At 65.1% G+C, this 53,535-nt stretch carries 62 protein-coding genes, 1 pseudogene and 1 riboswitch (2 of these 64 cut by a window edge); of the genes and pseudogenes, 34 read left to right on the forward strand and 29 right to left on the reverse strand.

Going from position 1 to position 53,535, the window contains the following annotated elements:
- The 7 genes from IVA96_RS01010 to IVA96_RS01040 form a co-directional block, all read right to left on the reverse strand.
- Positions 1-111: the beginning of a hypothetical protein gene (locus tag IVA96_RS01010; protein ID WP_247277507.1), read on the reverse strand. The gene continues 516 nt to the left of window position 1, outside the view; the window shows 111 of its 627 coding nt (coding positions 1-111); its start codon is at positions 109-111; its stop codon lies beyond the left edge, outside the window.
- A gap of 56 nt (positions 112-167) precedes the next feature.
- Complete coding sequence (locus tag IVA96_RS01015) at positions 168-1,001, reverse strand: shikimate dehydrogenase (protein WP_247277508.1); 834 nt, start codon at positions 999-1,001, stop codon at positions 168-170.
- A gap of 92 nt (positions 1,002-1,093) precedes the next feature.
- The gene (locus tag IVA96_RS01020) at positions 1,094-2,836 is read right to left on the reverse strand and encodes a SulP family inorganic anion transporter (protein WP_247277509.1); all 1,743 of its coding nucleotides are present in this window, start codon (positions 2,834-2,836) and stop codon (positions 1,094-1,096) included.
- Positions 2,837-2,929: 93 nt separating this feature from the next.
- Positions 2,930-3,202, reverse strand: a complete 273-nt coding sequence (locus tag IVA96_RS01025; protein WP_247277510.1) for a helix-turn-helix transcriptional regulator — start codon at positions 3,200-3,202, stop codon at positions 2,930-2,932.
- Between the two features lie 207 nt (positions 3,203-3,409).
- Positions 3,410-5,458 (reverse strand): elongation factor G, encoded by a 2,049-nt coding sequence (locus IVA96_RS01030; protein WP_247277511.1) that lies wholly within the window; start codon positions 5,456-5,458, stop codon positions 3,410-3,412.
- 223 nt (positions 5,459-5,681) lie between these two features.
- A complete protein-coding gene (locus IVA96_RS01035; RefSeq protein ID WP_247277512.1) occupies positions 5,682-6,161 on the reverse strand; it encodes a DUF992 domain-containing protein in 480 nt (159 codons plus the stop codon).
- A gap of 160 nt (positions 6,162-6,321) precedes the next feature.
- Positions 6,322-7,524 carry a pyridoxal phosphate-dependent aminotransferase gene (locus IVA96_RS01040; protein WP_247277513.1) on the reverse strand — a complete coding sequence of 401 codons (1,203 nt, stop codon included), beginning with the start codon at positions 7,522-7,524 and terminating at the stop codon, positions 6,322-6,324.
- A gap of 632 nt (positions 7,525-8,156) precedes the next feature.
- Between IVA96_RS01040 and IVA96_RS01045 the strand changes: the two genes are divergently transcribed.
- The 5 genes from IVA96_RS01045 to IVA96_RS01065 all read left to right on the forward strand — a co-directional run bounded on the left by IVA96_RS01045 (position 8,157) and on the right by IVA96_RS01065 (position 10,858).
- Positions 8,157-8,807 carry a glutathione S-transferase family protein gene (locus tag IVA96_RS01045; protein ID WP_247277514.1) on the forward strand — a complete coding sequence of 217 codons (651 nt, stop codon included), beginning with the start codon at positions 8,157-8,159 and terminating at the stop codon, positions 8,805-8,807.
- Positions 8,808-8,963: 156 nt separating this feature from the next.
- Positions 8,964-9,140: a hypothetical protein gene (locus tag IVA96_RS01050; RefSeq protein WP_247277515.1), complete on the forward strand. Its 177-nt coding sequence runs from the start codon at positions 8,964-8,966 to the stop codon at positions 9,138-9,140.
- A gap of 73 nt (positions 9,141-9,213) precedes the next feature.
- Complete coding sequence (locus tag IVA96_RS01055) at positions 9,214-9,372, forward strand: hypothetical protein (protein ID WP_247277516.1); 159 nt, start codon at positions 9,214-9,216, stop codon at positions 9,370-9,372.
- Positions 9,373-9,500: 128 nt separating this feature from the next.
- Positions 9,501-10,313, forward strand: coding sequence for a PAS-domain containing protein (locus tag IVA96_RS01060; protein ID WP_247415006.1), 813 nt, complete (start codon positions 9,501-9,503; stop codon positions 10,311-10,313).
- An 89-nt stretch (positions 10,314-10,402) separates the two neighbouring features.
- Positions 10,403-10,858 (forward strand): GNAT family N-acetyltransferase, encoded by a 456-nt coding sequence (locus IVA96_RS01065; protein ID WP_247415008.1) that lies wholly within the window; start codon positions 10,403-10,405, stop codon positions 10,856-10,858.
- Positions 10,859-11,023: 165 nt separating this feature from the next.
- Here IVA96_RS01065 and IVA96_RS01070 read toward each other — a convergent pair whose 3' ends face one another.
- The 3 genes from IVA96_RS01070 to IVA96_RS01080 all read right to left on the reverse strand — a co-directional run bounded on the left by IVA96_RS01070 (position 11,024) and on the right by IVA96_RS01080 (position 14,247).
- A complete protein-coding gene (locus IVA96_RS01070) occupies positions 11,024-11,347 on the reverse strand; it encodes an antibiotic biosynthesis monooxygenase (protein WP_247415110.1) in 324 nt (107 codons plus the stop codon).
- A gap of 123 nt (positions 11,348-11,470) precedes the next feature.
- Positions 11,471-12,694 (reverse strand): DUF1501 domain-containing protein, encoded by a 1,224-nt coding sequence (locus IVA96_RS01075; RefSeq protein ID WP_247415010.1) that lies wholly within the window; start codon positions 12,692-12,694, stop codon positions 11,471-11,473.
- The gene (locus IVA96_RS01080) at positions 12,691-14,247 is read right to left on the reverse strand and encodes a DUF1800 family protein (RefSeq protein ID WP_247415011.1); all 1,557 of its coding nucleotides are present in this window, start codon (positions 14,245-14,247) and stop codon (positions 12,691-12,693) included. The genes IVA96_RS01075 and IVA96_RS01080 overlap by 4 nt, the downstream gene beginning before the upstream one ends.
- Positions 14,248-14,361: 114 nt before the next feature.
- On the opposite strand from IVA96_RS01080, the gene IVA96_RS01085 reads away from it, so the two are divergent.
- On the forward strand, positions 14,362-14,559 hold the full coding sequence (locus tag IVA96_RS01085; protein WP_247277521.1) for a cysteine-rich CWC family protein: 198 nt from the start codon (positions 14,362-14,364) through the stop codon (positions 14,557-14,559).
- A 161-nt stretch (positions 14,560-14,720) separates the two neighbouring features.
- Here the strand turns inward: IVA96_RS01085 and IVA96_RS01090 are convergent, their stop codons facing one another.
- The 3 genes and pseudogenes from IVA96_RS01090 to IVA96_RS01100 all read right to left on the reverse strand — a co-directional run bounded on the left by IVA96_RS01090 (position 14,721) and on the right by IVA96_RS01100 (position 16,576).
- Positions 14,721-15,419, reverse strand: coding sequence for a glutathione S-transferase family protein (locus IVA96_RS01090; protein WP_247415013.1), 699 nt, complete (start codon positions 15,417-15,419; stop codon positions 14,721-14,723).
- Between the two features lie 157 nt (positions 15,420-15,576).
- Entirely contained in the window at positions 15,577-15,807 is a 231-nt protein-coding gene (locus tag IVA96_RS01095; protein WP_247415015.1) for a hypothetical protein, read from the reverse strand.
- Positions 15,804-16,576 (reverse strand): annotated as a pseudogene (locus IVA96_RS01100) (sulfite exporter TauE/SafE family protein). The gene IVA96_RS01095 and the pseudogene IVA96_RS01100 overlap by 4 nt, the downstream one beginning before the upstream one ends.
- Before the next feature lie 194 nt (positions 16,577-16,770).
- Between IVA96_RS01100 and IVA96_RS01105 the strand changes: the two are divergent.
- The 4 genes from IVA96_RS01105 (at position 16,771) to uvrB (ending at position 21,360) form a co-directional block, all read left to right on the forward strand.
- Positions 16,771-17,685, forward strand: coding sequence for a LysR substrate-binding domain-containing protein (locus IVA96_RS01105; protein ID WP_247415017.1), 915 nt, complete (start codon positions 16,771-16,773; stop codon positions 17,683-17,685).
- 104 nt (positions 17,686-17,789) lie between these two features.
- Positions 17,790-18,014, forward strand: coding sequence for a hypothetical protein (locus IVA96_RS01110; RefSeq protein ID WP_247415019.1), 225 nt, complete (start codon positions 17,790-17,792; stop codon positions 18,012-18,014).
- 47 nt (positions 18,015-18,061) lie between these two features.
- Positions 18,062-18,289: a hypothetical protein gene (locus IVA96_RS01115; RefSeq protein WP_247415021.1), complete on the forward strand. Its 228-nt coding sequence runs from the start codon at positions 18,062-18,064 to the stop codon at positions 18,287-18,289.
- Positions 18,290-18,381: 92 nt separating this feature from the next.
- Positions 18,382-21,360: an excinuclease ABC subunit UvrB gene (uvrB, locus tag IVA96_RS01120; protein WP_247415023.1), complete on the forward strand. Its 2,979-nt coding sequence runs from the start codon at positions 18,382-18,384 to the stop codon at positions 21,358-21,360.
- An 85-nt stretch (positions 21,361-21,445) separates the two neighbouring features.
- On the opposite strand, the gene IVA96_RS01125 is transcribed toward uvrB, so the two are convergent.
- On the reverse strand, positions 21,446-21,832 hold the full coding sequence (locus IVA96_RS01125) for a hypothetical protein (RefSeq protein ID WP_247277529.1): 387 nt from the start codon (positions 21,830-21,832) through the stop codon (positions 21,446-21,448).
- Between the two features lie 321 nt (positions 21,833-22,153).
- Here IVA96_RS01125 and IVA96_RS01130 point away from each other — a divergent pair, with 321 nt between their 5' ends.
- From IVA96_RS01130 to IVA96_RS01145, 4 genes are all read left to right on the forward strand, one after another.
- Positions 22,154-22,594 carry a nuclear transport factor 2 family protein gene (locus IVA96_RS01130; protein WP_247415025.1) on the forward strand — a complete coding sequence of 147 codons (441 nt, stop codon included), beginning with the start codon at positions 22,154-22,156 and terminating at the stop codon, positions 22,592-22,594.
- Between the two features lie 259 nt (positions 22,595-22,853).
- A complete protein-coding gene (locus tag IVA96_RS01135) occupies positions 22,854-23,765 on the forward strand; it encodes a hypothetical protein (RefSeq protein WP_247415027.1) in 912 nt (303 codons plus the stop codon).
- A gap of 322 nt (positions 23,766-24,087) precedes the next feature.
- Complete coding sequence (locus tag IVA96_RS01140) at positions 24,088-24,510, forward strand: hypothetical protein (RefSeq protein WP_247415028.1); 423 nt, start codon at positions 24,088-24,090, stop codon at positions 24,508-24,510.
- A 320-nt stretch (positions 24,511-24,830) separates the two neighbouring features.
- Positions 24,831-24,968, forward strand: a complete 138-nt coding sequence (locus IVA96_RS01145) for a hypothetical protein (protein ID WP_247277533.1) — start codon at positions 24,831-24,833, stop codon at positions 24,966-24,968.
- Between the two features lie 37 nt (positions 24,969-25,005).
- On the opposite strand, the gene IVA96_RS01150 is transcribed toward IVA96_RS01145, so the two are convergent.
- The 3 genes from IVA96_RS01150 to IVA96_RS01160 form a co-directional block, all read right to left on the reverse strand.
- On the reverse strand, positions 25,006-25,152 hold the full coding sequence (locus IVA96_RS01150) for a hypothetical protein (protein ID WP_027545961.1): 147 nt from the start codon (positions 25,150-25,152) through the stop codon (positions 25,006-25,008).
- A gap of 198 nt (positions 25,153-25,350) precedes the next feature.
- Positions 25,351-25,833 (reverse strand): MaoC family dehydratase, encoded by a 483-nt coding sequence (locus IVA96_RS01155; protein WP_247415030.1) that lies wholly within the window; start codon positions 25,831-25,833, stop codon positions 25,351-25,353.
- Positions 25,833-26,285, reverse strand: a complete 453-nt coding sequence (locus IVA96_RS01160) for a MaoC family dehydratase (protein WP_247415031.1) — start codon at positions 26,283-26,285, stop codon at positions 25,833-25,835. Before IVA96_RS01160 ends, IVA96_RS01155 begins: the two co-directional genes overlap by 1 nt.
- A gap of 183 nt (positions 26,286-26,468) precedes the next feature.
- Between IVA96_RS01160 and IVA96_RS01165 the strand changes: the two genes are divergently transcribed.
- Positions 26,469-26,765 (forward strand): DUF4282 domain-containing protein, encoded by a 297-nt coding sequence (locus IVA96_RS01165; RefSeq protein WP_247277536.1) that lies wholly within the window; start codon positions 26,469-26,471, stop codon positions 26,763-26,765.
- A 122-nt stretch (positions 26,766-26,887) separates the two neighbouring features.
- Here the strand turns inward: IVA96_RS01165 and ychF are convergent, their stop codons facing one another.
- The 4 genes from ychF to IVA96_RS01185 form a co-directional block, all read right to left on the reverse strand.
- The gene (gene ychF, locus IVA96_RS01170) at positions 26,888-27,985 is read right to left on the reverse strand and encodes a redox-regulated ATPase YchF (protein WP_247415034.1); all 1,098 of its coding nucleotides are present in this window, start codon (positions 27,983-27,985) and stop codon (positions 26,888-26,890) included.
- Positions 27,986-27,990: 5 nt separating this feature from the next.
- Entirely contained in the window at positions 27,991-28,596 is a 606-nt protein-coding gene (pth, locus tag IVA96_RS01175) for an aminoacyl-tRNA hydrolase (RefSeq protein WP_247415036.1), read from the reverse strand.
- A gap of 60 nt (positions 28,597-28,656) precedes the next feature.
- A complete protein-coding gene (locus IVA96_RS01180) occupies positions 28,657-29,379 on the reverse strand; it encodes a 50S ribosomal protein L25/general stress protein Ctc (RefSeq protein WP_247415038.1) in 723 nt (240 codons plus the stop codon).
- Positions 29,380-29,689: 310 nt separating this feature from the next.
- Entirely contained in the window at positions 29,690-29,950 is a 261-nt protein-coding gene (locus IVA96_RS01185; protein WP_247277540.1) for an accessory factor UbiK family protein, read from the reverse strand.
- A gap of 198 nt (positions 29,951-30,148) precedes the next feature.
- On the opposite strand from IVA96_RS01185, the gene lgt reads away from it, so the two are divergent.
- From lgt to IVA96_RS01210, 5 genes are all read left to right on the forward strand, one after another.
- Positions 30,149-30,994: a prolipoprotein diacylglyceryl transferase gene (lgt, locus tag IVA96_RS01190; RefSeq protein WP_247415040.1), complete on the forward strand. Its 846-nt coding sequence runs from the start codon at positions 30,149-30,151 to the stop codon at positions 30,992-30,994.
- A 21-nt stretch (positions 30,995-31,015) separates the two neighbouring features.
- On the forward strand, positions 31,016-32,134 hold the full coding sequence (locus IVA96_RS01195; protein ID WP_247415042.1) for an SAM-dependent methyltransferase: 1,119 nt from the start codon (positions 31,016-31,018) through the stop codon (positions 32,132-32,134).
- A complete protein-coding gene (pgeF, locus tag IVA96_RS01200; protein WP_247415044.1) occupies positions 32,131-32,898 on the forward strand; it encodes a peptidoglycan editing factor PgeF in 768 nt (255 codons plus the stop codon). Before IVA96_RS01195 ends, pgeF begins: the two co-directional genes overlap by 4 nt.
- A gap of 99 nt (positions 32,899-32,997) precedes the next feature.
- Positions 32,998-33,612 carry a hypothetical protein gene (locus tag IVA96_RS01205; RefSeq protein WP_247277544.1) on the forward strand — a complete coding sequence of 205 codons (615 nt, stop codon included), beginning with the start codon at positions 32,998-33,000 and terminating at the stop codon, positions 33,610-33,612.
- Between the two features lie 195 nt (positions 33,613-33,807).
- Positions 33,808-34,761, forward strand: a complete 954-nt coding sequence (locus IVA96_RS01210; protein WP_247277545.1) for a ribose-phosphate pyrophosphokinase — start codon at positions 33,808-33,810, stop codon at positions 34,759-34,761.
- A 216-nt stretch (positions 34,762-34,977) separates the two neighbouring features.
- On the opposite strand, the gene IVA96_RS01215 is transcribed toward IVA96_RS01210, so the two are convergent.
- Positions 34,978-35,550, reverse strand: coding sequence for a 6,7-dimethyl-8-ribityllumazine synthase (locus IVA96_RS01215; RefSeq protein WP_247415047.1), 573 nt, complete (start codon positions 35,548-35,550; stop codon positions 34,978-34,980).
- 77 nt (positions 35,551-35,627) lie between these two features.
- Positions 35,628-35,792: riboswitch (FMN riboswitch) on the reverse strand.
- A 431-nt stretch (positions 35,793-36,223) separates the two neighbouring features.
- Between IVA96_RS01215 and IVA96_RS01220 the strand changes: the two genes are divergently transcribed.
- Together IVA96_RS01220 and proC are read left to right on the forward strand one after the other, a co-directional pair.
- A complete protein-coding gene (locus IVA96_RS01220; protein WP_247415049.1) occupies positions 36,224-36,724 on the forward strand; it encodes a YbjN domain-containing protein in 501 nt (166 codons plus the stop codon).
- A gap of 218 nt (positions 36,725-36,942) precedes the next feature.
- On the forward strand, positions 36,943-37,767 hold the full coding sequence (proC, locus tag IVA96_RS01225; protein ID WP_247415051.1) for a pyrroline-5-carboxylate reductase: 825 nt from the start codon (positions 36,943-36,945) through the stop codon (positions 37,765-37,767).
- A gap of 15 nt (positions 37,768-37,782) precedes the next feature.
- Here the strand turns inward: proC and IVA96_RS01230 are convergent, their stop codons facing one another.
- The 4 genes from IVA96_RS01230 to IVA96_RS01245 form a co-directional block, all read right to left on the reverse strand.
- Positions 37,783-38,175: a hotdog domain-containing protein gene (locus IVA96_RS01230; RefSeq protein WP_247277549.1), complete on the reverse strand. Its 393-nt coding sequence runs from the start codon at positions 38,173-38,175 to the stop codon at positions 37,783-37,785.
- An 88-nt stretch (positions 38,176-38,263) separates the two neighbouring features.
- The gene (locus tag IVA96_RS01235) at positions 38,264-38,467 is read right to left on the reverse strand and encodes a tautomerase family protein (protein WP_025033847.1); all 204 of its coding nucleotides are present in this window, start codon (positions 38,465-38,467) and stop codon (positions 38,264-38,266) included.
- A 119-nt stretch (positions 38,468-38,586) separates the two neighbouring features.
- On the reverse strand, positions 38,587-40,101 hold the full coding sequence (hisS, locus tag IVA96_RS01240) for a histidine--tRNA ligase (RefSeq protein ID WP_247415053.1): 1,515 nt from the start codon (positions 40,099-40,101) through the stop codon (positions 38,587-38,589).
- A 206-nt stretch (positions 40,102-40,307) separates the two neighbouring features.
- Entirely contained in the window at positions 40,308-41,390 is a 1,083-nt protein-coding gene (locus IVA96_RS01245) for a branched-chain amino acid aminotransferase (RefSeq protein WP_247277551.1), read from the reverse strand.
- Positions 41,391-41,730: 340 nt separating this feature from the next.
- On the opposite strand from IVA96_RS01245, the gene IVA96_RS01250 reads away from it, so the two are divergent.
- The 3 genes from IVA96_RS01250 to IVA96_RS01260 are packed head-to-tail and all read left to right on the forward strand — an operon-like array spanning position 41,731 to position 44,417.
- Positions 41,731-42,273, forward strand: a complete 543-nt coding sequence (locus IVA96_RS01250; protein WP_247277552.1) for a MarR family transcriptional regulator — start codon at positions 41,731-41,733, stop codon at positions 42,271-42,273.
- Positions 42,270-43,001, forward strand: coding sequence for a response regulator transcription factor (locus IVA96_RS01255; RefSeq protein WP_247277553.1), 732 nt, complete (start codon positions 42,270-42,272; stop codon positions 42,999-43,001). Before IVA96_RS01250 ends, IVA96_RS01255 begins: the two co-directional genes overlap by 4 nt.
- 27 nt (positions 43,002-43,028) lie before the next feature.
- Positions 43,029-44,417 carry an ATP-binding protein gene (locus tag IVA96_RS01260; RefSeq protein WP_128946364.1) on the forward strand — a complete coding sequence of 463 codons (1,389 nt, stop codon included), beginning with the start codon at positions 43,029-43,031 and terminating at the stop codon, positions 44,415-44,417.
- A 65-nt stretch (positions 44,418-44,482) separates the two neighbouring features.
- Here IVA96_RS01260 and IVA96_RS01265 read toward each other — a convergent pair whose 3' ends face one another.
- Positions 44,483-45,013: a DUF3617 family protein gene (locus IVA96_RS01265; protein WP_247277554.1), complete on the reverse strand. Its 531-nt coding sequence runs from the start codon at positions 45,011-45,013 to the stop codon at positions 44,483-44,485.
- A gap of 44 nt (positions 45,014-45,057) precedes the next feature.
- On the reverse strand, positions 45,058-45,363 hold the full coding sequence (locus IVA96_RS01270; RefSeq protein ID WP_247277555.1) for a hypothetical protein: 306 nt from the start codon (positions 45,361-45,363) through the stop codon (positions 45,058-45,060).
- A 183-nt stretch (positions 45,364-45,546) separates the two neighbouring features.
- Between IVA96_RS01270 and IVA96_RS01275 the strand changes: the two genes are divergently transcribed.
- The 4 genes from IVA96_RS01275 (at position 45,547) to IVA96_RS01290 (ending at position 48,344) form a co-directional block, all read left to right on the forward strand.
- Positions 45,547-46,008: a hypothetical protein gene (locus IVA96_RS01275; protein ID WP_247277556.1), complete on the forward strand. Its 462-nt coding sequence runs from the start codon at positions 45,547-45,549 to the stop codon at positions 46,006-46,008.
- A 119-nt stretch (positions 46,009-46,127) separates the two neighbouring features.
- Positions 46,128-46,832, forward strand: a complete 705-nt coding sequence (locus IVA96_RS01280) for a ribonuclease T2 (protein WP_247277557.1) — start codon at positions 46,128-46,130, stop codon at positions 46,830-46,832.
- A 189-nt stretch (positions 46,833-47,021) separates the two neighbouring features.
- A complete protein-coding gene (gene rlmJ / locus IVA96_RS01285; protein WP_247277558.1) occupies positions 47,022-47,882 on the forward strand; it encodes a 23S rRNA (adenine(2030)-N(6))-methyltransferase RlmJ in 861 nt (286 codons plus the stop codon).
- A gap of 246 nt (positions 47,883-48,128) precedes the next feature.
- The gene (locus IVA96_RS01290; RefSeq protein WP_008544396.1) at positions 48,129-48,344 is read left to right on the forward strand and encodes a cold-shock protein; all 216 of its coding nucleotides are present in this window, start codon (positions 48,129-48,131) and stop codon (positions 48,342-48,344) included.
- 69 nt (positions 48,345-48,413) lie between these two features.
- On the opposite strand, the gene IVA96_RS01295 is transcribed toward IVA96_RS01290, so the two are convergent.
- On the reverse strand, positions 48,414-49,037 hold the full coding sequence (locus tag IVA96_RS01295) for an outer membrane protein (RefSeq protein ID WP_247277559.1): 624 nt from the start codon (positions 49,035-49,037) through the stop codon (positions 48,414-48,416).
- Positions 49,038-49,286: 249 nt separating this feature from the next.
- On the opposite strand from IVA96_RS01295, the gene uvrC reads away from it, so the two are divergent.
- The 5 genes from uvrC to prmB form a co-directional block, all read left to right on the forward strand.
- Positions 49,287-51,356, forward strand: a complete 2,070-nt coding sequence (gene uvrC, locus IVA96_RS01300) for an excinuclease ABC subunit UvrC (protein ID WP_247277560.1) — start codon at positions 49,287-49,289, stop codon at positions 51,354-51,356.
- Between the two features lie 97 nt (positions 51,357-51,453).
- Entirely contained in the window at positions 51,454-52,071 is a 618-nt protein-coding gene (gene pgsA / locus IVA96_RS01305; protein ID WP_247277561.1) for a CDP-diacylglycerol--glycerol-3-phosphate 3-phosphatidyltransferase, read from the forward strand.
- Complete coding sequence (moaD, locus tag IVA96_RS01310; RefSeq protein ID WP_247277562.1) at positions 52,068-52,319, forward strand: molybdopterin converting factor subunit 1; 252 nt, start codon at positions 52,068-52,070, stop codon at positions 52,317-52,319. The genes pgsA and moaD overlap by 4 nt, the downstream gene beginning before the upstream one ends.
- Before the next feature lie 87 nt (positions 52,320-52,406).
- Positions 52,407-52,874, forward strand: coding sequence for a molybdenum cofactor biosynthesis protein MoaE (locus IVA96_RS01315; protein ID WP_247415058.1), 468 nt, complete (start codon positions 52,407-52,409; stop codon positions 52,872-52,874).
- Positions 52,874-53,535: the 5' portion of a 50S ribosomal protein L3 N(5)-glutamine methyltransferase gene (prmB, locus tag IVA96_RS01320; protein WP_247277564.1), read on the forward strand. It continues 328 nt past the right edge of the window; only the first 662 of its 990 coding nucleotides appear in the window; the start codon lies at positions 52,874-52,876; its stop codon lies off the right edge, out of view. Before IVA96_RS01315 ends, prmB begins: the two co-directional genes overlap by 1 nt.

Consider the following 53,535-nt stretch of genomic DNA (forward strand, 5'->3'; position numbering starts at 1 on the left):
GCGCACACGCGTCGGCACCGGCGCTTTTTGGGCGGTGGCGCAGTAGGTCGAGAGGGTCACCATCGCGATGGCGAGAAGTGGACGTGTGAAAGTTGCGCGTTGAACAGACATGGCGGTCTCCGGTTGTCCCCACGGAGATAGAACTCCGGAACAGCCGCGCCATTCTCTCAAGTCTTTGTGAGATCGGCCTCGACCAGCGCGCGCAGCTCGGTGGTGACTTCAGGACGCCGGCCGAACCACAGCTCGAAGCCGCGCACCGCCTGGTGCAGCAACATGCCGAGCCCGTCGGCGGTCTTCAGCCCGTGCGCTTTGGCTGCCGCAAGCAGCGGCGTCACCAGCGGGACATAAACGAGATCGGCGACCACCGCCGCCTCCGGCAGGCGCGCCACATCGATATCGAGCGGAGGCTGGCCGTGCATGCCGAGCGAGGTCGTGTTCACGAGAAGTTTTGCACGCGGCAGCACGTCGTTGATGCTGTCCCATGTCACAGGATGCACCTTTGGCCCAAAGAGACTTGCCAGCGTCTCCGCCCGCGCGATGGTGCGATTGGCGAGATGGATGCGCTTGATGCCTTGCTCACGCAGGCCGAACACGACCGCGCGCGAGGAGCCGCCAGCCCCGAGGACCAGCGCCTCCTCAGCCGCATTCCAGCCGGGCGCGCTGGCGTCGAGATTGCCGATGAAGCCTTCGACGTCGGTATTGGTCGCGTGCAGCTCGCCGTCTTCGAACCACAGCGTATTGGCGGCACCCACAGCCGTTGCGCGCGCATCGGGTTTCGACAGCGCCAGCACGTCCTCCTTGTGCGGGATGGTGACGTTGGCGCCAACGAAGCCGCGCAGCGACAGCCGCAGCACGAAGTCACGCAAATCCTCGGGCGGGACAGCCTCGATGACGTAGCCGCCCTCGATCCCGAGCGTGCGCAGCCAGTAATGATGAATCAGCGGCGATCGCGAATGCGCCGCCGGCCATCCGATCAGACAAGCGGCGGGAGCCCTGGTCACGGTCGTCCTTCCCTCAAGCGATATGGAAGGCGATCCATTTCGCGTCCCGACGGCTCTGTCAAGCGCACGAGCGCCGCATCGCCACGGCGCCGTCAGCTCGCAGCAGCCTCATCGGCTGCAGAGCTCTTGATGTCAGCAATGGCGCGCTCGAGGCTCTGGCGATAGCGCGCGCGGGGCGGCGTCACGCCATGGGTGAGCAGCGCGCGGCGAACCGCTGGCGAGGCGCCCGTGATGAACAGCCTGATGCCCTGGCGATGAGCCCTCGCGGCGACGCGCCCGAGCACGTTCGCCGCGGTGGAGTCCAGGAACGGCACCGCGGCGAAATCGACCACGAAGGCCTTGCGCCGGTCGGCGATGCCGTCGAGCACGCTTCCGATCGCAGAGGCGGCGCCGAAGAAGAACGCGCCGGTGATGCGATAGACCAGCACGTCGCGGTCCACCGCAAGCGCGGGGTCGTAGGGAATGCGCGAACCGTTGCCGTCGTCGGGACGATCGGCGGCCACGAGCGGCGTGCGCTCCTCGATGCCCGTCGTCTCCGCCATGCGGTGGATGAACAGCACCGCGCCGAGCGCGAAGCCGACCAGAATGCCTTCGGTGAGATCGCGAAAGATCGTGAGCAGGAAGGTCGCGAGCAGCACGACGGCATCGCCCCATGACGAGCGCAGCAGCGTCGCGAATTCGTGCTTCTCCGCCATGGTCCAGGCCACGACCACGAGCACGGAGGCGAGCGCAGCCAGCGGAATGTAGCTTGCGAGCGGCGCCGCGATCAGCATGAACAACAGCAGGAAGAACGCGTGCAGCATCCCCGCGAGCGGCCCGCGCGCGCCAGCGCGGATATTGGTCGCGGTGCGCGCGATCAGGCCGGTGACGCAGATGCCGCCGAACAGCGCCGAGCCGATATTGGCGGCGCCTTGCGCCACCAGCTCGCAATTGGAACGGTGGCGGCGTCCGGTCATGCCGTCGGCCACCACTGCCGATAGCAGCGATTCGATCGCCGCCAGCAGCGCGAACGCAATCGCATCCGGCAGCACGGCCCTTGCCTTCTCAAGCGAGAAGGCGGGCAGCGCTGGCGACGGCAGCTCGCGCGGAATGCCGCCGAAGCGCGAGCCGATGGTCTCGACCGGCAGCGACAATACGGCAGTTGCGACCGCCGCAAACACGACCGCGATCAGGATGCCGGGCCAGGACGGCCGCCAGCGACGCAACACGCCAATGATGACGATGCTGACGATCGCGACCGCGACGGCGGCTGGATTGACGGTGTTGAGGCCGCCGGCGAGCGCAACGAGTTTCGGGACGAATTCGCTGGGCTCTTTTCCCGCAAGCGTGATGCCGCCGAGATCGCGGAGCTGGCTCGCAAAGATGATGACGGCGATGCCGGCAGTGAAGCCGACGGTTACGGGATAGGGAATGAACTTGATGTAGGTGCCGACCCGCAACAGGCCCGCCGTGACCAGGAACAGCCCCGCCATCAGGGTGGCGAGGATGACGCCCTCGACGCCGTGCCGCTCGGCCGTCACCGCAACCAGGACGATGAAAGCGCCCGCGGGTCCGCCGATCTGGAAACGGCTGCCGCCGAGCAGCGACACGATGAAGCCGCCGATAACGGCGGTGTAGAGGCCGCGATCCGGTGTCACGCCCGATGCGATCGCGATCGCCATCGACAGCGGCAACGCCACGATCGCGACCGTGAGGCCGGCGAAGACGTCGGCGCGAAAGTCCGCGGCGCCGTATCCCTCACGCCAGACGGTGACGAGCTTTGGCAAGTATAATTCGGCAAAAGTCGGCCGGCGAAGCTGATGCAGTCTGCCCGCGTGATCGCTTGTGATGCTCATGCCCCACGATGCTCCGAAGCATCGTGCGTCCCGTGTTGCCGAGGTGCGACGATGCGCTAGCCCATCCTGATCCCGAGCATGATCAACGCCCGATCATGCCCCCACCCGCCGCGGCGGCCCCGGCTGCTTGAGGCGAACGCCGCGCCCGCCGCTGTCGCTGCGGGCCTGCTCGCCGATCAGCTCGACGCCCGCCCGATCGAACGCCTCGACCACCTTGATCAGGGTCTCGACCACGCCGCGAACATTGCCGGTGCTGGCTTCCATCCGCTGGATGGTCGGCAGCGAAACGCCGGCGAGTTCGGCCAGGGTTTTCTGGTCAATGCCGAGCAGCGCGCGCGCTGCCCGCATCTGGAACGACGTGATCACCGTGGCCTCACGTATCAGAATCTATAAATGATATCTGGAGCATATACAATGATGCAAAATACATCATTCGGGGCCAACCGCAAGGGTTTCATGGGCTGCCCATGTCTGTCTCTCTGCAATCAATAAAGGTTGACAAGCCAGCGTCTCCCCTCGCCCTCTCCGCGCAAGGGCGGGGAGAGGGTAAGGGGACTGTGCTTCCCCAATAGATCACGCCGCGTGCTGATGAGCGGCGATGATCTGGTCGGCGGCGCGGCCGGTCACTTCGGCCATGTGGTCGAACTGGCGGGTGAAGCTGCCGGCGCCGGCGGTGGCCGAGCGCAGCTCGACGATCAGCTCACCGATCTCGGCTTCCGGCATCATGGCGCGGACGCAGTCCCAGCCGCTCCAGCCGTCTCGGGTGTCGAAGCCGAGGATCTGGCCACGCCGCGCCGACAGGATCGCGTTGATCTTGGCGGTGGCATCGGTCGGGCAGACGATCTCGACCATGTGGATCGGCTCGAGCAAGACCGGCTGGCATTGCGGCAGGCCCTCGTTGAGCCCGATCCGTGCCGCCGTGCGGAAGGCGAGGTCGGAGGAATCGACGCTGTGATAGGAGCCGTCGGTCAGCGTCACCTGCACGTCGGTGACAGGGAAGCCGAGCGGGCCGCGCGCCAATCCGTCGACGACGCCTTCCTCCACCGCGGGGATGTAATTGCGCGGCACCGCGCCGCCCACCACTTTTTCGGCGAACTTGAAGCCATCGCCGCGCGGCAGCGGCCTGATTTCGAGCACGACGTCGCCGAACTGGCCGTGACCGCCGGACTGCTTCTTGTGGCGGCCACGCTGGACGATCGGCTTGCGGATGGTCTCCTGATAACCGATCGCGGGCGGGTGCGAGGTGACCTTGACGCCGAAGCGGTCGCGCAGCCGCTCGCCGGCGACCCGCAGATGCATTTCGCCCTGGCCCCACAGCACGGTGTCGTGGGTCCGGGCGTTCTGCACGACCACCAGCGATGGATCCTCCTCGTGCAGGCGGGCCATCGCCTGGCCGAGCTTCACGTCGTCCTTGCGATCGGTCGCCGCGATCGAGATCGCGAGCACCGGCGGCGTCGGCTCCACGGTGACGAGCGCAGCCGGCGGGGTCTTGCCGCTCGAGACAGTGTCGCCGGTCTTCACGGGATCGAGCTTGGCGAGCGCGACGGTGTCGCCGGCTTCGGCCGAGGCACGCTTGGTGTCGTAGGCGCCATTGACGGCGAGGATGCCGGAGATGCGCCCCGCGCCGCCGGAAGAGGATTGCAGCGTGGCGCCGTCGTCGAGATGGCCGGCGAGCAGCCGCGTCAGCGACAATTTTCCGCCATGCTGCGAATGCAACGTCTTGAAGACGTAGCCGAGCGCATCCTTGGTCTCGGGAACGCCGAGACGTTTTGCGGTCTCCGCGACGCCCGGCGCCTCATGGCGCAGCGCCTTCATCAGGCGCAGCACGCCGTTTTCGCGCGCGGCGGCGCCCAGCAGTACCGGACAGATCAGCCCTTCGCGCAATTCACGGGCGAGATCGTCGAACACGGCATCGCGCGGCGGCTGGATGTCCTCGAGAAGCTGCTCCATCAGCGCATCGTCGTGATCGGCGAGCTTCTCCAGCATCGAGAAGCGGGCCTCTTTCTCGCGGTCGAGATTGCCGCCTTCGAGCGCGATCACCTCGGAGGCTTTGTGTTCGCGATAGATGAAGGCGCGCTCGAGCGCGAGATCGACGAAGCCCTCGATCAGCTCGCTTTTCCAGATCGGGATCTGGCGCAGTACCAGCGGCACGCGTGAGGCGGGCTGTAGCGTTGCGAGGCTCTCGCGGACGCGCTCGGTGGCGCGATCGATCTTGTTGAGGAACAGGAAACGCGGGATCTTCAGCTCTTCCAGTTCGCGCAGGATGATCTGAAGCTGCGGCAGCTTCTTCTCGTCGGCCTCGCAAACCACGACCGCGGCGTCGACCGCAGGCAGCACGGCGCGCATGTCATAGGCGAATTCAACGGAACCGGGACAGTCGAGGAAGGTGTAGCTGTCGCCCATGAAGGTCGTGGTGGCGGCAGTCAGGCCGACGGTCATCTTGTGATGACGGGCCTCGGGCGTGGCGTCACCGACAGAAGTTCCGGCATCGACGCTGCCGGCGCGGGGGATTGCGCCCGTTCGCGCTAGGATTGCTTCGAGAAGCGTGGTTTTACCGCTTTGGAATGGGCCCACTAGCGCAATGCACCGTGGACCTCGGGGACTTCTGACGTCCTGTCCCATTCGCCGCCTCCTTTTTTGTGGAGCTCGGCCCATGATTGGGTCGGCAAGCGCAGATGCTCTGCCCGTCCCCGAGATTTGGCAAGCATCAAACGTCGCTGCGGTGCGTCGTCGGCTCGATCAAGACTTCAACTCTTGACGATTGGTACGACTATCGGCCCGAGCGTTCCACCTCTCCGCGACGGGGGAGGCGAGCCGCCGCCGGTGCAGTTAGAATTGACGGCAATCAGCGGCCCGGACGGAGTTCCAGACTCTCCAGACCGGCGGCGACGTTGAGGCCGACCTGGCCCTGCACGCTGAGCGGCTGAAGGGCGATCGAATTGTTGGAGCCGCCGACCAGCACGTTGCCCCCAAGGCCGACGCCGACCGAGGCGCTGCCCTGCGCGCCGGCGTAATTGCCGGAGAGATCGCCGGGGCCGAGCCGGTCGACCGGCGCGAACACGCCCCAGGCGAGCGCCGTCTCCTGGGTGATGCCGATGTCGAGACCAACTTTGCGGATGGTCGCGACGTAGCGGTCGTCGGGTAGACCATCGGCGCGCAGCACGCAGCCGAGATGGGTCACCGATCCCACGATGAAGCCGACGCTGGCGCCGCCGCGGCACTCGAGCACGCCGACCCGTGCCATCCGCTGCTGCGCGCCGGCGGCAGCGACGGAGACAACGAGGCTTGCCGCTGCGAGCCCGGAGAGGAGGAACGAACGGCGCATGAAACGTCTCCGGCGATGATGGGGTGCGAGCAGGAAGGCGCGGCACACGCCGCATGATGGTCTATGCCACAATAGTTGTGGTGGGGCCAGCTCGCGCGGACGCGACAGAAAAAGGGCCCACTAACCGCGGGCCCTTTGATTTCACGTCGTTGCTGCGCGCTTACCGCAGATTGCCGCAGAAGCGCTGGATGCGCTTGCAGGCGTCTTCGAGGTCCGAAGTCTTGGTCGCATAGGAGATGCGGAACGCCGGTCCCAGGCCGAAAGCCGACCCCTGCACCACGGCGACGCCTTCGGTTTCCAGCAGCTCGGTGACGAACGTCTCGTCATTGTCGATCACCTTGCCCGACGGCGCGGTCTTGCCGATCGTGCCGGCGCAGGACGGATAGACGTAGAACGCCCCTTCCGGCCGCGGGCACTCGATGCCTTTGGCCTGATTGAGCATGGAGACGACGAGATCGCGGCGCTCCTTGAACACCTTGTTGTTGGCTGGGATGAAGTCCTGCGGACCGTTCAGCGCTTCGACCGCAGCCCATTGCGCAATGGACGACGGGTTCGAGGTCGACTGCGACTGGATCGTCGACATCGCCTTGATCAGCTGCGCCGGGCCGCCGGCATAGCCGATGCGCCAGCCGGTCATGCAATAGGCCTTCGACACGCCGTTCACGGTGAGTGTGCGGTCGTAGAGTTTCGGCTCGACCTGCGCGACCGTGGTGAACTGGAAGTCGTCATAGACGAGATGCTCGTACATGTCGTCGGTCATCACCCAGACGTGGGGATGCCTGAGCAGCACGTCGGTGAGCGCCTTCAGCTCGGACTTGGTGTAGGCAGCTCCCGTCGGGTTCGACGGCGAGCACAGGATCACCCATTTGGTCTTCGGCGTGATCGCGCGCTCCAGCGCCTCCGCCTGAAGCTTGAAGCCTGTCGCAGCGGTGCAGACCACCGGTACCGGCTCGCCACCGGCGAGCGCCACCATCTCGGGATAGCTGACCCAATAGGGCGCGGGAATGATCACCTCGTCGCCCGGATTGATGGTCGCCATCAGCGCGTTGTAGAGCACCTGCTTGCCGCCTGTGCCGACGATGATCTGGTTCGGCTTGTAGACGACGCCGTTCTCGCGCTGAAACTTGGCGATGATGGCTTCCTTCAACTCGGGAATGCCGTCGACCGCAGTGTACTTGGTCTTGCCGGCTTCGATAGCGCGGATCGCCGCCAGTTTGATGTTGGCGGGCGTGTCGAAATCGGGCTCGCCGGCGCCGAGGCCGATGACGTTGCGGCCCGCCGCTTTCAGCGCGCGTGCTTTATCCGTGACCGCGATGGTCGCGGACGGCTTCACACGGTCGAGCGCAGCGGCAAGGAAGGACATCGTCATCTCCTGACAAGCGTCGTGAAGCCCTTCGCCTCACGACTCCGATTGTGGGAATGAGCCACCCTAAAACGGGAGCCGCTGCACCGCAAGAAACTTCGGCCCGATCTCGAAGAAGTTTACGGATTTCCCGCGCTTCGAGGCGCGATTACCGCAATGTTCCGCAACTTTGCCAGCCAAATCCCTCATATCCGGCAAGGCTTGTCCTCGGAGCAATTTGTCGCTTCCGGCCGAAGTTTTCTCATGGCGCGCTTGCCGTCGTCTGAAGTTTCGCCGGCCCAAATGGCGAAGCCTTGGCGTAGCCGCGTCCCAGCCATCTACACCTGGCCGCGCGCACGAAGAACGTGGATGCCTCGGACAAGCCCGGGCATGACGGCGCGCTGCATCCAAATCGCATGCGATCGTCGCCGACCTCACGAATGCCCGACGCAACGCGCCCGTGCTCTAACGCAAGCGTGATCTCGTTTGCGCGGTCGCGCGGAAATGATCTTTCGTGGCGTTGCAGTGCGGTAGGGATTTCGAGTTTTTCTATTGGCTGGCTCTTGCAGCGGATTCGCATCGGCATCATTGTTTAGCCGCGCTGCAGGGCAGCCAGCGCCGCGCCTTCCCGTCCTCGGAAACGAACTCCCAGAATGTACAAACTCTATTCGATGCAGCGCTCCGGCAACAGCTACAAGGTCCGCCTTGCGCTGGCGCTGCTCAACGTGCCTTACGAAGCCATCGAGGTCGACATTCTGCGCGGCGAGAGCCGCACGCCGGACTTTCTGGCGAAGAACCCGTCGGGCCAGGTGCCGCTGCTCGAGGTCGGCGGCGACCGCTATCTCGCCGAGTCCAACGCCATCCTCTGGTACGTCGCCGTCGGCACGCCGCTCGCGCCAGAGAACCGCATCGACCGCGCCGAGGCGCTGCAATGGATGTTCTTCGAGCAGCACGCGCTCGAGCCCAACATCGGCGCGGCCTATTTCTGGCTGTCGCTGGTCAAGGGCGGCCGCGATCTCCAGACCCATTCGCTCGAGGACTGGATGGAGCGCGGCTATGGCGCGCTCCAGGTCATGGAGAACCATCTCAAGACCAACGCCTATTTCGCCGCGCGCCAGCTGACGGTCGCCGACATCGCGCTCTACGGCTACACCCACCTCGCCGACCGCTGCGATTTCGACCTTTCGACCTTCCCGGCGATCCGGGACTGGCTGAAGCGCGTCGAATCTGCGCCCGGCTTCGTCACGATGGACTGGCGCCCGGCCGACGTCGACGACCCCGCCAGCATCGCCGTGGGCGCCTGACAGGCTAGTCCCCGCTGGCGAATAGCGGGCACAAGGGTCGTCTTTGCCGCAATCTCGCCGTTTTCGGCGCGACGGCCGCCGCAATGTTGCCCGTTGAAACGGTGAAATTGTCCCGCGTCGCGGGTGATTCGCTCGCGTGTTGAAGGATTTAGACCCATGACTCGGGCGTCCGGCACGGCAGGCTTCCAGGGCCGATCCGCCACCGTCGCGTCTTCCCGGCTGACCAATGCGGTCGCGGCCTCGCTCGCCGTCGCCGCGCTCTCGCTGTGCCTGATCGTCACGCTGACGGTCATGTCGACCAAGGCGACCATGGCAATGGGCCTGCCGATCTGATTCCCGTTTCATCCTGGACCAGCCTTCAAGCCGCCGTGTGGCCCTTGCCGACCGGCATTGCGACAGGACCTCGATGAAGTCACCTGTGGTAGTCGTTGCAATCACGCTGACTGCGGCCATCCTGGTCGCGGCGTCGCTGTTGATTTTCACCGGCATGCGCAAGAGCTCGGGCACCTCGACGCTGAATGCACCGTCGCTGCAACAGCGCCTCAGGCACTCGCACTTGGTCTAAAATCATCCGAAAGATTTGCGCTCCGCGGCAAGGGTCTCTTAAGCGCGCCGCGCGAAATCGCATCGCATCAGCGCAACGATGAGCCAGTGTTGCTGCGTTGCCTCGTTCAGGAGGAGCGAGACTGGCCCATGCGGCTCGGGTGGCGTGCGATCTCCGGTCCGGTGCTGACGGCAGCGACGCTGCTGCTGGCGATGCTGTTCGATCACTTCATCCCCACTCCCTCCCCTGCGCCGCTGTTGGTCTGCATCGTGGCGCTGGCCGGTGCGCTGTCGGGTCTCGCCTCCGCCATGACCAGCGCAGCCATCGCGGTCGCCGGCGCTGCGCTGCTCTTCCTTAACCAGCATGGCGTCTCCGGATACGGCATCGCAGACCTGGTCCGGCTCGGCCTGCTGGCAATCATGGCCGCCGGCACCGCAGCCGTCACCGGCCTGATGCGCGAGCGGCTGCTCGGCACGTTCGCGGGCGAGCGCCAGAGCCACGCTACCGCCGCGCGCTTGTCGGCCGCGCTCGACCAGATCGATATCGGCGTCGTGCTGCTCGATGCCGAGACCCGAGCCGAATTCATCAACCGCGCGTTCCGCGATTATTTTGCGGTGCCCGACCAGATCGCCGACCGCAAGCCGCCCTTCATCGCGCTGATGTATCACGGCCGCGATACCGGCGCGTTCGAGCTGCCCGAGGACGAGCTCGGCACCTTCATCGCGCAGCGCATGGAGATGGTGCGGATCGGCGATGCCAGGCCGATCAACATCGCCTTGCGCAATGGCGAGGTGCTGCGTTTCGTCTGCACCGCGCTGCCCGACGGCGGCCGCATGCTGAGCTACACGCCGGTGACCGATCTCGTACGCCACACCGACGCGCCCGCGCGTGCCGACTACTACCGCTCGCTGCGCGATCCGGCGAACCGAAGGCTGATCCGCTCTTTGCGCCTTGCAGAGTGATGCGACAGCAGGATTGATCGGCAGCGCGATAATCTCGTATCAAGGATGCCTCACCGGCCGTTCGCATCCTCCGAGCCCAGGAATTTCAGATGTCCCTCACCATTCGCTCCGTCACGAAGCAGGATTACGAACAATGGCTGCCGCTGTGGGACGGCTACAACACCTTCTACGGCCGTTCGGGCCCGACCGCGCTCGCGCCAGAGATCACGCGCATGACGTGGCAGCGTTTCTTCGACGCCTATGAGCCGGTGCATGCGCTGGTCGCCGAGAGCGACGGCCAATTGCTCGGACTGACGCATTATCTCTTCCATCGCAGCACCACCGCGATCGAGCCGTCCTGCTATTTGCAGGATTTGTTCACGCGCGAGGCCGCGCGCGGCAAGGGAGTTGCCTCCGCGCTGATCTATGGTGTGTATGAGCGGGCGAAACTGGCGGGGTCGCCGCGCGTCTATTGGCAAACGCACGAGACCAATGTCACCGCGCAGCGACTGTACGACAAGCTCGCGGAGCGGTCCGGCTTCATCGTCTATCGCAAGATATTCTAATCTCGCAGGCAGCGCCTGTGGATAATTCCTGCCTGTCACCCGCGCGTAACACAGCGGAACTACGCTGCACCTGCGTCTGGTCAGGCCCCCCGTCACCGATCAAGCGCCCCAAGCGGTCCCCGTCAGTCGCCGCGTCTGACAGGGGCCGCATTTTTTATGGCAGCGTCACTTGGCGCCGCGCCCGACCGTCTGCATCACCTCAAAACCTTCGAACTGGGGATGGCCGAGATAGATCGGCTTGTTGTCGCCAGCCCGGTGATGCGCCGCGCGAAATGCCTCCGACTTGGTCCACGCCTCGAACGCCGCGTAATTCGCCCACACCGTGTGCGAGGCGTAGAGCGTATGGTCTTCGAGCTCGGGACCCTTCAACAGATGGAATTCGACGAAGCCCGGCACCTTGTCCAGATGAGTGTCGCGCGTGAGCCAGACCTGCTCGAAAGCGGCCTCGGAGCCCTTGGCGACGCGGAACCGGTTCATGGCGATGTACATTGCGGTGATCTCCTGATGTCGCATCATTATCGCGTCATTCCGGGGCGCGCGGCAAGGCGCGGGCCCGGTATCCATTTTGCGATTCCGGGTTCGCGCTACGCGCCCCGGAATGACGGGCTGTTATTACGCCACCAGCCCCTTCATCGGCTTTGCGGCGGCGCTGTCTGGAAACACCGTCTCCGCCAGCACGCGATCGGACAGGCCAAATTGTCCTTGCAGCACGCCCTTGATCACGGAGCGCAGATCGGTAGTCGGCTTGAGGTCGCGCCCTTCGTGGAGGTTGGCAAGCTTGAGGCCGGGCCAATCGGCGATGACGCGGCCGCCCTTCACCGCGCCGCCGGCGAGCAGCGCCATCGTTCCCGTGCCGTGATCGGTGCCGTCAGTGCCGTTGATGCGCGCGGTGCGGCCGAACTCGGTGGCGACGACGACCACCGCGTCGCGCCAGCGTTCGCCGAGCCCGCTTTCGAATTCGGCGAGCGCGCCGTCGAGGCCGCCGAGCAGGAAGGCGAGACGCCCCACAGGCCCGCCTTCATTGGCGTGTGTGTCCCAGCCGTCGAAGGCGAGCGCCGCGATGCGCGGACCATCGTCGGCCGCCATCAATCTTGCCGCGCCGTGCGCCACCTGGCGCATCTGCGCGGCTGCGTTGCCGCCCTTCGGCTTCATGTCGTCGCCGCTTGCGGCCTTGTCGAGCTGAAGGCCTTGCGCCAAGGCCGTCGCCAGCACGGGATCGCGATGGCGGTAGAGCTCGACGAGGCGCATTGCAGTGTCGTCGTCGGCCTGCGGCAGCGCGACCGGCGCCCAGCCGACGGTCGGCGCATTGCCGCGCAGCACCAGCGGCGTGGTCGGGCCGACAGCGAGGCCGCTCGATACCCGCTCGCCGCGCGGTAGCACTTCCAGCGCGCGATTGAGCCAACCGGACTGCACCCGGCCCGGGCCGGCATAGCCGCTTTCGAGCACGTCCTGGCCGTCGAAATGCGAGCGATCGCGATACGGTGTTGCAACGGCGTGGATCACCGCGGCGTGCTTGTCGCGGTACATGCGTGCGAACTCCGGCATGGCGGGATGCAGCGCAAAGAAGCTATCGAGCATGGTCGCGGGGTGTGCGCCGTCAGCCGTGAGCGCGATCGAGCCGTGCAGGCCGGCGTAATCGGGGTCGCCGATCGGGGCAACGGTCGAAAGCCCGTCGAGCGCGCCGCGCAGGATCACCACGACCAGGCGCGGATCGTGCCCGTCGGCGCCGCGTGCGAATTTCGGCAGGTAGGCCCAGGCCGCGAAAGAGGCGCCGCCGAGCAGGAGCCCGCGGCGCGAGGCGAGGAGCCGGTTCTCGACGCAGTCGATCATTGTCATCTCCGCTGCATTTCCGGCGACATCAGCAGCAGCGCCAGCGCCTGCTGCCGCGACTCCGCGCGCTCGATGGTTCGTCGCGTCTCGATGGAGGCCGCATCGGCTGCGGCGAATTCCAGCAGGTCGAGCGGATCGATGGTGTTGCCGAGCCGCGAGCCGATTTGCGCCGCGATATCGAGCCTGAGCTTCATGCCCTCGGGTGCGGCCCAGGCTGCATTGGTGTCGGGAAAGCCGTTGGGCCCGGCCGGCGACCATAGCGGCTGCCCGAGCAGGTTGAGGCCATTGAGATAACGGCTCGGATCCTCCGGCACGCGCGCGAGCAGCCGGCCGCTCGCGACCAGGAAATCGTAAGGCGAGCGCATCTTGGTCAGCGGCGCTCTCCACGCTTGGTCGGAATCGACCAGCGCCATAGCAAGCGCCTTGAGGTCGCCATCGGTCTTGACGAAGATGTCGCGCAAACGCGCAACGAGAGACGGCGGCGGATCATCAGCAACGAAGTGGCGGACGAACTTGGTGGCGATGAAATTCGCGGTCGAGGGATGGCGCGCGAGGTCGGCGAGCGCGGCCTCGCCTTGCGCGAGGCCCGCCTGGCCGTAGGTCTTGCCGAGCAGGATCTGCGGCCCCGGCTGATGCGCATTGACGTTGAACACGAAGGAGCCGGGCGCCCCCAGCTGCCCCTGGCGGCCGGCGAAGGTCCAGCCCGTGATGATGCGCGCGAGCGAGGTGACATCGTCCTGCGTGTAGCCGCCGCCGACGCTGAGCGTATGCAGCTCCATGATCTCGCGCGCCAGATTCTCGTTCAGCCCGCGTTTGCGGTTTTGCCCCGCACGCGAATCCGGTCCGAGCGATTGCTGGTTATCGAGAAAGAACAGCATCGCCGGATGCTGCTCGACCGCCTTGAGCATGTCGGCGAAACGCCCGAGTACGTGCGGCCTGATCGCCTCGCGCTCGAACGCGCCGGCCCAGATCCGCGCCAGCTCGCCCTTGCTCGCGGAGATGCAGAAATGGTTGGACCAGAACACGACGAGTCGCTCGGTGAAGCCGCACTCGACGAGGGTGGCCCGCTGCAACCGCGCCAGCGCCTCGGCGCGAAATGTCTTCTGGATGACGTTGAGCGGCTGCGGCGCGGGCTTTGCGGCGGGCGGCGCGCCGGGGCTGGGCTGCATGGCCTCCGGCTTCGCCGCGTTGTCCGCTGGTCTCGCATCCGCCATCTGGCCGGCGACCTCGCTTGCGGCTGCGTTCAGCGAGAGATTGCGGCGCAGGGCGGGCTTCTGATCGGCAGACGCTTGTGTCGGCGTTTCAGCGGCCGCCGTGGCCTTGGCGGCCTCGCGCGCCTGCTTGACCTCGTCCTGATAGGCGAACACCGCCTGCCCGAGCTGCGGCGTCGATTGCAGACCCGGCGCTTCCAGCAGCACGCCATTGGGACGCGCGAGCTCTGCCTTGACGAAACCGCGCGGGTCGGAGGCGGCATCGATGAGATCGCCGGACGCGCCGCCGCGGGCGCCGAAGCCGAAGCGGTTGAGCGCAACGAGGGCGGCTTGCGAATCACGGGCCATCGGTCTGTCCTTCGCGCGCCGGGAGCCGCTTTCCGAGTCCGTGCGCAAGGCATAATATACCGCAGCGGCCAATGAACCCGACATGAAAATGACGGCCTAGCTTCGACGTAAATCATGACAAATCAGCAAGAATCTGCGTTGCCAGAATCCCGCCGCCTCGCCTGCTCCCGCTGCGGCGCCGAGTTTGGCTGCGACCTCTCGGGCAGCTGCTGGTGCGCGGAGGAGACGGCAAGACTGCCAATGCCAGTCGAGGGCGAGGATTGTTTGTGCCGGGCATGTTTGCGGCAGGCGGCGGCGAGTGCTGCTCGTTAGGCACGAGAGCCGACCACGCTTTCCGTGTCGTGAGCCGGGAGGACCCATTACCCCGGCGAGCACGCCACGAAAATTCCCCGTTCGGTACCGTACCGCAAACGATCGATAGATCACGCGAGATGGGCCTGGCGTCGCCAGGACGACGATGGAGGGAGCCTACCCTACACCGCGAATCCCGGCGACCTGCGCGCCATGCCGTCGAACGCGTCGAGCAATTTTTCCCGCCACGCATAAACCGGATCATCGGCTTCCAGAAGCTTGAACGGGCTCACCACCCGCGCCCATTGAAAACCGCCGAACGCGATATAGTCGGCGTAGTTGGGAGCGGCGCCGCCCAGATAGGGCTGCTTCTTCAATGTCTGCCGCATCACCTCCAGCGACTTGCGGAACGCGATCACGCCGGTATCGCGGCTGGCCATGACCTGTTCCAGCGACTTGCCGCCGAAGCGTGCCTCGCGCGACTGGCGGAAATAGGCGGCGTCGACCTCGGCGAGGTTCTTCGGGATGTCGGCGACGATCAACGGAAAGATGCCGCCGACGATGGCGATGTCGCCGAAGGTATTGATCATGCGCGCCATCGCGCGACCGCCCTCGCCGCCGAACAACGATGCACGATCCGGAAAACTGTCTTCGAGATAATTCGCGATGGTCCACGAATCGACCACGGGCTTGCCGTGATGCAGCAGCACCGGGACTTTCTCGGAGCCATGCGGCGCAAGCGCGCTCTTCTCGGTGAAGCGCCAGGGCAGCGATTCCGCCGTCAGCTCCTTATGCGCGAGCGCCATCCGCGTGCGCCAGCAATACGGGCTGAACGGGCGCGCTGCGTCGGTGCCGACGAGTTCGTAGAGTTTGAGTGACATGAGAGGCCTCCGCTTGCTCCGTCATGGCGAGCCAACGGGGCCGCGCGAAGCGCGGCCCGATGACAGGCTCCGCGAAGCAATCCAGGCTGCCGCGGCAGAGACATTCTGGATTGCTTCGCTTACGCTCGCAATGGCGATGTCGAGACGGAAGTGCGCATCACCGCCGGTTCGTCCGCAGCAGCTTCTCGCCGCCCTCCGTCACTGCGATGATCAGCCCGATTCCCGGCACCGTCTTCCGCGCGACATAGCCGCGCTCAGTGGCGTCTTCCCAGATGGTAAGGCGCGGGCACGAGGTCTTCCAGGTCGCGATCACCTCGGCATAGGCGCGCGGCTCGCGTGCGACCCATTCGACGAAATCCAGCACCAGCGGATCGGCGGTCTCCCTCATTGCAAACCTCCCTTGTCGAAGGCGACCGCGACCTCCGTACGCAGCAGGAGCCAGCCGCCATAGGCGATGAGGCGATGGTGGTGATCAGCTTGTTCGACCAGGCTACGAATTGCTGGTCGGTCATGGCTTCAAGGATGCGGCGCGCCAGTGTGGTGCCGAGCATCGATGCTGCGATCGCGACGCCGGCGAGGACGGGATCGAGGCTCGCCGCCTGGTCGATGATGCCGCCGAAATAGACCAGCTTGGTGAAATGGCTGACCAGCTGGCACATCGCCTTGGTCGCCACCTTCTCGCGCCGGCCGAAATCGCCGCCGAGGAAGAAGGTGTCGAGCAGCGGGCCGGAGACGCCGGTCATCAGCATCAAGCCCATGCAGATCGAGCCGTAGACCGAGCCCTGCCAGACGCTGTCGGGGTTGGGCTTGATGTTTGACGGCAGCAGCCGCGCCATGAACGGCGTGATGCCGAGCAGCAGCAGCGCGACCGGCTTGTCCGGAACGTAGCGCGTGAGCGACCAGGCCGCGAGCGCGACCGCGCAGCCGGCGAGATAGTTCGCGACCGGGCGCCAGCGGATATGCGCGCGCCACAAAAACGCACGCCAGCCGTTCGAGGCCATCTGCGTGATCGCATGCAGCACCATGGCCGCCGGCAGCGGCATCAATGCCAGCAACACGCCGATCAGGATCAGCCCGCCCGCCATGCCGAACAGCCCGGACAGGAACGCGGTGGCGACCATCAGCATGCCAAGGGCAGCGATCACGATGGGCGCCACGAAAGGATTCTCCTCAACATAGGTAAGGGACGCAGGCTGCTGGCGCTCCCTCGCCTCGCTTGCGGCGAGAAGCGAAGAGCGCTGCGGCTGCCCGAAATCAACTTAGAATTACACTCGTTCTTGTGCCTCGCTTGCTCGCCACGTGCAAACTGAGTTATCTTGGCCTGGCATCAGCTTTCCTGAGGGTCGGGCATTTGCGGCGGCTGCTGTTTCTCAACGGCATCAAGGCATTCGAGGCGGCGGCGCGGACCGGCAGCTTTGCCGCGGCCGGGCTCGAGCTGAACGTGTCGGCCGCTGCCGTCAGCCGCATGGTGCATCTGCTGGAGGAGCGCCTCGGCCTCGCGCTGTTCGAGCGCAAGGCCAACAAGCTCGTGCTGACGCAGGCCGGCCGCGCCTATCAAAGCGGGCTGACGCCGATCTTCGATGCGCTGGCGAGCCTCACCGCGCAGGTGACGGCGCCCTCCAGCATGCGCGTGCTCACCATCGGCGTCGGCCACACTTTTGCGATGCGCTGGCTGATCCCGCGCCTGTCAGAGTTTCGCAGCGAGGAGCCCGACATCGAGGTGCGCTTCACCACCGGCGGGGCCTCGGTGCCGTTCGGCGAGGACTGGAGCTGCGGCATCAAGCTCGGCACCGGCGACTGGCCCGGCCTCGTCGCCGAGCCGCTGTTCGCGGGCGACCTCACGCCGGTCTGCGTGCCGCGCCTTGCGAGCGGCCTGAAGCGGCCGACGGATCTCAGGGGACCGAGCCTGATCCGCGTCGCGCATTCGCCGGAGGACTGGCCGCTCTGGATCAAGGCCGCGAACCTGGCGCGCATCAACGCGCGCGGGCCCGAGTTCCAGTTCTACGGTCAGGCGCTGCAGGCCGCCGCGGACGGACTCGGCGTTGCCATGGGCATTCGACCCTATATCGACGACGATCTCGCCGCCGGACGGCTGGTGGCGCCGTTCGATCTCTCGGTGCCCAAAGGCATGCGCTGGTACCTGCTCTATCGCAGCTTCCAGACCGAGCAACGCGACTTCGCCGCGTTTCGCCGCTGGATCATGCGCGCGGCGTCGGAACCGGCGCGTCCGGCGCGGCGACTCGGTCGTGCTGCGGCGCGGAACTGACGCGCTCGGCAAAAAAGCCTCGCGGCTTGTGAACGGCTTCACATCCCGGGATTCGCAAATGTGGTCCCCTGACCCTCTGACAAAAAAACGTGGGACCGACAAGAATGACGACCCTCTACGACGGCTTTGACATCGAATCCTTCGAAGCTGGAAAAGGACTGTGGCACGCCCGCATCCGGCGCGCCGATTTCAGCCCGCTTGCAATCGACGGCGTGCTGTTTCCCGCCATGGAAGTCGGCTTCGCCTGGCCCGACCGCGACGCCGCGATTGCCGATGCCAAGCAACACATCGATCGCTTCCGCCGCCGGGCCGACAGCGACGACGAATAGCGTCCGCGGGCGGACCAGCGGCGGGGCGCCGCAAGGGGGAACCGGTCATGTCTATCACCGAAATCGGCTCAGTGCGGCCGCGGATCTATGCGCGCGCCGTGCTGTCCAACTGCCCGGAATGCGACGGCGATCTCATGGTGCTCCGTGTGATCGGCGGTCGCGCTGGATGCGAGTACTGGACCATGCGCTGCACCGATTGCGGCGGCATCCATCTGGACATCCTTGAGCCGAATATCGCGGCTGAGGATGACGAGGGGCCGCTGCCGGCGGGGTGACGCCAAGCCTGCTGCCAACCTGCTGTCAGCAGGCTGCATAGCGGCGGGCATTCGCCCTTTCCTGAGAGGCGGACTCGTCCCATATTCGCCTTATGGCGAAGAAACCTGCATCCTCCGAAAAATCCGGCAAATCCCCGAAGACCAAGGCTCCGAACTCGAAGGCGCATCGCCCCGATGTGCAGCCGATCGGGCCGGCGCTGGCCGAACTGCTCAATCCTGCGATCAATCGCGGCGATGCGGGCCTGGGATCGGGCACCGGGCTCCAGCCGCCGCCGGACAATTCGCGCGATCGCCGTGCCGGGGGCGAGGCCGCCGCGCATCGCGCGCGCGCCTCGACGCCGAAGGAGTTTCCGCAGGATACGGCCAAGAACATTACAAAGCCGATGCCGCTGCGTCCCAATCCGCAGCCGGCTGGAGCGCGCGCACCCACCGAAGGCTTCGACGAGGCGCCGCAGGCCAATTACGGAACCTCGGCCACGATCCCGACACTCGATCCGGAACTGGCGCGGCAGCTCGGGCTGCCAACAGAAGAAGACGATGCCGAGGCGCTGGCGCGGCCGCCGCGCTCAAAAATGGAGGCGCTGGGCGTCAAGGCCACCGCGGATGCGTTGGAATCGCTGATCCGCGAGGGCCGCCCGGAATTCCGCAAGGACGACGGCTCGATGCGGATTTGGACGCCGCACCGGCCACCGCGCCCGGAAAAGTCCGAGGGCGGCGTGCGCTTCGAGATCAAGTCGGCCTATGAGCCCAAGGGCGACCAGCCGACTGCGATCGCCGAGCTGGTCGAGGGCATCAATCGCAACGACCGTTCGCAGGTGCTGCTGGGCGTCACCGGCTCGGGCAAGACCTACACCATGGCCAAAGTGATCGAGGCGACGCAGCGCCCCGCCCTGATCCTGGCCCCGAACAAGACCCTCGCCGCCCAGCTCTATGGCGAGTTCAAGAATTTCTTCCCTGACAACGCGGTCGAGTACTTCGTCAGCTACTACGACTATTACCAGCCGGAAGCCTACGTCCCACGCACCGACACCTATATCGAGAAGGATTCCTCGATCAACGAGCAGATCGACCGCATGCGCCACTCAGCGACGCGCGCGCTGCTCGAACGCGACGACGTCATCATCGTCGCCTCGGTGTCCTGCATCTACGGTATCGGGTCGGTCGAGACCTACACCGCGATGACCTTCGCGCTGAAGAAGGGCGAGCGCATCGACCAGCGCCAGCTCATCGCCGATCTCGTCGCGCTCCAGTACAAGCGCACCCAGGCCGATTTCACCCGCGGCACCTTCCGTGTCCGCGGCGACGTCATCGACATCTTCCCCGCGCACTATGAGGACCGCGCCTGGCGCGTGAACCTGTTCGGCGACACCATCGAGAGCATCGAGGAGTTCGATCCGCTCACCGGCCACAAGCAGGACGAGCTCGAGTTCATCAAGATGTATGCCAACTCGCACTATGTGACGCCGCGGCCGACGCTGGTGCAGGCGATCAAGTCGATCAAATCAGAATTGAAGCAACGGCTCGACCAGCTCCACGATCAGGGCCGCCTGCTCGAAGCGCAGCGGCTGGAGCAGCGCACCACCTTCGACCTCGAGATGATGGAGGCGACCGGAAGCTGCGCCGGCATCGAGAACTATTCGCGCTATCTCACTGGGCGCCGCCCCGGCGAGCCGCCGCCGACGCTGTTCGAATACGTGCCCGACAACGCGCTGATCTTCGCCGACGAGAGCCACGTCACCATCCCGCAGATCGGCGCCATGTTCCGCGGCGACTTCCGCCGCAAGGCGACGCTGGCCGAATACGGCTTCCGCCTGCCCTCCTGCATGGACAACCGCCCCTTGCGCTTCGAGGAGTGGGACATGATGCGGCCGCAGACCATCGCGGTGTCGGCGACGCCGGGCGGCTGGGAGCTGAACGAGAGCGGCGGCGTGTTCGTCGAGCAGGTGATCCGCCCCACGGGTCTGATCGATCCTCCCGTCGACATCCGCCCCGCCCGCACGCAAGTGGACGATCTCGTCGGCGAGGTCCGCGCCACCGCGCAGGCCGGCTATCGCTCGCTGATCACCGTGCTGACCAAGCGCATGGCGGAGGACCTCACCGAATATCTGCACGAGCAGGGCATCCGAGTCCGCTACATGCATTCCGACATCGACACCATCGAGCGCATCGAGATCATCCGGGATCTCCGCCTCGGTGCGTTCGACGCGCTGGTCGGCATCAACCTCTTGCGCGAAGGCCTCGACATCCCCGAATGCGCGCTGGTAGCGATTCTCGACGCCGACAAGGAAGGTTTTCTGCGCAGCGAGACCTCGCTGATCCAGACCATCGGCCGCGCCGCGCGCAATGTCGACGGCAAGGTGATCCTCTATGCCGACCAGATGACCGGTTCGATGGAGCGTGCCATCGCCGAGACCAACCGCCGCCGCGAAAAACAGGTCGAGTACAATACTGCCAACGGCATCACGCCGGAGAGCGTGAAGAAGCAGATCGGCGACATCCTCAACTCCGTCTACGAGCGCGACCACGTGCTGGTCGAGGTTGGCGGCCACGACATGACCGATGACGTCATCTCGATCGGCCACAACTTCGAAGCCGTGCTTGCCGATCTCGAAACAAGGATGCGCGAGGCCGCCGCCGATTTGAACTTCGAGGAAGCCGCGCGTCTGCGCGACGAAGTCAAGCGCCTGCGCGCCACCGAGCTCGCCGTGGTCGACGACCCTACCGCGAAGCAGCGCACCGTGCAGGGCAAGGCCGGCGCTTATGCGGGCACGAAGAAGTACGGCGATGCTGCGAACTTGCCGGTCAGTGCCATGAAGAACAAGAGCGCCGCAACAGCGCTCAAGGCCGGCAGCGGCAAAGGCTCCCGCGTGCACAAGCCGCATCTCGACGAGATGCACGGCCCGGAATCGCTGCCCTATCGCGAGAGCCCGAGCCTGCCGTCAAAGCCGTTCGGCAGCACCAGCCGGATCATCCAGCCAACCGACTCGCGGCAGTCGGGACCGGAGTTCGGGCCGGCGCCGAAATCGACAGGCGGGATGCCGGGGCGACGGGGCGGGTGGAAGAAGAGGTAGGCGGCGCATCCGCGCCGCTGATCGCAGTGGATTCCGGGCTCGCCGGTTTGCGGGCCCCGGAATGACGAGAGGGATAGCGCGCTCCTCACCCGACGCTCGCCGTCACCACCGCCATTACCGACAGCAGCAGCACGATGGTCACAAGCTGGAGCGAGGCGACCGGCTGGGTGCGCCATGCCGTGATCTTGCCGGCGAGCGTCAGATGGGCCTCGAAGAATTTTGGCTCGTAGACGGTCTTGAAGAAGGCCGGGAAGCTCGGGCCGAAGGTCACTGCGAGCAGCGCGTGGGCGAGCGAGGCGACAGCGACGAAGATGGCGACGCCGGGGTCGCCGACGAGGTCGTGGTCGCCGACGAGTTTGAGCAGGAAAGCGGCGGCGGCGAAGGTCGGGAAGCTCTGCAGCGTCGCGGTCAGCGCGAGCCCTTCGACCGCGTTGTGCAGGCGGGACTTTCTGACGGTGGCGATGGCGGCCATGACACGTCTCCCTGATGACATGGGATGACGTTAGGCGCGATGGTGGAGAGGTGATGTGAGACGGGTCACGCGGCCCTTCCCCGCTGTTGTCCGCTGAAGGGGGCGTCCGCGATCCGAGGAACCTAACCGGCAAGCACCGGGAAATTGCGGGACTCTATTGCAAATCTCACAAATTGCGTTCAATGGTGCATTGCGAAAACGTGAATTGCGTTTTGGCCGAAATCCCGTAGTTTATTTGTATACGAACGAGCTGACCCCGGCACCTTACTGTGCATGGGGTTGTTTTCCCGTTTTTTGCAAGCCAGCTTCAGGACAGCCCAAATGACAGAGCACAGCCTCTGGCGTTTCTCGCGCGCGTTGCATGGCGCGATCAACGACCGGCAGTTCAGGGATATCGAGGCCCTGATCGACGAGGACGTCGAGTGGGCCCTGTACGGCCCGATCGACATGTTTCCGTTCCTTGGCGCGCGCCAGGGCAAGGACGCCGTGCTCGACGTCATCCGCCAGCTCGCCGACAATTTCCACGTTCGCCGCTTCGACCGCGAGAGCATCATGCTCGGCGTTGATTCAGCCGCCTCGATGCTGCGCTATTCGCTGACGGCGCTCGATTCCAACAAGCCGATCTCGCTGCGCGTGGCGCAGTTCGCCCAGTTCAGGGCGGGAAAGCTCACCAGCATGCGGGTGCTGATCGACACGTTCGACCTGGTCGAGCAGGCACTCGGCCGCGCCATTCATCTGCCGAAGATGAGCCGCGCCGGCTGAGGGGGGACGCCAACGGGTCCCGCTGCTCGGGACCGATGACGACGCTCACATGACGCCCTGGCTTCCAGCCCCGCCGGATGCGGTCGTGTCACAGCTCGTCGTCGGGCGCGCGCCTTTCGCGCGGCCCGTTGGTTCGTTATTCGAGGCGAGCCGCCACAATTTCGTGACGATGGATCAGCATCTGTCGCGCGGAATGGCGCACGGCCGAAGGCCGATATATATTGTTGGAAAGCGTGCGCTGGGGTTCGCGGGCAGGACGATGGAATTCTCGACAGGGTTTGGCCGGACCAGGCTGCCGTTGCTGGCGACCGCATTCATTCTGGGCTCCGTGCTGACGGTCTCGGCACAGATCATTCCATCCGCGACGATCGCGCCTGACGATGAGGCCGAGACCGAGGCGGCGCAGGCCCCCGACGTCAATGACCCCGACGTGCTCAAAGGCATCGACGTCGACAAGCTCGACTGGAGCCAGCTCGCAGTCGATGCCGGCACCGGCATTGACCCCATGGCCGCCAAGAAGCGCGCCCAGACCGCGGCCAAGGACGGCCCGGCCTGGTCCTCGAATCCAAATGCAAACGGCTCCTCGGCGGTGACGGTGAAGCAATCGGTGTTTTCGTTCTGGGACACGCGGATCGGCGCCGACATGACGGTGACGAGCGAGCCGCGGACGATGTCCGAGCTGCTGGCGCAGAAGGCCACCAACGGCGGCAGCCTACCGCAATCCTCCGGCAGCGCCTGGGCGGCGGCGACGGCGCCGGGCGCGGGCTCGATCTGGGACAAGACCGCGGTGGAAGCCCGGGTCGATCCCGGCACCGAACACAGCAAGATCGGGGCCTCGTTGACCAAGTCGGTGCCGCTGTCGGGCGACACCTCGCTGACGCTCCAGAACGGCTACAGCGTCGACCAGCAGGGCACGACCGCCGTCCCCGGCATCGGCGGCCACGTCACTCGAAATTACGAGACCGATCAGACCGCCAAGATCACCCTCACCGACATCGGCACCAGCATTACCGCCGGCCAGACGCTGTCGACCACCGACGACAAATGGCTGCGCAAATTCGGCGCCGAGCAAAAGCTGTTCGACAACGTCACCGTCTCCGGCTCGGTCGGCGAGACCTCGCAAGGCGCGATCAACAAGAGCCTGACAGCCGGTTTCAAGAAGAGCTGGTAGGGCGAGCCGCCACTTTCTCCCCTCATCCTGAGGGCGCTCCGAAGGAGCGCGTCTCGAAGGATCGAGGCCTCGCTGCTACAGCGGGGCCTGCATGGTTCGAGACGCGCGCGAAGGGCGCGCTCCTCACCATGAGGGGATGGCTTGCCGTCGCGGTTCCCTATTCACATTCTCCTAACCATACGCCACGGCAAAACCCCCGAATGGTCCGCCCTTGCCGCATCTCGGCCAATTTGCGGTCAAAATCGGACGCCCTAGTCGCCAAAATAGACGTCGTCGTGCGGGGGACACTCGCGCCGCGCTCAACGCGAACAGGGGAATAACGATGAACGCCATGCGTCCGGAAAAGACCGAAACCACCGAGACCGAGACGGTCGACACCAACCTCGCCGCCGTGACCGAGGTCGAGGCCGGCATCCGCGATTTCGTCCGCAACGACATCGCCTATCTGCGCCGTCCGGCATCGACGGCCCCCGACGCGCCGCCGCTCGACCCGAGCGCCGAGGCCACCGTCAACAACGTCAACTCGCTGATCCAGCGCGTCGCCGGCACCTCGCTGGCCGAGATCGAGAACTTGATCTCCGAGCTCGAGAGCCTGCGCGACCTGCTCCATGCCGAAGGCCAGCGCGTCCAGCGCGAGATCTCCGGCTACGCCCAGCTCAGCCAGGCCGCGATGAAGTCGACCCGCATGATCGCCGACAACGTCGCGCAGTGGAAGCGCGCCGCCGACGGCCTGCGCAACAGCTGATCGCGAAGCACCGCATCACCGGCCGCCGCGTTCCCGGAAGGGAGCGCGCCCGTTTTGATTCATGGGGCATGTGATAGGTGCGCACACGCTCCGACATGATAGGTGTCGTCGCCCGCGCAGGCGGGCGATCCAGTACTCCGAGACAGTGCCAGGATACGGAGGGGCGGCGGCGGACCGGATGCCCCCTTCGCGGGGCACGACTGCGGAGGATGTGGCAGCACGGGGCGTGACAGCGAAGGGTGATTTGAACCCTCCACCCCTCCCCGGCGACCAATGCCCAGCGCCTGTGGCCTTCTTGCGGCCGCGCGGGGGGACATGTCATGGAAAGCATTCGGCCCGATAACACGGACCCTATATCGCTGCGGCCCGCGCCGAATCAGCTCGGCACGATCATGCTGCGCTTTGTCGGATTGCTGGTGGTTGCGGTCGCGGTGCTGGCGTTCGTCTACAGCCGCTGACGCGCGGCCGGAGGCGGCCCCGACAATTGACGAACTCTTACCGAGCGGCTTCCACGGTCGAGGCTTCCAGGGTGTAGGCGCCATCGGCATAGCCCTTCACCACCATGCCGGCGACCAGCATCACGGCCAGCGTCGCGGTCGCGAAGATGAATCCGACAAACTTGAGTGCGCCGCGATCTGCCATGGTCCTCGTCCCCTGTCCTCTGCCCATTCGTTTCAAATAGACAGCTACAGGTTCATAATTAGTTAGCACCTCACTGGTTCCGCCAAACTGCTTCGCGGTAACCATATCGCGCAGGCTTATGACAGCCACGCCGAATCGCGTCCATAGCGCGCGGGCAACACTCGCGCACTCAATTGGACCGTTCATCCTGGAACAGATCTAACCACCGTTCGTGCGCATCGGCACAAAGGCTGAGGCGGTGATGGAATAGACCTCCTCGCCGCGCTGGTTGGTGCCGGTGGTGCGAGCCGTCAGAATGCCCCAGCCGGGACGCGAGGCGGAGGTGCGCTTGTCGATGACGACGTTGACGTAAGCGACCGTGTCGCCGGCAAGCACCGGCCTGATCCAGCGCAGATCGCGAAAGCCCGGCGACGGACCCCACACCGCAACTTCCTCGCCGCGCGAGGCGGCTTCCCGCGCCAAGCGCTGGCCGTCGGCGACAAGCAGGCTCATGCAGGCCGAGCCGACATGCCAACCGGAGGCGGCGAGCCCGCCGAACAGCGAGTTCTTGCCTTCCTCCTCGTCGAGGTGGAAGCGCTGCGGGTCGAACTTGGCGGCGAAGCTCTTGATGGACTCCGCTGTGAACGTATAGGTGCCGATCTCGCGGCGCTGGCCGATCTCGATATCCTCAAAGAACCGCATCAGGCCGTCCCCTCGCGCCGCTTGATCAGGATCGGCGAGGTCATCTCGGCGAGCGCCTGCCCCGCCGCGTTGCGCACGGTGCATTTGAACTTGACGATGCCGAGCTCCGGGCGACTTTTCGAAGTGCGCGCCTCCACGACGTCGACCTCGAGCATGAGGTCGTCGCCGGGCCGGAGCGGAGACAACCAGCGCACCTCGTCGACGCCGGGCGAGCCGAGCGAAGCCGCGCGCGTAATAAAACCATCGGCCATCATCCGCATCATCAGCGAACAGAGGTGCCACCCCGAACCGGACAGGCCGCGCAGCATGCTTCTAGCCGCCGCCTCCTCATCGAGGTGCATCGGCTGCGGGTCGAACTCGGCAGCAAAGGCCAAAATCTCGTCGCGAGTGACATGGCGCGGGCCGAACGTTCCGAACCGCCCGGGCGGGAAATCTTCGAAGGTCAGGGTCATCTTGGGATTGGTTCGCGGAAATGACAGATTGTGGCCGCACTTTGTGGCAATCTCAACCCGCGGGCCCGCATGGCTCGTGCTACATTCGATGCAGCGGGGTTGGTCTTGAGTCGGATCAGCCGAAAGTCAGGATCATTTAGCAAAGCCGGATCTGGCAAAAGCCGCTTTGCCCTGGGGAGAACGATGTTTTCATTCAGCGACCTGTTTCAGTGGGACCGCTTCATCACACCGACGATCATCAAGACCTTCTACTGGCTGGTAATCGCGCTGATCTGCCTGTTCGGCCTCTCCGGCGTCTTCTCCGGCTTGGCTGCGATGGCGATCAGTCCGTTCGGCGGCTTCCTTGTGCTGCTGTCGTCGATCGCGAGCGTCGTCGTCGGCGTGGTGTTCTCGCGCATCCTCGCCGAGCTGATCCTGATTGTCTTCCGCATCAACGAGCATCTCGGCGCGATCAGGGACCAGGGCGGCGGGGTGCGGTGAGGCGTGCGCAGCTGCCGTAGGGTGGGCAAAGCGAAGCGTGCCCATCACTTCCATCGCGATCTTGGATAGATGGTGGGCACGGAGCGTCGCGCCTTTGCCCGCCCTACGAGACCGTCGAAGCCTTACGTGTTAAACCTGAAATGCATCACGTCGCCGTCGGCGACGACGTATTCCTTGCCTTCGAGCCGAAGCTTGCCGGCATCGCGGGCGCCGGCTTCGCCGCCGAGGACGACGTAATCCTCATACGCGATGGTTTCGGCGCGAATGAAACCCTTTTCGAAATCGGTGTGGATCACGCCGGCCGCCGCCGGCGCCTTGGTGCCGCGATGGATGGTCCAGGCGCGCGCTTCCTTCGGCCCCACGGTGAAATAGGTGATGAGGTCGAGAAGCCGGTAGCCGGCGCGGATCAGACGGTCGAGACCGGCTTCTTCGAGACCCAATGTCTCCAGGAAGTCGGCGCGTTCGTCCCGCGAGATGGTCGCGATCTCCGACTCGATCTTGGCGGAAATGACGACGGCGACGGCGCCCTCCTCGGCGGCCTGCTCCTCGACTGCCTTGGAGAACGAATTGCCCGTTGCGGCCGAGCCTTCCTCGACGTTGCAAACGTAGAGCACAGGCTTTGATGAGAGCAGCCCCAGCATGGAGAAGGCGCGCTCCTCCTCGGCCTTGCGCTCGACGAGGCGGGCGGGCTTGCCGTCACGGAGCAGCACCAGGGTGCGGTTGACGAGGTCGAGCTGCTCCTTGGCGTCCTTGTCGTTGCCCTTGGCTTTCTTGGAGAGGTTGTCGACACGCTTCTCAAGGCTGTCGAGGTCGGCGAGCATCAGCTCGGTCTCGATGGTCTCGATGTCGGCGAGCGGGGCGATCTTGCCCTCGACGTGGGTGATGTCGGAATCCTCAAAGCAGCGCACCACATGCGCGATGGCGTCGACCTCGCGTATGTTGGCGAGGAACTGGTTGCCAAGGCCCTCGCCCTTGGACGCGCCGCGCACGAGGCCCGCGATGTCGACGAAGGTCAGCCGGGTCGGAATGATCTGACCCGATTTGGCGATGGCGGCGAGCTTCTCAAGCCGCGGATCGGGCACGGCAACCTCGCCGACATTCGGCTCGATGGTGCAGAACGGATAGTTCGCAGCCTGCGCCGCGGCCGTCTCGGTCAGCGCATTGAACAAGGTCGACTTGCCGACATTCGGCAATCCGACGATCCCGCATTTGAATCCCACGAGCGTTATTCCTTGCCGTTGTCGTCCTTGATCAAAAATCCCTTTGCCTGCATAGCAAGGTGCACCCTGTTGGCGAAGGTCGCGTCGGTGCCCTTGGCAAGCAGCGGGGCGTGCTCGGCGACCGCTTCGCAGAGCGTCGCCACCCATTCGTTGTCGGTCTTGGCGAAGTCCGACAGCACGTAGCCGTGGACCAGCTCCTTGACGCCGGGATGTCCGATGCCGAGCCGCACCCTGCGATAATCGTTGCCGATATGGGCCGAGATCGAACGCAGGCCATTGTGCCCGGCAATGCCGCCGCCGATCTTGACCCGCACCTTGCCCGGCGGCAGTTCGAGCTCGTCATGGAACACGGTGACGTCGCCCAGCGCGATCTTGAAGAAGCCTGCCGCCTCCTGCACGCTGCGGCCGGAATCGTTCATGTAGGTCGTGGGCTTGAGCAGGATCACGCGCTCTGGTCCGAGCGTGCCTTCCGAGGTCTCGCCCTGAAAGCGGCGGCGCCATGGCGCAAAGCCATGACGCCGCGCGATCTCGTCCACGGCCATGAAGCCGATATTGTGCCGGTTACGTGCGTATCTCGCGCCGGGATTGCCGAGCCCAACAAAGAGTCGCATGACGCGGCGCGCCCCTCGCTCGGCGCGCGATCCTGGGGACCGCGCGCCAGCTTTGAGAGATTACTTCTTCTTGTCGCCGCCGGCCGGAGCCTTGGCAGCCGCCGCCGGAGCAGCAGCACTCGCTGCCGGAGCAGCCGCCGCCGGAGCAGCAGCACCCGCGGCCGGAGCCGCACCACCCGCCGCAGCCGCAGCTGCCGCCTTCTGCTCTTCGGCGTAGCCCGACGGCGGGACGATGGTGACGAGGGTCGCATCCTCGCGGGTCAGCGCCTTCACGCCGGCCGGCAGCTTGACGTCGGACAGATGCAGCGAGTGACCGATTTCAAGCGAACCGACGTCAGCCTCGATGTATTGCGGGATGCTCTCGACACCGCATTCGAGCTCGATCGCATGCGCGACGATGTTGACGGTGCCGCCGCGCTTCACGCCGGGCGAGCCTTCCGCCTTCACCACGTGCAGCGGAACGCTGATGCGGATGGTGGCGCCTTCGCCCAGCCGCATGAAATCGACATGGATCGGGAAGTCCTTGACCGGGTCGAGGTGATAGTCGCGCGGAATCACGCGGTGCTTCTTGCCCTCGAGGTCGATGTCGACCAGCGTGGTCAGGAACCGGCCCGCGAGGATGCGCTGACGCAATTCGCGATCTTCAATCGAGATCGTCACCGGGGGCTGGTTGTTGCCGTAGATCACTCCGGGCACTCTGCCGGCGCGACGCTCAGCCCGGGCGGCCCCCTTGCCGCTCTTCGGACGTGCGGTCGCCTTCAATTCCTTGACGGTCGTCGCCATCTCGTTAAGTCCTTGTTTTTGCAAAAGTTAATGGGCCGCAGCGCGGCCCATGGCAGCATCCGCAGCAAGCCTCCAGGGGTGCGGGGGCTGCGGACGTGGCGGGCTTTTACCCGGAAGCTGGGGAAATGGCAAGGAGAATGGGGTGCCATCCTCCCCTGGAGGAGGAGGGTCGGCGCGTAGCGCCGGGGTGGGGTGACAGTCTCGCCATTGAGGCGGTGCCCATGGGGAGAGATGACCCCACCCCGCCGCGTTCCGCTTCGCTGCATGCGCTGCGCCCCTCCCCCTCCAGGGGCGGGTAAGAGCGCGTGCCTTACGTCGGCGTTCCGCCGAACTTGGCCTCCAGCGCCGCGATCCTAGCCTTCAGCGCCTCGTTCTCCTCGCGGGCGAGGCGGGCCATGTCCTTGACCGCCTCGAACTCCTCGCGCTTGACCAGATCCATGTCGCGCAGGAATTTTTCCGCCTGGGTGCGCATCACCGTGTCGAACTCGCGCTTGACGCCCTGGGCGGCACCGGCAGCGTCATTCATCAGGCGGCCGATCTCGTCGAAAAACCGGTTGCTGGTCTGGGTCATGGCTGCCTCCGATGAACTTTGCGCGAACTCTGCGAAACACAATGGCAATCCGATGGGGCCGGTTCAAGGGCCGAGCGGGGGCATCCTTGTCATGCCCCGGTTTCCTTGCAATCGTATTCAACGTCCCTGCATAACAAGAATCACTGGGCGTCTGCTGGCGCTCGATCGCCGCAATCTCGTTCAGCCATAGAAGGCGCGATGCCCTTTCTGCTCATCGACTTTCCCGCCTTCAAGCCGATCGCCCTCGAGATCGGTCCGTTCGCGATCCGCTGGTATGCGCTGGCCTATATCTGCGGCATCGTGTTCGGCTGGCTTTATGCGAGATCGCTCCTCAAGAACCAGCGTCTGTGGGGCGGACCCGCACCGATCTCGCTGCTCCAGATCGACGATTTCATCCTCTGGGTCACGCTCGGCATCATCCTGGGCGGCCGCACCGGCTACGTGCTGTTCTACAATCTGCCGTTCTTCATCGACCATCCCGCCGCGACTTTCAAATTGTGGGAGGGCGGCATGTCCTTCCATGGCGGCTTCCTCGGCTGCGTCGTCGCGGTAATGTTGTTTGCTCATCGCAACGGCATCTCGATCCTGTCGCTCGGCGACATCACCACCGCGGTCGCCCCGGTCGGGCTGCTGCTCGGACGCATCGCCAATTTCATCAATGGCGAATTGTGGGGCCGCGCTACCGATGCGAGCCTGCCTTGGGCGATGATCTTCCCGAACGATCCCACACAGCTGCCGCGCCATCCGAGCCAGCTCTATGAGGCCGGCATGGAAGGCATCCTGTTGTTCGCGTTGCTCGCGATCATGATCCGCTTCGGTGCCCTGAAGCGGCCCGGCATGATCCTCGGCGCCTTCATCCTGATCTATGGTCTGACCCGGATCGCCGGCGAACATTTTCGCGAGCCGGACGCCCAGCTCGGCTTCCTGTGGGGCGGGTTAACCATGGGCATGCTGTTGTCGATCCCGATGCTTATCGTCGGCACCATACTTATTGTATGGGCAGTCAGGCGCGGCGCGCCGAAGCCCATCGAGGCCATTCGTTAATTCATTCCGAGAACATAGATCGTGACCGACTCGCCGCTACTCAACGAGATCAAGGCGCTGATCAAGTCCTCAGGCCCGATGCCGGTCTGGCGCTACATGGAATTGTGCCTGATGCACCCGCGCTACGGCTATTACGTCTCGCGCGATCCGCTCGGGCGTGAGGGCGATTTCACCACCGCGCCCGAGGTCAGCCAGATGTTCGGCGAGCTCTTGGGACTGTGGGCCGCCTCGGTGTGGAAGCAGATGGGCTCGCCGCAATTTTTGCGGCTGATCGAGCTCGGCCCCGGCCGCGGCACCATGATGGCGGACGCGCTGCGCGCATTGCGCGTGCTGCCGCCGCTCTACCAGGCACTCCACATCCACATGGTCGAGGTCAATCCGGTGTTGCGCGAGCGGCAGAGTGCGACGCTGGCGAACGTGCGCAACATCGCCTGGCACGACAGCATCGACGAGGTGCCGGAAGGTCCCAGTATCATCCTCGCCAACGAATATTTCGACGTGCTGCCGATCCATCAGATGGTCCGCTACGAGAACGGCTGGCACGAGCGCGTGATCGAGATCGATCCCAACGGAAAACTTCAGTTCGGTGCCGCGCCCGAGCCGACGCCGCGCTTCGACGTGCTGCTGCCGCCCTTGGTGCGCGCCGCGCCGGTCGGTGCCGTGTTCGAATGGCGGCCCGACAGCGAGATCATGAAGCTCGCCACGCGCGTGCGCGACCAGGACGGCGCGGTGCTGATCATCGACTACGGCCATTTGCGCAGCGATGCCGGCGATACGTTTCAGGCGATCGCGCGCCACAGCTTCACCGATCCCCTGAAGGCCCCGGGCCAAGCCGACGTCACCGCCCATGTCGACTTCCAGGCGCTGGCGCGTGCGGCCGAGGATGTCGGGGCCCGCGTGCACGGGCCGGTGACGCAGGGCGACTTCCTCAAGCGCATCGGCATTGAGACCCGCGCGGCGGCGCTGATGCAGAAGGCTACGCCCGAAGTCGCAACCGACATTTCGGTGGCGCTCAAGCGCCTGACCGATACGGGGCGCGGCGGCATGGGCTCGATGTTCAAGGTGCTCGGCATCTCCGAGCCAGGTTTGACCGGTCTTGCCGGTCTCAGCGATCTCGAACGCGCCGGAGAAGCCTCATGACGCTTGCCTCGTCGCTGCTGTCGGCCGTGCCCGGCCTGCGTCATGCCTTCTTCACCCGCGAGGGCGGCGTCTCCAGCGGCATCTATTCCGCGCTGAACGGCGGGCTCGGCTCCAACGACGATCAGGCCCACGTCGCCGAAAACCGCCGTCGCATGGCCGAGCATGTCGGCGTCGCACCGGAGCGTTTTCTCAGCCTGCACCAGATCCATTCGCCCGACGTGCTCGTCGTAGATCGCGCGTGGCCGAACGGGCCGCGGCCGAAGGGCGATGCGCTTGTCACCAGGACACCCGGGATTGCGCTCGGCATCTCCACCGCCGATTGCGGGCCGGTGCTATTCGTCGACCCCAATGCGCGCGTGATCGGCGGTGCGCATGCCGGCTGGAAGGGCGCGCTATCAGGCGTGCTGGAAGCAACGATCTCGGCGATGGAGAAACTCGGCGCCACGCGCGACGGCATCATCGCGGCGATCGGCCCCTTGATCCGGCAGGAGAGCTACGAAGTCGGCAACGAGTTCGTGGCGCGTTTCATCGAGGCGGATGCGGACAACGCGATGTTCTTCATCCCGTCGGTACGCGAGAGCCACGCGATGTTCGATCTCGCCGGCTTCATCCGGACGCGGCTGGAAGCCTCCGGCATCCTGATGGTCGACGATCTCGGTCTCGACACCTATGCCGATGAGCGCTTCTTCAGCTATCGCCGCTCGGTGCATCGCAAGGAGCCGGACTACGGTCGCCACATTCATGCCATCGCGCTCGAAGCGTGAACACAAGAGCAACACGCTGTTGTCCCGGGATGACGGTGCTGTTTGTGGCTAGCCTGCCCTAGACCTTAATCGATTTTAACGATATCGCTGCCCTCCATAATGAGGGAAGCGTCATCTTTTCCGCGTCGCGCGGGCGCGCGCGTGCTGGCGGTCATGCTGCTGGCGGCTGCGACCATGCTTGCCGGCTGCGCCGGCGGCAACGCGCCGAGCAATTCCTATGCGATGGCGCCGAACGGTGGCTCGGGCGCAACGGTCGCCTTCGAATCGATCGACGGGCCGCCGCCGCAGGTGTTCGACCGCATGGTCGGTGTGCTCGACAGCGAATCCAAGCTGCGCAGTCTGTCCGTCGTCTCCCGCGAGGGCACGGCGGCCTATCGCGTGCGCAGCTACCTCTCGGCTCAAATCGTGCGCGGCAAGACCATGATTGCATGGGTCTGGGACGTCTACGACGCCAACCAGCAGCGGGCGCTGCGCCTCTCCGGCGAGGAACCCACGTCCGCCAAGGGCGGCCGCGACCCTTGGGGCGCTGCCGACGACCTGGTGCTGCGAAAGATCGCCCAGGCCGGATTCAGCGGACTTTCCAACATGATCAACGGAACGCCGGATGCCTCAGGCGTAGCTCCAGGCCTGCGGGGACCGGCCGTGGCGACCATCATTCCGGTCGCGCCCGCGCCGGACATGCCGGCCACGGCGCTCGGCTACGCCGAGCCATAACCCCCGCTAAACCACGGGCCCAAGTTACGGCCAAACCGTTGGCCCGACTCAGGATTTTCGAAGGGAAAACGTAGCGTCCCGGGTTGCCATTCGAGCCCCCGGCCTGATATTTCCTCGCCCGTCGTAACCGTGCTTCCAATGGGTATTCGTAGGATGTTGAAGGTCGTATCCAGCAAAGCGCGGGAGGAAGCGTCCATGTCGGCCAAAAACGGCTCCATCAAGCTCGTCGCCGGCAACTCCAATCCGGCTCTGGCGCAGGCCATTGCGCAGGGCCTCGACCTGCCGCTGACCAAGGCGGTGGTGCGGCGCTTCGCCGACATGGAGATCTTCGTCGAGATCCAGGAGAACGTCCGCGGCTCGGATGCCTTCGTCATCCAGTCGACCTCGTTCCCAGCGAACGACCATCTGATGGAGCTCCTGATCATCACCGACGCGCTGCGCCGCTCCTCGGCGCGCCGCATCACCGCGGTGCTGCCCTATTTCGGCTACGCCCGGCAGGACCGCAAATCGGGTTCGCGCACGCCGATCTCGGCCAAGCTCGTGGCCAATCTGATCACGCAGGCGGGCGTCGACCGCGTCATGACGCTCGACCTGCATGCCGGCCAGATTCAGGGCTTCTTCGACATCCCGACAGACAACCTTTACGCGGCGCCGCTGATGGTGCGCGACATCAAGGAGAAGTTCGATCTCTCCAAGGTGATGGTGATCTCGCCCGACGTCGGCGGCGTGGCCCGCGCGCGCGGCCTCGCCAAGCGCATCAACACCCCGCTCGCGATCGTCGACAAGCGCCGCGAGCGTCCGGGCGAGTCCGAGGTCATGAACGTGATCGGCGACGTCGCCGGCTACACCTGTATCTTGGTCGACGACATCGTCGATTCCGGCGGCACCCTAGTGAACGCGGCCGACGCGCTGATCGCCAAGGGCGCCAAGGACGTCTACGCCTACATCACCCACGGCGTGCTCTCCGGCGGCGCGGCCGCCCGCATCTCCGGCTCCAGGCTGAAGGAGCTGGTGATCACCGACTCGATCCTGCCGACCGAGGCGGTGACCAAGGCGCCGAACATCCGCACGCTGCCGATCGCCAGCCTGATCTCCGACGCGATCGCGCGCACGGCCGCCGAAGAGTCGGTGTCGAGCCTGTTCGACTGATTTCTTTATTGTCATTCCGAGGCGGCGCGTCAGCGCCGAACCCGGAATCTCGAGATTCTTAGGTGCGCAACTGCGCACCGTAGTTCTCGCTACGCGAGCCCCCGGAATGACTTCAGTCTCGTAGGGTGGGCAAAGGCGCAAAGCGCCGTGCCCACCTTTCTCTTTCGATGAAGCTGGTGGGCACGCTTGCGCTTCGCCCACCCTACGGCAGTCTGCCTACCCCACGATCCCCGCCGCGACCTGGCCGCGCAGACGTTCCAGGCCGAGCAATGTCTCCGCACAGGCGGCCGCGACCTCCGTGCCCTTGATCGCAAAATGCTTGCGGAAGAAGTCGTAGTGCACCTCGGTCTCGTGGAATTGCTGCGGCGTCAGCACGGCCGAGAACACCGGCACCTCGGTGCGGAGCTGCACGTCCATTAGCGCCTTGATCACGGTGTCGGCGACGAATTCATGGCGGTAGATGCCGCCATCGACGACGAGACCGGCCGCAACGATCGCGGTGTAGCGGCGCGTCTTGGCGAGGACCTGCGCATGCAGCGGGATCTCGAACGAGCCGGGCACTTCGAACACGTCGACATGGGTGAGGAGCCGCGCTTCTGCCTCCTTCAGGAAGGCGAGGCGGGCCTCCTCGACCACGTCGCGGTGCCAGCAGGCCTGCACGAAGGCCACCCGCTGCGGCTTTGCGAAGCGCGGGTGTTCGGGCGCCGGATCCTGCGGAACCGGCGGTCGGGCGACTTCAGTTTCGGCTTTGGAGGTTTGGATTTGGGGATCTTGCAACATCTGATTCATGGCTTTCCTCGGTTTAAGGACCAGAATCAGGGCACACGGAACGACAAACAGCCGCATCTTGCGATGCGTCTGCCACCGACCGTTCTCTTTCATCCGGACTTTGACCGTCGGCTTCGGAGTTGCACCGAATCTGCTGACCCTTCCCTTCGGCAAAATCAAGAACCTCGGGGAAGGCGCTCGCGGGCTTGGGCCTTTCGGCCCTTACCGCCGGTGGGGACTTTCACCCCGCCCTGAGAACATCGGCCGTTCGGGATGAACGGCCTGCCAGCAAATATGCCGCCGGCGAGCCGTTGCGGCAAGCGCGTTCCGCATGGGCAAAGCGCATGGTCCCATGCCGTCGCGGTGGGAGCGGCCCTCGCGGGACGGAATTAGCAATTGGCGCCGGCCGCCCGAATGCGATTCCGGTTTGTTCTCCCTCGTCCGGTTTTGCCTCTCCCCGTTAACAATTGTGGCGGAGATGAGCTGTGGACGAACGAGTCCTGGCTTGTGGACGGACTCGGGACGCGGTTGCGCAGATTCCGCAAATCACATCACTTGATCCGCGACAGGCCCGCGCTGATCCGAGGGGATCGCAAGAGCGACCCTAGGGATCGCCGTAGCGACGTTTAGGGAGCGCGCGCCGGGCCAACCGCGTGCGTATCAAAACAACAAGAAGGCAAGAGGTCGAGACGGCATGTCCCTGCTCGAAGGCACTATCGATTCCAAGAGCCATCCGCTCGCGGTGGTCGAGGATATCGCTGCCAGCAACAACTGGCCGTTCGAACGCTCCGGCGAAGACGAACTCACGATTGTCTCGAAGGGACAATGGACCGATTACCAGCTCTCCTTCACCTGGATGGGCGAGATAGAGGCGCTGCATCTGGCCTGCGCCTTCGACATGAAGATCCCGCTGCAGCGCCGGGGCGAGGTGCAGCGGCTCGTCGCCGCGGCCAACGAGCAATTGTGGGTCGGCCATTTCGACCTGTGGACCAACACCGGCATGATCATGCACCGCCAGGCGCTGGTGCTGCCGGGCGGCCTCACCGCCTCCACCGCGCAATGCGAAGCCATGCTCGCGGGCGCCATCCACGCCTGCGAGCGCTACTTCCCGGCGTTCCAGTTCGTGGTGTGGGCCGGCAAGACCACCGCGCAAGCCATGGACGCGGCGATGTTCGACACGGTGGGCGAGGCGTAAGGCGCCTCGCTCCCCAGCGCGGGAGGAGGGCATCGCCCATCCTTCGTCGTCCTGGACAAGCGATGACGGCGCGAAGCGCTATCGTCGCGCAGATCGAGGATCCATACCGCGAGGGCTCTCCGTATCTCGCGATGCTTGTTGCTCTGCCCTCCATCCACTAGAACCACTTGGGGTCATGGGTCCTGGCTTTGGCCTGGACGACGGATTTGGCAGCAGCGATGGCGAACAACACCCTCCAAAACATCACCGGCACCATCCTCCTCGCTGGCGCCGGCAAGATGGGCGGCGCGATGCTGAGCGGATGGCTGGCGGGCGGGCTCGATCCGCGCCGCGTTGCGGTGATCGACCCGCACCTCTCGCCCGAGATCACTGCGCTTGCCGCCAAGGGCGTTGCGCTCAATCCTGACATGAAAGCGGCGGGCACGGTCGAGACGCTGGTCGTCGCGGTGAAGCCGCAGATGTTCCGCGAGGCCGGCGCCAAGCTGAAACCATTCGTTTCGGACAAGACATCGGTGGTCTCGATCATGGCAGGCACCACGATCGCCTCGCTTGAAGAGGTCTGCGGCGGCGCCGTGGTGCGCGCGATGCCGAACACGCCGGCCGCGATCGGCCGCGGCATCACCGTCGCCGTCGCCGCACAACACGTCAGCTCGGCTCAGCGCGCGGTGGCCGATGCGCTGCTGCGCGCCACCGGCTCGGTGGAATGGGTCGAGGATGAAGGCCTCATGGACGCGGTCACCGCCGTCTCCGGCTCAGGGCCCGCCTATGTCTTCCTGCTCGCCGAAGAGCTCGCGCGCGCCGGTGTGGAAGCGGGATTGCCCGAGGCGCTGGCGACCAGGCTTGCGCGTGAGACCGTCGCCGGCTCCGGCGAGCTGCTGCACCAGTCCGAGCTTGCTTCAAGCACGCTGCGCCAGAATGTCACCTCTCCCGGTGGCACCACCGCTGCCGCCCTCGACGTGCTGATGGGCGAGCCCGGACTGCGCGAGTTGATGATCCGCGCAATTGCGGCCGCGACGAAGCGGTCGAAGGAATTGGCGAAGTAGCTAACGGACTCGCAGCTACGCTCCTAGTCGCTTGTTGAACATCTCGACATTGACGAGACCGCGCGCGTGGCGGCCCTCGCCGAGTTTGCGGGTGCTCTCGAACGCCTCGACCTCGAACCGGATGACGCGGCGCTCGACCGTGACGACTTTCGCTGTGGTCCGCACCGTCGCCCCGACGCGAGCTGCCGCGAGATGGCGGATGTCGACCTCGGTGCCGACGGTGACCCACCCGGGCTGAAGCGCGGAGCGGATCGCATCGCTTGCGGTCATCTCCATCTCGAGGATCATCATCGGCGTCGCATAAACAAACGGCATGCCGGGCACGAAATGCCCGACCGTGCGCTCCACCGGCACCACCAGCGTGCGCTCTGCGCTCATGCCGATCGTGATGAAGTCGCGTGCGTCCATATTCTTTCTCGTCATTCCAGGCGCAAAGCGCGAACGCGGAAGCCAGAGATTACGCCCTGACGGGCTGCCCCGGAATGATGCTAACGCGTCACTTCTTCGCAGCCGCCGCGCGCTCAACAAAGGTCTTGCCGCCCTTCATCTTGTGGCGCAGCGGGGCCTCGTTGATCTGGATAACGACGGCATCGGCGTCGACGCCGAGATTCTTCACGAGCGCCTGGGTGATGTCGCGCATCATGCCGGCCTTCTGCTCGTCGGTGCGGCCTTCGGCCATGCTGATTGTGATCTCAGGCATCGTCTTCTCCCTGCTCGTCGTTCATCATCTATTCGTCATTGCCGGGCTCGATCCGGCAATCCATCATTTGGAAGATGGATGCGCGGGTCAAGCCCGCGCATGACGAATGGAGCGAATGGCTAGCCCCAGCTCACGTCATGGCGCGCCAAGACCTCGCGCACCTTGGCGACGAGATCGGCCTCGCTGCACGAGAATTGCGCCGGGCGGCTCTCGCGCCATTCCTGGTTGGAGGCGATCGCAGCGGCGGCCTTGGCGCCCTCGATCAGATCCTTGATCTGAACCTCGCCGCGCGCCTTCTCGTCGGAGCCCTGGATGACGACGCAGGGCGCGTTGCGGCGATCGGCATATTTGAGCTGATTGCCCATGTTCTTGGGATTGCCGAGATAGAGCTCGGCGCGGATGCCGGCGGTGCGCAAGGAAGCGACCATCTTCTGATAGTCGGCGACGCGGTCGCGGTCGAACACGGTGACGACGACGGGCCCGAATTCCGGCCGCGTGTCGAGCTTGCCGAGCAGCGTCAGTGCGGCCTGCAAGCGAGACACGCCGATGGAGAAGCCAGTCGCCGGCACCGGCTCGCCGCGGAAGCGCGAGACGAGGCCGTCATAACGCCCGCCACCCCCGACCGAGCCGAAGCGCACCGGGCGACCCTTCTCGTCCTTGGTGTCGAGCAGGAGTTCGACCTCGTAGACAGGGCCGGTGTAATATTCGAGGCCGCGCACGACGGAGGGATCGATGCGAATGCGGTCCGCGCCGTAACCCGAGGCCATGACCAGCTTGGCAATTTCTTCCAGCTCGCTCACGCCGGCCTGACCGACTTCGCTCTTGGCGAGGTAGGTTTCTGCGGCGGGGATAGCTTCTTTCCAATCATCGCGCTGCTTGGTGATGGCGAGAACAACGTCAGCCTCCGCCGCACTCAGATTGGCGCCTTTCGTGAAGTCGCCCTTGCCCTCTTCGCCGCCGTCCCATCGTCCGGGACCGAGCAATTTACGCACTTCGTCGGCGGAAAACTTGTCGAGCTTGTCGATCGCGCGGAGCACGGTCAGCCTGCGTGCCGCGTTGTCGTCGCCGCCGAGCCCGATGGCTTCCAGAACACCGTCGAGCACTTTTCGATTGTTCACCTTCACGACGTAAGAGCCGCGCGCAATCCCGAGCGCCTCCATCGTATCAGCCGCCATCATGCAGATCTCCGCATCCGCCGCCGGCGTCGCCGAGCCGACCGTGTCGGCATCGAACTGCATGAACTGGCGGAAGCGTCCGGGACCGGGCTTTTCGTTGCGGAACACGTAACCGGCGCGGTAGCTGCGATAGGGCTTTGGCAGCGTGTCGAAGTTTTCAGCGACGTAGCGGGCGAGCGGCGCGGTCAGATCGTAACGCAGGCTGATCCATTGCTCGTCGTCGTCCTGGAACGAGAACACGCCCTCGTTCGGACGGTCCTGGTCGGGCAGGAATTTGCCGAGCGCATCGGTGAATTCCATGGCCGGCGTCTCCACCGGCTCGAAGCCATAGAGCTCGTAAACAGCGCGGATCTTCTCGACCATCTCGCGCGTCGCCCGGATCGCGGCGGGATCGCGATCCTCGAGCCCGCGCGGCAGGCGCGCCTTCAATTTCTGGGGTTTTTTGGGTTTCTCGGCCATGCGCGGCGTTTACCAGCCGACGCGCGGTGCGGCAACCGTTCTTGCCCTCTCCCCTTGTGGGAGAGGGTGGCTCGCGGCAGCGGCGAGACGGGTGAGGGGTTTCTCTCCGCGAACAAACCTCTCGCGCTTGAACTCGCGAAGACAACCCCTCAGCCGGCGCTTCGCGCCACCTTCTCCTACAAGGGGAGAAGGTAAAGGTAAAAGCCTCAAAACACTTTGCGGATCCAGTTGTGCGGATCGTTGGTGCGGCCGTACTGGATGTCGACGAGCTGCTTGCGCAGGCCCATGGCGACCGGGCCGGCCGCGCCGCCACTGATGTCGAAATCGCCGCTCACCGAGCGCACCTTGCCGATCGGCGAGATCACGGCGGCAGTGCCGCAGGCGAAGGCTTCTTTCAGCCTGCCGCTGGCGGCGTCCTTGCGCCACTGGTCGAGCGAGTAGGGCTCCTCGCGCACCGTCTTTCCGGCATCGCGGGCGAGCGTGATGATGGAGTCGCGTGTGATGCCCGGCAGGATGGTGCCGAGCGGCGGCGTTGACAGCGAGCCGTCGTCGAACACGAAGAACACATTCATGCCGCCGAGCTCCTCGATGTAACGGCGCTCGAGCGCATCGAGGAACACGACCTGATCGCAGCCATGCTGGATCGCTTCCGCCTGGGCGCGCAGGCTCGCGGCATAATTGCCGCCGCATTTGACGGCGCCGGTGCCGCCGATCGCGGCGCGCGTGTAGTTCTCGGACACCCAGATCGACACCGGTGCAGGGCCGCCCTTGAAATAAGAGCCGACCGGCGAGGCGATGACCGCGAAGATGTATTCGGATGACGGCTTGACGCCGAGGAAGGTCTCGCTCGCGATCATGAAGGGCCGTAGGTAAAGACTGCCCTCGCCGCCCGGCATCCAGGCGCGATCGATGCGCACGACCTGCTCGACCGCCTCGATGAAGACATCCTCGGGCAATTGCGCCATTGCCATGCGGTCGGCCGAGTCCTTGAATCGCCGCGCATTGGCGTCGGGGCGAAACAGGTTCACGCCGCCGTCGTCGCGCTTGTAGGCCTTGAGGCCCTCGAAAATTTCCTGAGCGTAATGGAGAACCGCGCCGGCCGGATCGAGCTGAAAGTTGGCGCGCGCCTCGATTTTGGCCTCGTACCAGCCGCCCTTGGCCTGATTGTAGCGGACGATCGCCATGTGATCGGTGAAAACTCGCCCGAACCCTGGGTCCACCAGCTTGGCGACGCGGTCCTTCTCAGGAGTCGGATTGGATGCGGGCTGGATGTCGAATGTCATGCTCATGTCCTTGGCTCCCGCTGCCGGTATCGGCGCTGTTCTGGCACCGGCCCGCCCCTGTTCGGGGCCGGCTGGCTTCATTAGGTGTTTGGCTGGACCGCCGCCAGCCTTGTTACGGCCGGTTTCCCGTGGCCAGCATGTCGCCGAGGACATGCTTTTGCGGAAGGCGGAAGTCCAGTATGTTTTGTCGAAATGCCGCTCGACAATCGCACGGTAGATCTGCTCCGGCCGTCGTCGCCTGTCCGGCTGTTTCCGCCGTCCCTGCTTCGACGCCGCCCGTCGCGATACGATCTAAAATTTCGTACGGGCCAATCGTTTTGTAACATTGAACCCAAGATACGTCAATATGCCTGACATAAATTTCGCGAGTCCGTCTCAAGACGCCGCCGAGCCTCGGCCGGCCGCAGGCGATGGAGGCAATTTGCGCTGGGATATCATCGAGCTGCTGTTCTTCGCTTATCGCGATTTCGTGGGCGATCCAGACCAGGAGCTGGAGGCCTTCGGCTTCGGCCGGGCCCATCACCGGGTCATGCACTTCGTCTATCGCTATCCCGGCCTCAAGGTCGCCGATCTCCTCGACGTCCTGCGCATCACAAAACAATCGCTCGGCCGCGTGCTCAAGCAGCTTCTCGACGAAGGCTATATCGTGCAGAAGACCGGCGACAATGACCGTCGCCAGCGCCTGCTCTATGCGACGCCGAAGGGCGAAGCGCTGGTGCAGAAGCTTGCCGGGCTGCAGACCACGCGGATCACCAAGGCGCTTGCCGAGATAGGTCCGCAGGATGCCGAGACCGTCAAGCGCTTCCTGCGCGCGATGATCGATCGCGACGATCCGGACAAGGTGCTCGAGACGATCTTCGCTTCCGTCAACCACGACGCCAAGGAGTGACCGTGCCGCTCGCTGCCACGCTCGCCCGCCCGCCGGTGCAACCCGCCGACGATGCCCCGCATCTGCTGCTGGTCGACGACGACCGCCGCATTCGCGATCTGCTGTCGCGCTTCCTCGCCAGCGAAGGCTATCGGGTCTCGACCGCCGCCAGTGCCAGCGATGCGCGCGCCAAGCTCATGGGCTTGCATTTCGATCTCTTGATCCTCGACGTCATGATGCCCGGCGAGACCGGCTTCGACCTCGCCCGTTTCATCCGCACCTCGTCCTCGGTGCCGATCGTGATGCTGACGGCGCGGCACGAGGCAGAAGCGCGCATCGAGGGCCTGCAGATCGGCGCCGACGACTATGTCGCAAAACCGTTCGAGCCGCGCGAGCTCGCGCTGCGCATCAACAACATCCTCAAGCGCGCCGCGCCGCCGCCGCAGGCGGCGACCGTGGAGAAGATCGCTTTCGGACCCTACGTCTACCATCTCGAACGCGGCGAGCTGCGCCAGGGCGATGAGGTCATTCACCTCACTGACCGTGAGCGCGAGATGCTGCGCATCCTCTCGGAGACGCCGGGCGAAACCGTGCCGCGCAGCGCGCTGACCGGCAACGGCAGCGTCAACGAGCGCGCCGTGGACGTTCAGATCAACCGCCTCAGGCGCAAGATCGAGACCGATCCCGCCAATCCGCTATTCCTCCAGGCGGTGCGCGGCATCGGCTACCGGCTGGTGGCCTTGCCTTAAAGCCCATAGAGCAGTGAAGCGCCACCGATGAGCACGATCGATACGGGCCTGACGCTTCTGAAGAGCGCCGCTGGCCGCGTCTCCGCCGCCAATGGCTGGATGGGCAACGCATTCAAGGGCTGGATGCCGACCGGCCTCTATGCGCGCGCGCTGCTGATCATGATCGTGCCGATGGTGATCCTGCAATCGGTCGTCGCCTTCGTGTTCATGGAAAGGCACTGGAACACGGTGACTCGGCGCCTGTCCGCCGCGGTGGTGCAGGACATCGCCGCGCTGATCGACGTCTACAAGGGCTATCCGCAGGACAAGGATCGCGACCAGATCCGCCGCATCGCCCAGCAGCGGCTCGGCCTCGTCGTCGATTTCCTGCCTGCCGGTGACATGCCGCCACCGGGACCAAAGCCGTTCTTCTCGCTGCTCGACCAGACCCTGTCGGTGCAGCTCGGCCGCCAGATCGGGCGTTCGTTCTGGATCGACACGGTCGGCCGCTCCAACCTCGTCGAGATCCGCATCCAGCTCGACGATGCCGTGATGCGCGTGTTCGCCCAGCGCAGCGCCGCCTACGCCTCCAACTCGGAAATCTTCCTTTTCTGGATGGTCGGCACGTCCTCGATCCTGCTGATCGTCGCGGTGCTGTTCCTGCGCAACCAGATCAAGCCGATCCTGCGGCTCGCCGATGCCGCCGAGAGCTTCGGCAAAGGCCGCGAGGCGCCGAATTTCCGCCCCAGAGGCGCGCGCGAGGTGCGGCGCGCCTCCGTCGCCTTCCTCGAGATGAAATCGCGCATCGAGCGCACGATGGAGCAGCGCACCGCAATGCTGGCCGGCGTCAGCCATGACCTGCGCACCATCCTGACCCGCTTCAAGCTCGAGCTGGCGCTGATCGGCGATAGTCCCGAGCTCGAGGGCATGCGCAAGGACGTCGACGAGATGTCGATGATGCTGGAGGATTACCTCGCCTTTGCCCGCGGCGATTCCGGCGAGCAATCGCAGCCGACCGATATGGCCCAGGCCCTGGAAGAGCTGCGCAGCGATGCCGAACGGCACGGCCACACCGCGACCGTGGCGTTCCACGGCCTGCCAGTGGTGACGGTGAAGCCGGCCTCGTTCAAGCGCTGCCTTGCCAACCTCGTCACCAACGCCGCACGCTACGGCAAGGCCATCGCCATCACCGGCCAGCGCGATCACCGCTATCTCACGGTCACGATCGACGACGACGGGCCGGGCATTCCCGCGCATTTGCGCGAAGAGGTGTTCAAGCCGTTCCTGCGGCTGGACAACGCCCGCAACCAGGACGAAGGCGGCACGGGCCTTGGCCTCGCGATCGCCCGCGACATCGCCCGCTCCCACGGCGGCGACATCACGCTCGGCGACAGCCCGATGGGAGGATTGAGGGCGAGCGTGAGGATACCCGTGTAACTGCTCTTGCCTCTCCCCGTTAGAACGGGGCGAGGGAGCCCACCGATTTTCCGGCTACGATCTCGCTACTTCGGCAGCAGTCCCTTCAGCTTATCCACGTCGCGCACGTTCATCTTGAAGCCGCCTGGCATCACGATGTCGCCGGGCTTCTGGTCCGGCTTGCAGGCCCCGAGCCATTTCGCTTCAAGCGTCATGGTGCTATCGCGCCCGGCCGTGCCGGCGACGCCGCCTTGCGCATGCGAGGAGGTCCTCACCGTGTAGGCCGAGTTGAAATCGCCTGATATCTCGGCATGCGAGGTCGTGCTGACGCCAGCGACGTTGCACTCGGAATCGCTGACATAGCCGGTCGCGGTCTTCTTGATCTCCTGCTTGGCGCAGATCTGCCTGGCCATCGGGGAGACGTTGTTGCTCATCTCCTTGTCGACGGTCTCGTCAGTGCAGTGCTGCATGGTCATCTCGGGCACGGGCGAGCCGGTCGTGACCAGCTTCATTTCCCAAAGGCCGGCCTTGCGCAGCGGCAGATCGTCGGCGCTGGCGCTGCCTGCGAACAACACGAGACAGGCGGCCGAGCCGAGCAAAGCGAGTTTGCGCGTCATCGGGGGGGCTCCCGGCTGAGAGATTGCGGCGTTACGACCGCGGTTCAGTACAGCGTGCGGATCGGCTGCTCGGCGGCGCCGTAGGGCACCCAGCGGCAGGAGAACGAGATGTAGCCGCCCTCGTAGGCCTGCACCGCGAGAAATTTGGCGACTTTGCCGTAGCGCGCGCAGTGATCGACCGCGACCTGCCGCGCATCGACCTGGGTCGCCATCGAATAGGCGATGATGCCGCCGGTGTCGTTGCCCTTGAACGGCGGCACTGGAAGAATATCGGCCCGCACCGACTGGCTCGCCATCATACCCGAGACAACCAGGCTGGCGAGAAGACCCGCGGCCGCAATGATTCGCATTCCCGTCACTCCAATTGGTTGGCGCCAGTTTACGGTGCCGGGATGGAAGTGGAAAGAACGGAAGCCATGCCGAGCGCGACGTTGTGGTCAACTCCTGGCGAAGTGTTGCCGCGCTGCACTTGACCCCGCCCAGCCTTCGCGGCACGGTCCCACCTTCGCAAGACCCAGCAGTCCGGATTGCCCATGCGCGCCCCCTCCCTGAAATCGCTCCGCTTTGCCGCCGTGCTCGGCCTCATGTTCGGGGCGCTATCGCTCGGTGAGGCCAGGGCCGCCAATCCGCTCGAGACGAATTTCTGGCTGAGCGGGCCGCGCTACGATGGCGCCGTCGCCGATTGCGACAAGGCGCTGCCGACGATCGCCACCCAGTTCTGGGAGAAGGAAAGCTCGTTCTGGAATTCCTCGTTGAAGATCACCGGCTTCTCCGCCGTTCGCGAGACCGCTTTCCGGCCCTGGCAGTCCGACAACATTCCGCGCCGGTATTGCACCGGCGACGCCATGCTCAATGACGGCAAGGTGCGCAAGGTGCATTTCTCGATTATCGAGGATGGCGGCTTCGCCGGCTACGGCAATGGCGTCGAATGGTGCGTCGTCGGAGTCGACCGCAACTGGGCCTACAATCCAGCCTGCCGCGCCGCCAAGCCCTGATTTGAAGAGTCCCGAGTCGGGCCGATCTGGCGACTGAGCGGCGGTGGCTGCATTTTGTTCTTGAAATGTTCTTATCGCCTGCTAGGCTTCATTGCACAGTCTAGTTGAGGGGCATCGCCATGTTTCATTCCAGATTGCATTCGTTTTCCCGCCTGGTGATCTCGCTGACCCTTCCCCTGATCCTTGCCGCAGGCCTGGCCTCGTTCGCCGGCGGCGCAAAGGCCCAGGACAAGCGGCAAAACGCGCCGGGCGAGTTCGATTTCTATGTGCTGTCGCTGTCATGGTCGCCCTCCTTCTGCGAGGAAGCGGCCGAGCGCAACGGCCGCTCACACATGCAGTGCAGCGGACGGCCCTACGCCTTCGTGGTGCACGGGCTGTGGCCGCAATATGAAAACGGCTTCCCCGAATATTGCCAGCGGCCGGCACCGCGGCTGAACCGCGGCATCGTCTCCTCGATGCTGGATTTGATGCCGGCGCCGGGCCTGATCTTCAACGAATGGGACAAGCACGGCACCTGCTCCGGGCTCGAGAGCCGCAGCTATTTCGAAACGATCCGCAAAGCGCGCGCCGCGATCAAGATCCCGGCCGAATATCTCGATCTGTCGCAGGCCAAGACCGTGGCGCCGGCGGAGGTCGAGGACGCCTTTATCAAGGCCAATCCCGGCCTCAGCAATGCCGCCATCTCGGTCACCTGTAACCGGACACGGCTGTCTGAGGTCCGCATCTGCCTCAGCAAGGATCTGCAATTCCGCGCCTGCGACGAGCTCGAGCGCCGCACCTGCCGCCGCGAGCAGGTGACGATGCCGCCGATCAGGGGTGGGTAGAGGGAGCCCTCGGATCGCCATTCCGGAGCGCGCGGCTTGTCCGCCGCAGCCCGAAGAGCGAAGGCGGAAGCGCGGGGCTGGAATCCATCTGTCCGCATTCTCAAAGAAATGGATTTCGGGTTCGGTGCTGGCGCACCGTCCCGAAATGACGGCCGTTACTTTCGCCTCGCGATGTCGTAACTCTCCGCCATGAACTACCGTCACGCCTTCCATGCCGGCAGCTTCGCCGACGTCATCAAGCACATCGTACTGGCGCGCATCCTCACTTATTTGCAGGACAAGCCGGCGGCGTTCCGCGTCATCGACACCCATGCCGGCGCCGGCCTCTACGACCTCGACAGCAACGAGGCGCGCCGTGGCGGCGAGTGGCTGACCGGCATTGCGCGGCTGATGCAGGCGCGGCTGTCGAACGAGACCGCGGCGCTGACCAAGCCGTATCTCGACATCGTCCGCGCCTTCAATCCGAAGGGCGAGCTCAAGGCCTATCCGGGCTCGCCACTGATCGCGCGCGGCCTGCTCAGGCCGCAGGACCGCCTCATCGCCTGCGAGCTCGAGCCGAAGGCGCGGAAAGCGCTGATCGACGTGCTGCGCCGCGACGAGCAGGCTCGCGTGGTCGATCTCGACGGCTGGATGGCACTGCCCGCCTTCGTGCCGCCGAAGGAGCGGCGCGGCCTCGTGCTGATCGACCCGCCGTTCGAGGCCAAGGATGAGTTCGAGCGGCTTGGCGAGGCCTTCTCGGCGGCGTTCGCGAAATGGCCGACCGGTATCTACGTCGTCTGGTATCCGGCTAAGAACCGGCGCGCCACCGACACGCTGGCGCAAACGGTGGCGCGGCTCGCAGCCGCAGCAAAGCCATCAGGAAAATGCCTGCGCCTCGAATTCAGTGTGGCGCCGCAGCTCGATGGCGCGGCCCTCACCTCCACGGGTCTTCTGATCGTCAACCCGCCCTACACGCTGCACGGCGAGCTCAAGACCATCCTGCCCGAGCTCGAAATGCCGCTCGGCCAGGGCGGCGCTGCCAGATTCCGATTGGAGGTGCCGAGGCCGTAACACTCCGGCATTCTTGGGAAAAATATGCAGGAACGGTAGTCAATCTGCGACGAACCGTATTATGCTGTTTCCGTGACTGGCTTTACGTTCCGCTTCCGCGAATGGTTGCGGCGGAGTGAAGGCCCAAGAAAGATCCGGCCGGACCTATGAGGTCCGCCCAAGGATGGCCAGCTCCCGGGCTTCGTAAGGTCCGGTCATGTCGTGACGCTGCGTCGCGGCGGAGGAGCAATGAGGGGGAGTTTCCCGATGGCCATGACGGGAACGGTCAAGTTCTTCAACGGCGAGCGCGGCTACGGCTTCATCAAGCCGGACGACGGCGGCCGCGATGTCTTCGTTCACATCACCGCCGTAGAGCGGGCGGGACTGAAGGACCTTGCCGAAGGACAGCGTATTACTTTCGAAGTCGAACCGGACAAGAAGGGGAAGGGACCGAAGGCGGTCAATTTGGTCATCCTCTCCTAGCGAGCCTGGCTTAAAAAATCCCGGCCGCGAGCGGCCGGGAGGTTGGTCCGGTATTTTCTTCTTCAGCTATCAGAAGTGATAGTTCACGCCTGCGCGGACAACGCTGGCGCTATAGCCGTTTGACACGCCCGTAATTGCGAACTGACTCGTCGACAGATCGATGTAGAGATATTCGAGCTTGGCACTCCAGTTCGGCGCAAGGCCGACTTCCGCGCCGGCACCGATGGTCCAGCCGGCCGTGGTGTGCGATTCCGTCCAGCCGAAGGTCTGCGCGCGCAGTTCGCCGAAAGCGAGGCCAGCGGTGCCGTAGAACAGCACATTGCTGAAGGCATAGCCGGCGCGGCCGCGCAGGGTGCCAAACCACGGATTGGAGAACTTCCACGGCGCGAAGGTATCGTCGGCACCGGCGGCCTGAATGTCGCCCTCGACGCCAAACACCCAAGGGCCATTCTGGAAATTATAGCCGGCCTGCACGCCGCCGACGAAGCCGGAAGGCTTTGAGGGATTGTTGTCGACCGAACCCCATTCATAGCCGACGTTGCCGCCTAGATAAGGACCGGCCCAGCTGTACGCATTGAGCGGCTGATTGACGGTATAGGGGGCACGCTGCCCGTAACTGAGATCGGCGGCCCCTGCCGAAGCTGTCCAGCCGGCAGCAACCAACGCGGCTGCGCCCACAACGAGCCCCTTCATCACACACTCCAACGCAACTGCCGCCCCCCGCGATGCCTGCGCCGCCGCGCGAAGCCAGATCGCATGGTTACGGAACCACCACTTTTTCGCGTAAGATTTATCGAGAGCTTTAAGTTAAAGGGCTGTTAAGCCGGGTTACCGCGCTATTGACAGGCTTAACCAAGCGTTACCGGGAACTGCGCCCGCCATCCTGTGCGTGCGCCACGGCCGGAACTTCAAATCGGCACCCCCAGCGCCTAAATTCGCACCATGGTTCACGATTCCCCCGACAATCCGGACGATGCACGTACGCGCAAACCCGTGCGCGTCACCGCACCGGACGCCCCGCCTCCGGAAACGGACATGGCGCCGCCGGACCTCGATCCCGCAACAGCGAGCGGCGACGACGAGGACGATGCGCGGCTGCCGGATATCCTGGAAGAGAGCGGCGCGGTCGGCGAGGGCCCGCTGGCGACCGGTCATGAGGCGATCGAGCGCGCGGTCCGGCTCGCCCCCACCTCGCCCGGGGTCTATCGCATGCTCAATGCGAACGCGGACGTGCTCTATGTCGGCAAGGCCAAGAACGTCAAAAAGCGCCTGTCCAACTACGCGCGCCAGAGTGCGCCGCAGCCGGCGCGCATCCTGCGCATGATCGCGGCCACGGTGACCGTGGAGATCGTCTCAACCACCACCGAGACGGAAGCACTGCTGCTGGAAGCCAACCTCATCAAGCAGCTGCGGCCGCGCTTCAACGTGCAGCTGCGCGACGACAAGTCGTTTCCCTACATCCTGATCACCGGCGACCATTGGGCGCCGCAGATCCTGAAGCACCGCGGCGCGCAGACCCGGCCGGGGCGCTATTTCGGCCCGTTCGCCTCGGCGGGCGCCGTGAACCGGACCATCACGGCCCTTCAGCGCGCATTCCTGATTCGCTCCTGCACCGATTCCTTCTTCGAGAGCCGCACCCGGCCCTGCCTGCTCTACCAGATCCGCCGCTGTGCCGGGCCCTGCACCCGCGAGATCGACTTCCCCGGCTATACGACCCTGGTGCGCGAAGCGACCGACTTCCTCTCCGGCAAGAGCCATGCGGTGAAGCAGGAACTCGCCGGCGAGATGGAGAAGGCCTCCGGCGAGCTCGAATTCGAGCGCGCTGCGCTCTATCGCGATCGCCTCGCCGCGCTGTCGGCGATCCAGTCGCAACAGGGCATCAATCCGCGCACGGTCGAGGAAGCCGACGTGTTCGCCATCCACCAGGAGGGCGGCTTCTCCTGCGTCGAGGTGTTCTTCTTCCGCACCGGACAGAACTGGGGCAACCGCGCCTATTTCCCGCGCGCGGAAAAGACATTTACCCCCGAGGAGGTGCTCGGCTCCTTCCTCGCCCAGTTCTACGACGACAAGCCGCCGCCGAAGAACATCCTGCTCTCGCACGAGATCGAGGAGAGCGAGCTGCTCGCCAATGCGCTGTCGACCAAAGCCGGCCACAAGGTCGAGGTCACCGCGCCCAAGCGCGGTGAGAAGAAGGAGCTCGTCACTCATGCGCTGACCAATGCGCGCGAGGCGCTCGGCCGCAAGCTCGCGGACACCGCGACGCAGAGCCGCCTGCTCGAGGCCATGGCCGCGACGCTGAGCCTGCCGCACGTGCCCAAGCGCATCGAGGTCTACGACAACAGCCACATCCAGGGCACCAATGCGGTCGGCGCCATGATCGTTGCCGGCCCGGACGGCTTCGTGAAGAACCAGTACCGCAAGTTCAACATCAAGTCGGAAGGACTGACGCCTGGCGACGACTACGCCATGATGCGCGAGGTGCTGGAGCGACGCTTCAAGCGACTGATCAATCCGCCCGAGGAAGGCGTGGCCAAGGCGAAGGAGGACGATTTCCCGCAATGGCCCGACCTCGTCATCATCGACGGCGGCCGCGGCCAGCTCAACGCCGTCCGCGAGATCTTTGCAGGTCTCGGCCTGACCCAGGTGTCGCTGATGTCGGTCGCCAAGGGGCCGGACCGGGATGCCGGTCGCGAGACCCTGTTCATGCCGGAGCGCGAGGCGATCAAGCTGGAGCCGCGCGATCCCGTGCTCTATTTCATCCAGCGCCTGCGCGACGAGGCTCACCGCTTCGTCATCGGCTCGCACCGCAAGCTGCGCAAGAAGGACATCCGCGAGGCCGGTTTGCAGGAGATTCCGGGCATCGGTCCGTCACGTAAACGTGCCTTGCTGCACCATTTCGGAACCCTGAAGGAGATCGAGCGGGCCTCGATCGCCGATCTCGGCAAGGTTCCGGGGGTGAGCGCCGAAAGCGCCCGCAGGATTTTCGAGTATTTCCATCCCCAGCCGGGATGAACTAAAGGGGGACCGCGGTCATATGATCGTTGCGTCCGCGCCTCATTTGGAGAGCGGGACGGTTGACGTTCAGGCACCAGCGGTATTGGTAGGACGGATGAACATCGCGACGACACGAGGGGCAACCAGGCGCTCGATGTCCCTTCCCAACATCCTGACCTACGGCCGGATCGCCGCGATCCCGGTCGTGGTCGGATGCATTTACGCGCAGTCGATCATGGACGGGCCGCTATGGCTGCGCTGGGTGGCGGTGGCCATCTTCATCGGCGCCGGGGTGACCGATTACCTTGACGGCTATTATGCGCGAATCTGGAATCAGCAATCAGCGTTCGGCCGGATGCTCGACCCGATCGCCGACAAGCTGCTGGTTGCCTCGTGCCTGCTGATGCTGGCCGCCGATGGCATCATCCATGGCTGGTCGCTGTGGGCCGCCATCGTAATCCTGTGCCGCGAGATCCTGGTCTCGGGCCTGCGCGAATATCTCGCCGCGCTGCGCGTCAGCGTGCCCGTAACGAAGCTCGCCAAATGGAAGACCACGGTCCAGCTCGTCGCCATCGGCTTCCTGCTCGCGGGCCCGGCCGGTGATGAGGTGGTGCCGGTGGTCTCGATGATCGGGCTGGCGCTGCTGTGGGCTTCGGCGATCCTCACCATCTACACCGGCTACGACTATTTCCGCGCTGGCATCCATCACCTCATCAAGGAGGACGAGGGATGAAGGTGAAATATTTCGCCTGGGTGCGCGAGCGCGTCGGCAAGGCCGAGGAGACCATCGAACCGCCCGCAACGGTGCGCACCGTCGAGGAGCTGATCGCCTGGCTGTCCGCCCAGAGCGAGGCCTATGCCTACGCCTTCGAGAAGCCGAAGGTGATCCGCGCCGCGATCGATCACGCCCACGCCAAGCCGGACACCGCGATCGCGGGCGCCCGCGAGATCGCGTTCTTCCCGCCGATGACCGGCGGCTAGGCCAATGTTCTCGAACACACCAGCATACGGTGCCACCACGCCTCTCCCTATCGGGGAGAGGTGTGGCACCGTCGGAGCGGGGCGAGCATGAGCTGCCCCGTCACCATCCGCATCCAGGAGGACGATTTCGAGCTCGCGCGCGAGATCGAAATCCTGACCAAGAGCCGCACCGACATCGGCGCGGTCGTGAGCTTCTCGGGCATCTGCCGCGCCGACGAGGATAGTGCGAAGGTCGCTGCGCTTACGCTCGAACATTATCCGGGCATGGCCGAAGAAGAGATCAAGCGTCACGTCGACGAGGCGACCTCGCGCTGGCCGCTGAACGGCGTCACGGTGATTCACCGCGTCGGCCGCTTCATGCCCGGCCAGAACATCGTGCTGGTGCTGACCGCTTCGCAGCACCGCCAGGCCGCGTTCCAGGCGGCCGAGTTCCTGATGGACTATCTCAAGACCAGCGCGCCGTTCTGGAAGAAGGAAGAGAGCGAAGCCGGCACCGGCTGGGTCGAGGCCGAGGCCCGCGACGACGAAGCCGCCGCACGCTGGACCCGGTCCTGATGGCAAGAGCATCCAAAAAGACCGCGCGTGGCCGCGGCGCGCCAAGACTTGCTAAGGTCGGTCTTGCTACGGTCGGTCTTGCTAAGGTCGCTCCTGGTGAGCTTGTCACGCTGCTCGATTTGGTCCGCTATGCGGTGAGCCGCTTTGTCGAAGCCGAGCTCGCCTTTGCCCACGGCACCACCGATCCGGTTGCCGAGGCGGCCTTCCTGGTCAGCGAGGCGCTGCATCTCAATCCCGAACAGTTCGAGCTTTTCGCCAACGCGCGTGTCACCCTCGCCGAGGGCAAGACCGTTCTCGATCTCATCCATCAGCGCGTCACCACGCGCAAACCGGCCGCCTATCTCGTCAACAAGATCTACATGCGCGGGCTACCCTTCTATGTCGACGAGCGCGTCATCGTTCCACGCTCCTTCATCGGCGAACTGCTGGACTCGCATTTTGGCGGCCACGGCACTGCCGGATCCCTGATTGACGATCCCACGGCGGTCGAGCGCGTGCTCGATCTCTGCACCGGATCGGGCTGCCTCGCCATCCTCGCCGCGCATCATTTTCCGAACGCCACCGTCGACGCCGTTGACATCTCCAAGGGCGCGATCGAGGTCGCTGCGCGAAATGTGGGCGAATACGGGCTCGAGAACCGGATCAGCCTGTATCGCGGCGA

Origin of the sequence: Bradyrhizobium sp. 159, from assembly GCF_023073795.1 — a bacterium.
Taxonomy (GTDB): Bacteria; Pseudomonadota; Alphaproteobacteria; order Rhizobiales; family Xanthobacteraceae; genus Bradyrhizobium.

Excerpts from the sequence above, each read along its gene's own strand:
- IVA96_RS01035 (WP_247277512.1), bottom strand. The coding sequence starts at position 6,161 with ATGCGCCGTTCGTTCCTCCTCTCCGGGCTCGCAGCGGCAAGCCTCGTT.
- pth (WP_247415036.1), bottom strand. The coding sequence starts at position 28,596 with ATGCGACTCTTTGTTGGGCTCGGCAATCCCGGCGCGAGATACGCACGT.
- IVA96_RS01260 (WP_128946364.1), top strand. The coding sequence starts at position 43,029 with ATGAGCACGATCGATACGGGCCTGACGCTTCTGAAGAGCGCCGCTGGC.
- IVA96_RS01270 (WP_247277555.1), bottom strand. The coding sequence starts at position 45,363 with ATGCGAATCATTGCGGCCGCGGGTCTTCTCGCCAGCCTGGTTGTCTCG.
- IVA96_RS01265 (WP_247277554.1), bottom strand. The coding sequence starts at position 45,013 with ATGACGCGCAAACTCGCTTTGCTCGGCTCGGCCGCCTGTCTCGTGTTG.
- IVA96_RS01230 (WP_247277549.1), bottom strand. The coding sequence starts at position 38,175 with ATGGACGCACGCGACTTCATCACGATCGGCATGAGCGCAGAGCGCACG.
- IVA96_RS01180 (WP_247415038.1), bottom strand. The coding sequence starts at position 29,379 with ATGGCGACGACCGTCAAGGAATTGAAGGCGACCGCACGTCCGAAGAGC.
- IVA96_RS01075 (WP_247415010.1), bottom strand. The coding sequence starts at position 12,694 with ATGACAATGATCGACTGCGTCGAGAACCGGCTCCTCGCCTCGCGCCGC.
- IVA96_RS01020 (WP_247277509.1), bottom strand. The coding sequence starts at position 2,836 with ATGAGCATCACAAGCGATCACGCGGGCAGACTGCATCAGCTTCGCCGG.
- IVA96_RS01275 (WP_247277556.1), top strand. The coding sequence starts at position 45,547 with ATGCGCGCCCCCTCCCTGAAATCGCTCCGCTTTGCCGCCGTGCTCGGC.
- IVA96_RS01215 (WP_247415047.1), bottom strand. The coding sequence starts at position 35,550 with ATGAATCAGATGTTGCAAGATCCCCAAATCCAAACCTCCAAAGCCGAA.
- IVA96_RS01045 (WP_247277514.1), top strand. The coding sequence starts at position 8,157 with ATGTACAAACTCTATTCGATGCAGCGCTCCGGCAACAGCTACAAGGTC.
- IVA96_RS01150 (WP_027545961.1), bottom strand. The coding sequence starts at position 25,152 with ATGGCAGATCGCGGCGCACTCAAGTTTGTCGGATTCATCTTCGCGACC.
- moaD (WP_247277562.1), top strand. The coding sequence starts at position 52,068 with ATGAAGGTGAAATATTTCGCCTGGGTGCGCGAGCGCGTCGGCAAGGCC.
- IVA96_RS01155 (WP_247415030.1), bottom strand. The coding sequence starts at position 25,833 with ATGCGGTTCTTTGAGGATATCGAGATCGGCCAGCGCCGCGAGATCGGC.
- IVA96_RS01185 (WP_247277540.1), bottom strand. The coding sequence starts at position 29,950 with ATGACCCAGACCAGCAACCGGTTTTTCGACGAGATCGGCCGCCTGATG.
- IVA96_RS01090 (WP_247415013.1), bottom strand. The coding sequence starts at position 15,419 with ATGTCACTCAAACTCTACGAACTCGTCGGCACCGACGCAGCGCGCCCG.
- IVA96_RS01095 (WP_247415015.1), bottom strand. The coding sequence starts at position 15,807 with ATGAGGGAGACCGCCGATCCGCTGGTGCTGGATTTCGTCGAATGGGTC.
- IVA96_RS01315 (WP_247415058.1), top strand. The coding sequence starts at position 52,407 with ATGAGCTGCCCCGTCACCATCCGCATCCAGGAGGACGATTTCGAGCTC.
- IVA96_RS01295 (WP_247277559.1), bottom strand. The coding sequence starts at position 49,037 with ATGAAGGGGCTCGTTGTGGGCGCAGCCGCGTTGGTTGCTGCCGGCTGG.
- pgeF (WP_247415044.1), top strand. The coding sequence starts at position 32,131 with ATGACGCTTGCCTCGTCGCTGCTGTCGGCCGTGCCCGGCCTGCGTCAT.
- IVA96_RS01065 (WP_247415008.1), top strand. The coding sequence starts at position 10,403 with ATGTCCCTCACCATTCGCTCCGTCACGAAGCAGGATTACGAACAATGG.
- IVA96_RS01085 (WP_247277521.1), top strand. The coding sequence starts at position 14,362 with ATGACAAATCAGCAAGAATCTGCGTTGCCAGAATCCCGCCGCCTCGCC.
- IVA96_RS01055 (WP_247277516.1), top strand. The coding sequence starts at position 9,214 with ATGAAGTCACCTGTGGTAGTCGTTGCAATCACGCTGACTGCGGCCATC.
- IVA96_RS01145 (WP_247277533.1), top strand. The coding sequence starts at position 24,831 with ATGGAAAGCATTCGGCCCGATAACACGGACCCTATATCGCTGCGGCCC.
- uvrB (WP_247415023.1), top strand. The coding sequence starts at position 18,382 with ATGGCGAAGAAACCTGCATCCTCCGAAAAATCCGGCAAATCCCCGAAG.
- IVA96_RS01220 (WP_247415049.1), top strand. The coding sequence starts at position 36,224 with ATGTCCCTGCTCGAAGGCACTATCGATTCCAAGAGCCATCCGCTCGCG.
- hisS (WP_247415053.1), bottom strand. The coding sequence starts at position 40,101 with ATGGCCGAGAAACCCAAAAAACCCCAGAAATTGAAGGCGCGCCTGCCG.
- IVA96_RS01165 (WP_247277536.1), top strand. The coding sequence starts at position 26,469 with ATGTTTTCATTCAGCGACCTGTTTCAGTGGGACCGCTTCATCACACCG.
- IVA96_RS01125 (WP_247277529.1), bottom strand. The coding sequence starts at position 21,832 with ATGGCCGCCATCGCCACCGTCAGAAAGTCCCGCCTGCACAACGCGGTC.
- IVA96_RS01130 (WP_247415025.1), top strand. The coding sequence starts at position 22,154 with ATGACAGAGCACAGCCTCTGGCGTTTCTCGCGCGCGTTGCATGGCGCG.
- IVA96_RS01060 (WP_247415006.1), top strand. The coding sequence starts at position 9,501 with ATGCGGCTCGGGTGGCGTGCGATCTCCGGTCCGGTGCTGACGGCAGCG.
- IVA96_RS01205 (WP_247277544.1), top strand. The coding sequence starts at position 32,998 with ATGAGGGAAGCGTCATCTTTTCCGCGTCGCGCGGGCGCGCGCGTGCTG.
- IVA96_RS01050 (WP_247277515.1), top strand. The coding sequence starts at position 8,964 with ATGACTCGGGCGTCCGGCACGGCAGGCTTCCAGGGCCGATCCGCCACC.
- IVA96_RS01210 (WP_247277545.1), top strand. The coding sequence starts at position 33,808 with ATGTCGGCCAAAAACGGCTCCATCAAGCTCGTCGCCGGCAACTCCAAT.
- IVA96_RS01040 (WP_247277513.1), bottom strand. The coding sequence starts at position 7,524 with ATGTCCTTCCTTGCCGCTGCGCTCGACCGTGTGAAGCCGTCCGCGACC.
- IVA96_RS01080 (WP_247415011.1), bottom strand. The coding sequence starts at position 14,247 with ATGGCCCGTGATTCGCAAGCCGCCCTCGTTGCGCTCAACCGCTTCGGC.
- lgt (WP_247415040.1), top strand. The coding sequence starts at position 30,149 with ATGCCCTTTCTGCTCATCGACTTTCCCGCCTTCAAGCCGATCGCCCTC.
- proC (WP_247415051.1), top strand. The coding sequence starts at position 36,943 with ATGGCGAACAACACCCTCCAAAACATCACCGGCACCATCCTCCTCGCT.
- IVA96_RS01245 (WP_247277551.1), bottom strand. The coding sequence starts at position 41,390 with ATGAGCATGACATTCGACATCCAGCCCGCATCCAATCCGACTCCTGAG.
- IVA96_RS01135 (WP_247415027.1), top strand. The coding sequence starts at position 22,854 with ATGGAATTCTCGACAGGGTTTGGCCGGACCAGGCTGCCGTTGCTGGCG.
- IVA96_RS01070 (WP_247415110.1), bottom strand. The coding sequence starts at position 11,347 with ATGTACATCGCCATGAACCGGTTCCGCGTCGCCAAGGGCTCCGAGGCC.
- uvrC (WP_247277560.1), top strand. The coding sequence starts at position 49,287 with ATGGTTCACGATTCCCCCGACAATCCGGACGATGCACGTACGCGCAAA.
- pgsA (WP_247277561.1), top strand. The coding sequence starts at position 51,454 with ATGAACATCGCGACGACACGAGGGGCAACCAGGCGCTCGATGTCCCTT.
- IVA96_RS01115 (WP_247415021.1), top strand. The coding sequence starts at position 18,062 with ATGTCTATCACCGAAATCGGCTCAGTGCGGCCGCGGATCTATGCGCGC.
- IVA96_RS01250 (WP_247277552.1), top strand. The coding sequence starts at position 41,731 with ATGCCTGACATAAATTTCGCGAGTCCGTCTCAAGACGCCGCCGAGCCT.
- IVA96_RS01030 (WP_247277511.1), bottom strand. The coding sequence starts at position 5,458 with ATGGGACAGGACGTCAGAAGTCCCCGAGGTCCACGGTGCATTGCGCTA.
- IVA96_RS01280 (WP_247277557.1), top strand. The coding sequence starts at position 46,128 with ATGTTTCATTCCAGATTGCATTCGTTTTCCCGCCTGGTGATCTCGCTG.
- IVA96_RS01110 (WP_247415019.1), top strand. The coding sequence starts at position 17,790 with ATGACGACCCTCTACGACGGCTTTGACATCGAATCCTTCGAAGCTGGA.
- IVA96_RS01140 (WP_247415028.1), top strand. The coding sequence starts at position 24,088 with ATGAACGCCATGCGTCCGGAAAAGACCGAAACCACCGAGACCGAGACG.
- IVA96_RS01160 (WP_247415031.1), bottom strand. The coding sequence starts at position 26,285 with ATGACCCTGACCTTCGAAGATTTCCCGCCCGGGCGGTTCGGAACGTTC.
- IVA96_RS01235 (WP_025033847.1), bottom strand. The coding sequence starts at position 38,467 with ATGCCTGAGATCACAATCAGCATGGCCGAAGGCCGCACCGACGAGCAG.
- IVA96_RS01290 (WP_008544396.1), top strand. The coding sequence starts at position 48,129 with ATGGCCATGACGGGAACGGTCAAGTTCTTCAACGGCGAGCGCGGCTAC.
- rlmJ (WP_247277558.1), top strand. The coding sequence starts at position 47,022 with ATGAACTACCGTCACGCCTTCCATGCCGGCAGCTTCGCCGACGTCATC.